The 57,671-nt window shown below is 50.8% G+C and carries 47 protein-coding genes, 11 tRNA genes, 3 rRNA genes, 6 pseudogenes and 1 riboswitch (1 of these 68 running past the window's edge); of the genes and pseudogenes, 60 read left to right on the forward strand and 7 right to left on the reverse strand.

Annotated elements, in window-relative coordinates; translation table 11 throughout:
* Nucleotides 1–151: 151 nt before the first annotated feature.
* The 7 genes and pseudogenes from BJQ97_RS01390 to BJQ97_RS01420 form a co-directional block, all read left to right on the forward strand.
* Entirely contained in the window at nucleotides 152–817 is a 666-nt protein-coding gene (locus tag BJQ97_RS01390) for a response regulator (RefSeq protein ID WP_160155225.1), read from the forward strand.
* A gap of 9 nt (nucleotides 818–826) precedes the next feature.
* Nucleotides 827–1,933, forward strand: coding sequence for a sensor histidine kinase (locus BJQ97_RS01395; protein ID WP_160155226.1), 1,107 nt, complete (start codon nucleotides 827–829; stop codon nucleotides 1,931–1,933).
* A gap of 102 nt (nucleotides 1,934–2,035) precedes the next feature.
* A complete protein-coding gene (locus tag BJQ97_RS01400) occupies nucleotides 2,036–2,971 on the forward strand; it encodes an ABC transporter ATP-binding protein (protein ID WP_160155227.1) in 936 nt (311 codons plus the stop codon).
* A gap of 36 nt (nucleotides 2,972–3,007) precedes the next feature.
* Nucleotides 3,008–4,111, forward strand: a complete 1,104-nt coding sequence (locus BJQ97_RS01405) for an ABC transporter permease (RefSeq protein WP_160155228.1) — start codon at nucleotides 3,008–3,010, stop codon at nucleotides 4,109–4,111.
* Nucleotide 4,112: 1 nt separating this feature from the next.
* Nucleotides 4,113–5,258 (forward strand): ABC transporter permease, encoded by a 1,146-nt coding sequence (locus tag BJQ97_RS01410; RefSeq protein ID WP_160155229.1) that lies wholly within the window; start codon nucleotides 4,113–4,115, stop codon nucleotides 5,256–5,258.
* Nucleotides 5,259–5,466: 208 nt separating this feature from the next.
* Nucleotides 5,467–6,150, forward strand: a complete 684-nt coding sequence (locus BJQ97_RS01415; protein WP_160155230.1) for an N-acetylmuramoyl-L-alanine amidase family protein — start codon at nucleotides 5,467–5,469, stop codon at nucleotides 6,148–6,150.
* Between the two features lie 111 nt (nucleotides 6,151–6,261).
* A pseudogene (locus tag BJQ97_RS01420) lies at nucleotides 6,262–6,468 on the forward strand (S8 family serine peptidase); the annotation flags it as partial.
* Nucleotides 6,469–6,486: 18 nt separating this feature from the next.
* Here the strand turns inward: BJQ97_RS01420 and BJQ97_RS01425 are convergent.
* Together BJQ97_RS01425 and BJQ97_RS18125 are read right to left on the reverse strand one after the other, a co-directional pair.
* Nucleotides 6,487–7,934 (reverse strand): annotated as a pseudogene (locus tag BJQ97_RS01425) (LTA synthase family protein); the annotation flags it as partial.
* A 71-nt stretch (nucleotides 7,935–8,005) separates the two neighbouring features.
* Nucleotides 8,006–8,417: pseudogene (locus BJQ97_RS18125) on the reverse strand (glycerol phosphate lipoteichoic acid synthase); the annotation flags it as partial.
* A gap of 478 nt (nucleotides 8,418–8,895) precedes the next feature.
* Between BJQ97_RS18125 and BJQ97_RS01430 the strand changes: the two are divergent.
* From BJQ97_RS01430 to BJQ97_RS01470, 9 genes are all read left to right on the forward strand, one after another.
* Nucleotides 8,896–10,233 (forward strand): TrkH family potassium uptake protein, encoded by a 1,338-nt coding sequence (locus BJQ97_RS01430; protein WP_160157513.1) that lies wholly within the window; start codon nucleotides 8,896–8,898, stop codon nucleotides 10,231–10,233.
* A gap of 150 nt (nucleotides 10,234–10,383) precedes the next feature.
* Nucleotides 10,384–10,523: riboswitch (cyclic di-AMP (ydaO/yuaA leader) on the forward strand.
* 95 nt (nucleotides 10,524–10,618) lie between these two features.
* Complete coding sequence (locus BJQ97_RS01435) at nucleotides 10,619–12,454, forward strand: APC family permease (protein WP_160155231.1); 1,836 nt, start codon at nucleotides 10,619–10,621, stop codon at nucleotides 12,452–12,454.
* A gap of 105 nt (nucleotides 12,455–12,559) precedes the next feature.
* Nucleotides 12,560–13,192 (forward strand): sporulation membrane protein YtaF, encoded by a 633-nt coding sequence (gene ytaF, locus BJQ97_RS01440; protein ID WP_160155232.1) that lies wholly within the window; start codon nucleotides 12,560–12,562, stop codon nucleotides 13,190–13,192.
* A gap of 65 nt (nucleotides 13,193–13,257) precedes the next feature.
* Nucleotides 13,258–14,241, forward strand: a complete 984-nt coding sequence (locus BJQ97_RS01445; protein WP_160155233.1) for a sporulation protein — start codon at nucleotides 13,258–13,260, stop codon at nucleotides 14,239–14,241.
* A 147-nt stretch (nucleotides 14,242–14,388) separates the two neighbouring features.
* Nucleotides 14,389–14,895 (forward strand): spore coat protein, encoded by a 507-nt coding sequence (locus BJQ97_RS01450; protein ID WP_160155234.1) that lies wholly within the window; start codon nucleotides 14,389–14,391, stop codon nucleotides 14,893–14,895.
* Nucleotides 14,896–15,048: 153 nt separating this feature from the next.
* On the forward strand, nucleotides 15,049–15,972 hold the full coding sequence (locus tag BJQ97_RS01455; protein ID WP_160155235.1) for an ROK family protein: 924 nt from the start codon (nucleotides 15,049–15,051) through the stop codon (nucleotides 15,970–15,972).
* Between the two features lie 311 nt (nucleotides 15,973–16,283).
* Nucleotides 16,284–17,789: an IS21 family transposase gene (gene istA, locus BJQ97_RS01460; protein WP_160155236.1), complete on the forward strand. Its 1,506-nt coding sequence runs from the start codon at nucleotides 16,284–16,286 to the stop codon at nucleotides 17,787–17,789.
* Nucleotides 17,786–18,538 carry an IS21-like element helper ATPase IstB gene (gene istB, locus BJQ97_RS01465; RefSeq protein WP_021322668.1) on the forward strand — a complete coding sequence of 251 codons (753 nt, stop codon included), beginning with the start codon at nucleotides 17,786–17,788 and terminating at the stop codon, nucleotides 18,536–18,538. The genes istA and istB overlap by 4 nt, the downstream gene beginning before the upstream one ends.
* Nucleotides 18,539–18,629: 91 nt before the next feature.
* A complete protein-coding gene (locus BJQ97_RS01470) occupies nucleotides 18,630–19,451 on the forward strand; it encodes an undecaprenyl-diphosphate phosphatase (protein WP_160155237.1) in 822 nt (273 codons plus the stop codon).
* Between the two features lie 308 nt (nucleotides 19,452–19,759).
* Here BJQ97_RS01470 and BJQ97_RS01475 read toward each other — a convergent pair whose 3' ends face one another.
* Entirely contained in the window at nucleotides 19,760–20,359 is a 600-nt protein-coding gene (locus tag BJQ97_RS01475; RefSeq protein ID WP_160155238.1) for a response regulator transcription factor, read from the reverse strand.
* A 316-nt stretch (nucleotides 20,360–20,675) separates the two neighbouring features.
* Between BJQ97_RS01475 and BJQ97_RS01480 the strand changes: the two genes are divergently transcribed.
* The 7 genes from BJQ97_RS01480 (at nucleotide 20,676) to BJQ97_RS17545 (ending at nucleotide 25,998) form a co-directional block, all read left to right on the forward strand.
* A complete protein-coding gene (locus tag BJQ97_RS01480; protein WP_160155239.1) occupies nucleotides 20,676–21,053 on the forward strand; it encodes a hypothetical protein in 378 nt (125 codons plus the stop codon).
* Nucleotides 21,054–21,133: 80 nt separating this feature from the next.
* Nucleotides 21,134–21,913 (forward strand): ABC transporter permease, encoded by a 780-nt coding sequence (locus BJQ97_RS01485; protein WP_160155240.1) that lies wholly within the window; start codon nucleotides 21,134–21,136, stop codon nucleotides 21,911–21,913.
* The gene (locus BJQ97_RS01490) at nucleotides 21,906–23,420 is read left to right on the forward strand and encodes a permease (RefSeq protein WP_201451648.1); all 1,515 of its coding nucleotides are present in this window, start codon (nucleotides 21,906–21,908) and stop codon (nucleotides 23,418–23,420) included. The genes BJQ97_RS01485 and BJQ97_RS01490 overlap by 8 nt, the downstream gene beginning before the upstream one ends.
* A gap of 15 nt (nucleotides 23,421–23,435) precedes the next feature.
* Nucleotides 23,436–24,074, forward strand: a complete 639-nt coding sequence (locus tag BJQ97_RS01495) for an ABC transporter ATP-binding protein (protein WP_160155241.1) — start codon at nucleotides 23,436–23,438, stop codon at nucleotides 24,072–24,074.
* A gap of 116 nt (nucleotides 24,075–24,190) precedes the next feature.
* Nucleotides 24,191–25,177 carry a hypothetical protein gene (locus tag BJQ97_RS17535; protein ID WP_236567078.1) on the forward strand — a complete coding sequence of 329 codons (987 nt, stop codon included), beginning with the start codon at nucleotides 24,191–24,193 and terminating at the stop codon, nucleotides 25,175–25,177.
* 6 nt (nucleotides 25,178–25,183) lie between these two features.
* On the forward strand, nucleotides 25,184–25,522 hold the full coding sequence (locus BJQ97_RS17540; protein WP_236567080.1) for a hypothetical protein: 339 nt from the start codon (nucleotides 25,184–25,186) through the stop codon (nucleotides 25,520–25,522).
* Complete coding sequence (locus tag BJQ97_RS17545) at nucleotides 25,408–25,998, forward strand: hypothetical protein (protein WP_236567082.1); 591 nt, start codon at nucleotides 25,408–25,410, stop codon at nucleotides 25,996–25,998. The genes BJQ97_RS17540 and BJQ97_RS17545 overlap by 115 nt, the downstream gene beginning before the upstream one ends.
* Before the next feature lie 586 nt (nucleotides 25,999–26,584).
* Here the strand turns inward: BJQ97_RS17545 and BJQ97_RS01505 are convergent.
* Complete coding sequence (locus tag BJQ97_RS01505; RefSeq protein WP_160155242.1) at nucleotides 26,585–27,658, reverse strand: undecaprenyldiphospho-muramoylpentapeptide beta-N-acetylglucosaminyltransferase; 1,074 nt, start codon at nucleotides 27,656–27,658, stop codon at nucleotides 26,585–26,587.
* 277 nt (nucleotides 27,659–27,935) lie between these two features.
* On the opposite strand from BJQ97_RS01505, the gene BJQ97_RS01510 reads away from it, so the two are divergent.
* From BJQ97_RS01510 to cshA, 10 genes and pseudogenes are all read left to right on the forward strand, one after another.
* Entirely contained in the window at nucleotides 27,936–28,664 is a 729-nt protein-coding gene (locus BJQ97_RS01510; protein ID WP_160155243.1) for a polysaccharide deacetylase family protein, read from the forward strand.
* 10 nt (nucleotides 28,665–28,674) lie between these two features.
* Nucleotides 28,675–29,271, forward strand: coding sequence for a DedA family protein (locus tag BJQ97_RS01515; RefSeq protein WP_160155244.1), 597 nt, complete (start codon nucleotides 28,675–28,677; stop codon nucleotides 29,269–29,271).
* 12 nt (nucleotides 29,272–29,283) lie between these two features.
* A complete protein-coding gene (locus BJQ97_RS01520) occupies nucleotides 29,284–30,426 on the forward strand; it encodes an MGDG synthase family glycosyltransferase (protein ID WP_160155245.1) in 1,143 nt (380 codons plus the stop codon).
* A gap of 253 nt (nucleotides 30,427–30,679) precedes the next feature.
* Nucleotides 30,680–31,783, forward strand: a complete 1,104-nt coding sequence (locus BJQ97_RS01525) for a D-alanine--D-alanine ligase (protein ID WP_160155246.1) — start codon at nucleotides 30,680–30,682, stop codon at nucleotides 31,781–31,783.
* Between the two features lie 6 nt (nucleotides 31,784–31,789).
* Nucleotides 31,790–33,172, forward strand: a complete 1,383-nt coding sequence (locus BJQ97_RS01530; RefSeq protein WP_160155247.1) for a UDP-N-acetylmuramoyl-tripeptide--D-alanyl-D-alanine ligase — start codon at nucleotides 31,790–31,792, stop codon at nucleotides 33,170–33,172.
* A gap of 65 nt (nucleotides 33,173–33,237) precedes the next feature.
* A pseudogene (locus BJQ97_RS01535) lies at nucleotides 33,238–33,327 on the forward strand (carboxylesterase); the annotation flags it as partial.
* A 102-nt stretch (nucleotides 33,328–33,429) separates the two neighbouring features.
* Nucleotides 33,430–33,632, forward strand: a pseudogene (locus tag BJQ97_RS01540) (DUF4277 domain-containing protein); the annotation flags it as partial.
* Nucleotides 33,633–33,694: 62 nt separating this feature from the next.
* On the forward strand, nucleotides 33,695–34,807 hold the full coding sequence (gene tnpB, locus BJQ97_RS01545; RefSeq protein ID WP_160155248.1) for an IS200/IS605 family element RNA-guided endonuclease TnpB: 1,113 nt from the start codon (nucleotides 33,695–33,697) through the stop codon (nucleotides 34,805–34,807).
* 110 nt (nucleotides 34,808–34,917) lie between these two features.
* Nucleotides 34,918–35,330: pseudogene (locus BJQ97_RS01550) on the forward strand (alpha/beta hydrolase); the annotation flags it as partial.
* Between the two features lie 60 nt (nucleotides 35,331–35,390).
* A complete protein-coding gene (cshA, locus tag BJQ97_RS01555) occupies nucleotides 35,391–36,794 on the forward strand; it encodes a degradosome RNA helicase CshA (protein ID WP_160155249.1) in 1,404 nt (467 codons plus the stop codon).
* Nucleotides 36,795–36,805: 11 nt separating this feature from the next.
* On the opposite strand, the gene BJQ97_RS01560 is transcribed toward cshA, so the two are convergent.
* Nucleotides 36,806–37,423 carry a rhomboid family intramembrane serine protease gene (locus BJQ97_RS01560; RefSeq protein ID WP_160155250.1) on the reverse strand — a complete coding sequence of 206 codons (618 nt, stop codon included), beginning with the start codon at nucleotides 37,421–37,423 and terminating at the stop codon, nucleotides 36,806–36,808.
* 113 nt (nucleotides 37,424–37,536) lie between these two features.
* On the opposite strand from BJQ97_RS01560, the gene acpS reads away from it, so the two are divergent.
* The 6 genes from acpS (at nucleotide 37,537) to BJQ97_RS01590 (ending at nucleotide 43,800) form a co-directional block, all read left to right on the forward strand.
* Nucleotides 37,537–37,926, forward strand: a complete 390-nt coding sequence (gene acpS, locus BJQ97_RS01565; protein ID WP_160155251.1) for a holo-ACP synthase — start codon at nucleotides 37,537–37,539, stop codon at nucleotides 37,924–37,926.
* 79 nt (nucleotides 37,927–38,005) lie between these two features.
* Nucleotides 38,006–39,019 (forward strand): LolA family protein, encoded by a 1,014-nt coding sequence (locus tag BJQ97_RS01570; RefSeq protein ID WP_160155252.1) that lies wholly within the window; start codon nucleotides 38,006–38,008, stop codon nucleotides 39,017–39,019.
* Between the two features lie 248 nt (nucleotides 39,020–39,267).
* Nucleotides 39,268–40,422, forward strand: coding sequence for an alanine racemase (gene alr / locus BJQ97_RS01575; RefSeq protein ID WP_160155253.1), 1,155 nt, complete (start codon nucleotides 39,268–39,270; stop codon nucleotides 40,420–40,422).
* 126 nt (nucleotides 40,423–40,548) lie between these two features.
* On the forward strand, nucleotides 40,549–40,830 hold the full coding sequence (locus BJQ97_RS01580) for a CopG family ribbon-helix-helix protein (protein ID WP_013144044.1): 282 nt from the start codon (nucleotides 40,549–40,551) through the stop codon (nucleotides 40,828–40,830).
* A 4-nt stretch (nucleotides 40,831–40,834) separates the two neighbouring features.
* Nucleotides 40,835–41,185 (forward strand): type II toxin-antitoxin system endoribonuclease NdoA, encoded by a 351-nt coding sequence (ndoA, locus tag BJQ97_RS01585; protein WP_003253417.1) that lies wholly within the window; start codon nucleotides 40,835–40,837, stop codon nucleotides 41,183–41,185.
* Nucleotides 41,186–41,634: 449 nt separating this feature from the next.
* A complete protein-coding gene (locus BJQ97_RS01590; RefSeq protein WP_160155254.1) occupies nucleotides 41,635–43,800 on the forward strand; it encodes a Tex family protein in 2,166 nt (721 codons plus the stop codon).
* Nucleotides 43,801–43,818: 18 nt separating this feature from the next.
* Here the strand turns inward: BJQ97_RS01590 and cmpA are convergent, their stop codons facing one another.
* The gene (gene cmpA, locus BJQ97_RS01595) at nucleotides 43,819–43,932 is read right to left on the reverse strand and encodes a cortex morphogenetic protein CmpA (RefSeq protein ID WP_013144046.1); all 114 of its coding nucleotides are present in this window, start codon (nucleotides 43,930–43,932) and stop codon (nucleotides 43,819–43,821) included.
* An 89-nt stretch (nucleotides 43,933–44,021) separates the two neighbouring features.
* On the opposite strand from cmpA, the gene BJQ97_RS01600 reads away from it, so the two are divergent.
* The 19 genes from BJQ97_RS01600 (at nucleotide 44,022) to tsaD (ending at nucleotide 54,432) form a co-directional block, all read left to right on the forward strand.
* Nucleotides 44,022–44,471: a SprT family protein gene (locus tag BJQ97_RS01600; protein ID WP_160155255.1), complete on the forward strand. Its 450-nt coding sequence runs from the start codon at nucleotides 44,022–44,024 to the stop codon at nucleotides 44,469–44,471.
* A gap of 501 nt (nucleotides 44,472–44,972) precedes the next feature.
* Nucleotides 44,973–45,047, forward strand: a tRNA-Asn gene (locus BJQ97_RS01605).
* Nucleotides 45,048–45,054: 7 nt separating this feature from the next.
* Nucleotides 45,055–45,147: transfer RNA gene (locus BJQ97_RS01610), tRNA-Ser, on the forward strand.
* A gap of 19 nt (nucleotides 45,148–45,166) precedes the next feature.
* Nucleotides 45,167–45,238: transfer RNA gene (locus tag BJQ97_RS01615), tRNA-Glu, on the forward strand.
* A gap of 32 nt (nucleotides 45,239–45,270) precedes the next feature.
* Nucleotides 45,271–45,346: transfer RNA gene (locus tag BJQ97_RS01620), tRNA-Asp, on the forward strand.
* Between the two features lie 14 nt (nucleotides 45,347–45,360).
* Nucleotides 45,361–45,435 (forward strand) — tRNA-Gln (locus tag BJQ97_RS01625).
* A gap of 20 nt (nucleotides 45,436–45,455) precedes the next feature.
* A tRNA-Lys gene (locus tag BJQ97_RS01630) sits at nucleotides 45,456–45,531 on the forward strand.
* Between the two features lie 5 nt (nucleotides 45,532–45,536).
* Nucleotides 45,537–45,618: transfer RNA gene (locus tag BJQ97_RS01635), tRNA-Leu, on the forward strand.
* Between the two features lie 15 nt (nucleotides 45,619–45,633).
* A tRNA-Leu gene (locus BJQ97_RS01640) sits at nucleotides 45,634–45,716 on the forward strand.
* A gap of 76 nt (nucleotides 45,717–45,792) precedes the next feature.
* Nucleotides 45,793–45,869, forward strand: a tRNA-Arg gene (locus tag BJQ97_RS01645).
* Between the two features lie 4 nt (nucleotides 45,870–45,873).
* Nucleotides 45,874–45,947 (forward strand) — tRNA-Pro (locus BJQ97_RS01650).
* 169 nt (nucleotides 45,948–46,116) lie between these two features.
* Nucleotides 46,117–46,190: transfer RNA gene (locus BJQ97_RS01655), tRNA-Gly, on the forward strand.
* A 190-nt stretch (nucleotides 46,191–46,380) separates the two neighbouring features.
* Nucleotides 46,381–47,937: ribosomal RNA gene (locus tag BJQ97_RS01660) — 16S ribosomal RNA — on the forward strand.
* A gap of 326 nt (nucleotides 47,938–48,263) precedes the next feature.
* A 23S ribosomal RNA gene (locus BJQ97_RS01665) occupies nucleotides 48,264–51,192 on the forward strand.
* Between the two features lie 274 nt (nucleotides 51,193–51,466).
* Nucleotides 51,467–51,583 (forward strand): 5S ribosomal RNA (rrf, locus tag BJQ97_RS01670).
* The 16S, 23S and 5S rRNA genes sit together here with 11 tRNA genes alongside, the layout of an rRNA operon.
* Before the next feature lie 231 nt (nucleotides 51,584–51,814).
* On the forward strand, nucleotides 51,815–52,273 hold the full coding sequence (gene tsaE / locus BJQ97_RS01675; RefSeq protein WP_160155256.1) for a tRNA (adenosine(37)-N6)-threonylcarbamoyltransferase complex ATPase subunit type 1 TsaE: 459 nt from the start codon (nucleotides 51,815–51,817) through the stop codon (nucleotides 52,271–52,273).
* Nucleotides 52,270–53,010, forward strand: coding sequence for a tRNA (adenosine(37)-N6)-threonylcarbamoyltransferase complex dimerization subunit type 1 TsaB (gene tsaB, locus BJQ97_RS01680; RefSeq protein WP_160155257.1), 741 nt, complete (start codon nucleotides 52,270–52,272; stop codon nucleotides 53,008–53,010). The genes tsaE and tsaB overlap by 4 nt, the downstream gene beginning before the upstream one ends.
* A complete protein-coding gene (gene rimI / locus BJQ97_RS01685) occupies nucleotides 52,970–53,422 on the forward strand; it encodes a ribosomal protein S18-alanine N-acetyltransferase (RefSeq protein ID WP_160155258.1) in 453 nt (150 codons plus the stop codon). Before tsaB ends, rimI begins: the two co-directional genes overlap by 41 nt.
* Complete coding sequence (gene tsaD / locus BJQ97_RS01690; protein WP_160155259.1) at nucleotides 53,419–54,432, forward strand: tRNA (adenosine(37)-N6)-threonylcarbamoyltransferase complex transferase subunit TsaD; 1,014 nt, start codon at nucleotides 53,419–53,421, stop codon at nucleotides 54,430–54,432. Before rimI ends, tsaD begins: the two co-directional genes overlap by 4 nt.
* A gap of 375 nt (nucleotides 54,433–54,807) precedes the next feature.
* On the opposite strand, the gene BJQ97_RS01695 is transcribed toward tsaD, so the two are convergent.
* Nucleotides 54,808–56,733, reverse strand: a complete 1,926-nt coding sequence (locus BJQ97_RS01695) for an ABC-F family ATP-binding cassette domain-containing protein (RefSeq protein WP_160155260.1) — start codon at nucleotides 56,731–56,733, stop codon at nucleotides 54,808–54,810.
* 97 nt (nucleotides 56,734–56,830) lie between these two features.
* On the opposite strand from BJQ97_RS01695, the gene moaC reads away from it, so the two are divergent.
* Together moaC and BJQ97_RS01705 are read left to right on the forward strand one after the other, a co-directional pair.
* Nucleotides 56,831–57,319: a cyclic pyranopterin monophosphate synthase MoaC gene (gene moaC, locus BJQ97_RS01700; protein ID WP_044732468.1), complete on the forward strand. Its 489-nt coding sequence runs from the start codon at nucleotides 56,831–56,833 to the stop codon at nucleotides 57,317–57,319.
* 15 nt (nucleotides 57,320–57,334) lie between these two features.
* Nucleotides 57,335–57,671: the 5' portion of a redox-sensing transcriptional repressor Rex gene (locus BJQ97_RS01705; RefSeq protein WP_160155261.1), read on the forward strand. 326 nt of this gene lie beyond the right edge of the window; the window shows 337 of its 663 coding nt (coding positions 1–337); its start codon is at nucleotides 57,335–57,337; its stop codon lies beyond the right edge, outside the window.

Below are 57,671 nucleotides of genomic sequence, written 5' to 3' on the forward strand. Positions count from 1 at the left end.
AAAATAAAAAGTAAATCTCCGTTCGTCAAAAGAATTGAAAGGGATTGTTCGGAGAAATCAAAAAGCCGCTTTATCATCCTGAATCAAGAAGCCCCCCACTTCCACGCGTGAGCGTAGGTGGGAAAGTGTTCAAAGAAAGGGGATCAGAAAGATGGAACATAGTTCTTCGTCCCATGTTCCGCGAATGAAAGTGCTGATCGCTGATGACAATCCTTTTGTCCGCGAAGGGCTGCGGATCATCTTAAGCACGTATGACGAGTTTGACGTCGTAGCGACCGTAAGTAATGGGAGAGAGGCAGTGGACTATTGTCGACATCATGAAGTTGATGTCGCGTTATTGGATGTGCGCATGCCGAACATGAATGGAGTGGAAGCGACCAAGCTCCTATGCGAGCAGACGAAGACGAAGCCGCTCATCTTGACGACGTTTGATGATGATGAATACATTCTAGACGCCATTCAATACGGCGCAAAAGGATATTTTTTAAAAAATACGGACCCGGAACGAATCCGCGAAGCGATCAAAGCGGTGTATCACGGCCAAGTGGTAATGCAAGATATCGTGATGGATAAAATTAAGTCCAACCTAAAAGGAGAAACAGAGCCAGCGCTGAAAATCGACAAAAGCTTGTTTACGGAACGAGAGCTGGACATTATGGCCCTCATTGCGAAAGGGCTTTCGAATAAAGAGATTGCCAAACAGCTATTTCTCTCTGAGGGAACGGTGGCCAATTACATCACATCGATTTTGGACAAAACCGGACTGCAGCATCGAACGCAAATTGCCGTTTATTACTTAACAGGAAAAATCGGTTGAGGGAGCGTTATGGAACTTTTGCTTCTGTTTTACAAACTCATTGTATGGGGATATACAGCGTTCGATTATATCTCATCGGAACAGAGGGAAGGATCTTGGTTTGTCCTGTCCTCTCTGATTTATTTTTGTCTCAGTTTGTTTGCTTCTATCGTTCGAAATGTGAGGTGGAAAAAGGGAGCGGCGCTGTGTTCCGTCGTTCTTGTGATTCTGTCGAGCGTCTATGTGGAGCCGTTATTTGTTTTATTGTTGCCTTTCAATGGATATGAGTTGGCTTCGTTCTACATTCCCCGACTATGGGGGATATGGGCGGCGCTGCTTGTTCCGATTGTTTGGCTTGATCCATCGGCGGGGAAATTATACGGCTTTGTGGCATTGTTCAGTTTTGTCAGCGTGACGGCAGTCAAGCGGCACATCGAGCGGATGGAACAACAAGAAGATCGTCTCGATCAGATGCGCCATGATTTGCATCGGCTGACAAGAAGGATCAGCGAATATCATCAATACATCAAGCAGTCGGAATATACGTTGCAGTTGGAAGAACGGAACCGTCTGTCGCAGCGCATCCATGATCAAATCGGCCACTCGCTCGCTGGAGCGCTCATTCAGATGGAGGCGGCCAAACGGTTGATGGATGGGGACCGCGACAAGGCGAAACAATTGTTGGAAAACGCCATCCACATTTCCAAAGAAGGCATGGAACAAATCCGGATGACATTAAAACAGATTAAACCGCCGCTCGAGCAAATCGGACTGAATCGTGTGAAATTATTCATTGAGGAATTTTCCGCTCAACATCATCTCCCGGTTCCGCTCGTATGTAAAGGGGATTTGGATGTCATTACGCCGATCCAATGGAAAGTGATTTATGAGAACATTGCCGAGGCGTTGACGAATGCGGTCAAATACGCCGAGGCCACCGCCATTGCCGTGGAGATTCACGTCTTGAATCGCATCATTAAAGTGGAAGTGAAAGACAATGGCAAAGGTGCGGCCAAGATCAAGAAAGGACTTGGAATCATCGGTATGGAGGAACGGGCGGCCTCTGTCCATGGCACGGTCATTGTCGATGGAACGAACGGTTTTTCTGTCACGACGTTGCTTCCGATTCATGAGTAAATCGTGAACTTTCTCATATCAACGAGATGAATTCCTGCACTAACAGGAGTTCATCTTTTTTTCTATAATGAATGGCACCAAGCATGGAAAGAAGGTGGAACGATGAACATTTTAGAGATCAAACAAGTGACCAAAAAATTTGGTGACTTCATCGCTGTCGATCATATGTCTCTTACGGTTGCGCAAGGGGAAATTTTTGGCTTCCTCGGAGCCAATGGCGCGGGAAAAAGCACCACGATTAATATGATTGCCGGGTTGCTGCGCCCAAACGCAGGTGAAATCAAGATTCTCGGCAAGGACATCGCCAAGCATGGCCAGTTTGCCAAACAACACATCGGCATTGTTCCCCAAGAGATCGCCATCTATGAAAATTTGACGGCGTATGAGAATGTTGAATTTTTTGCCGGGTTGTATGGACTGCGCGGCGCGGAGCTGCGCCAGCGGGTTGAAGAGGCGCTCGAGTTTGTCGGTTTAAGCGATAAGCGCAAAAGTTATCCGAAACATTTCTCAGGAGGGATGAAGCGGAGGCTCAATATCGCCTGTGCTCTTGCCCATCGGCCGAAGCTCATCATTATGGATGAGCCAACTGTCGGCATCGATCCGCAGTCGCGAAATTATATTTTAGCTTCGGTGAAAAAGCTCAATGAGATGGGATGTACGATCATTTATACAAGCCACTATATGGAAGAAGTTGAGGAAATATGCACCCGAATCGCGATTATTGATCATGGGAAAATCATCGCAGAGGGGACAAAAGAACAGCTGGAAGCGATTATCACCGATACAAAAGACATTTGGATTGAAATCAGGGGGATGGATCGGCTCAACAAGCAGCATCTCCAAGATATTCGCGGAGTCAAGGCAGTGCAATGCGAAGAAAATATGATCAAAATCAGTTCGGATATCAGCGTCAATAATTTAAATCAAATCGTGCAATGCCTGATCAATGACGGTGTCGAAATCCGTTCGCTCGAAGACAAATCACCGAACTTGGAAACGGTCTTTCTGACACTGACGGGGAGAAACTTGCGGGATTAGCTGTTTGGCCTGCCACATGTAAAGGAGGTGTTTCGTTTGAATATCTTTCGGATCGCGGTAAAGGAAATCAAAAGCGATTTTCGTGATGTCCGGACGCTGTTTTTTATGCTGCTGTTTCCGATCGTAATGATATTCATCTTAGGAACAGCCCTTTCCAACGCGTTCCACTGGACGATTTCCGTCGGCGATGTCCGCGTCTTGTACAAAGATCAAACAGCGGAGCGGTTGTCGCCGTATATTCACGCCATGGCCCAAGAAGCGAAGAAAGCCCACATCGATTTTCGAAAGGTGCTGGACCACATGGATGGAAAACAGGCGGTGCAGGAAGGAAAAGCGGATGGGTACGTCGAGATTGGACCGCGTGGAGTGGAGTTGTACATCAATGAGCGCAACAAGATCAAAGGAAGCCTTGTTGAGGGGGTGATGGCCGCGTTTGTGGGCCAATACAAACTGGCCATGGCGGTTTCAGAGGTGAAGCCCGGTTCTGTTCAGCCAGATCACAGTCCGCATGAGGAGTATATTCAAGAAAGGTCGCTGTATTCCAAGCGCAACCCTGGGGCGATGGATTATTATGCGGTGGCGATGACGACGATGATCGCTTTGTATAGCGCATTGCCGGGCAGCTCTTTGCTGCGGGGAGAGCGGACGCGGAAGACAGCTGATCGCCTTTTGGCTGCTCCTGTTCGCAAAAGCGAGATCTTTATTGGAAAACTGGCTGGAAGCGTCGCGGCGAATTTTCTTTGTGTTGCCGTCGTCATGTTGTTCAGCCAATGGGTGCTTCATGCTGATTGGGGGCATCACGTAAGCCTCGTATGGTTGCTTATGTTGACTGAGGTGGTCTTAGCCATCAGCTTTGGTCTAGGGATGAGCTATATGGCAAGGACGGAAGGAGCGGCGCGAACGATTGCGATGGTTATCATTCAGCTGTCTTCCTTTTTCGGCGGCGCTTATTTTCCGATCGATGAAACAGCATGGTATGCCCATTTGTCTCCGCTTTCTTGGATGAATGACACGATTTTCAAAATCGTGTATGCGAACGATTTGTCAAGCGTCGTTCCAACTATGCTACTGAATATCGGTATAGCGGCGTTGTTTTTGGTGATCGCTGTCGCATCGATGGCGAGACGGGAGGGATTATAAGGTGAATGACGTCATCTGGTTGATGAAATATACGTTAAAGCGGACGTTCCGTCGGAAAATCAATTTTTTGCTCTATTTCGGCACCCCTTTGGCCGCGATTCTGTTGTCCTTGTTTGCTTACGGAGGCTCCCCGGCCAAGGATGTGCGCATCGGGGTGGTCAATGAGGATCATGGGCGGGTTGCCGATGATGCGATCCGTTTTCTGAAAAATATTGATCATCTATCCGTGAAAAGCGTAAAGTTGTCAGCGGTGGACGACCAAATCACCTCGCAAAAGGTGGATGGCGTGCTGATTTTCCCCCAAGGGTTTTCCGAAAGCGTTCAGCACGGCCGGCCCCGGCCGATCAAACTCGTCTCGCTCAAGGGAGCGGAAATCACGATGTTCATCAAGTTGTACTTGCATGAATACATCGATCATCTGGCCACATTGGGCCGATTGGCCAACGGAAACAATCAAATCTTTTGGCAGATGTATGAGCGGTATCAACAAGCGCCATTCCGCCTGTCCGTTCACTCGTTGTCCGACACAGTCAAACAGAGAGGGGTCACGTATCAAACGATCGGTTATTTGGTCATGATTATGTTGATGTCAGCGGGAAATTTGACTGAGATCATCATCAAAGAAAAAGAAGAGCGCACATATTCTCGTTTATTGACGACGCCGATTCAGGCGAGAACGTATGTGTTATCGAATATCGTGTTGAATTTGTTGATTATGACGGCGCAAATCACCGTGACACTCGTGGCAATGAAGAACATCTTTCATATTCATCCTAATATTCCGATGTGGCAAATGGCCCTGGTGCTCCTGCTTTTCTCTTTATCCGCGATCGGCTTGTCTTTGATTACAGTGATGTTTGCGAACAGCTCCGCTTCCGCGGGAGCGCTGCAGCCATTGATTACGGTGCCGACATGTATGTTGGCCGGCTGTTTTTGGCCCGTCGAGCTGATGCCGGCGTTTTTGCAAAGAGCGGCGTACTTTATGCCGCAGCGGTGGGCGCTTGATTTTTTGGTGAAGCTGCAGGAGGGCCGCTCTTTTGGAAGTTTGTATTTGCATATGTTGATTCTTCTCGCCTTTGCGCTGACCTTTTTCCTTTTGGCTGTTTACAAGTTCAGCCGAAGCCAACAGAGCGGACAGTTTGTATGATGCCCAGCCGTCCATGTTTTCTTGGCTGTGTGGGCGCTTTCATCATATCGAACAAGTCGATCAGCGGAAATGTCAGGCGCAGTCGTTCTCGTTGACTGCGCCTTATTTGTTGGCCCTGGGGAAGTATATATGGCATTTTGGAGATACGATGCTTATGCTAATAGTGCCATATTCCTAAACGATGAGTGATGTGAAAGGAGAAAGAAAGATGGCCAAAATTTTTCTCGATCCAGGGCACGGCGGGAATGACACTGGCGCGGTCGGCAACGGATTGTTGGAAAAAGACATTACGTTGTTTATCGCTTTAGAGATGAGCCGCCTGCTGCAAAACGAGTATGAAGGAGTTTCCGTGCAGTTGAGCCGGACAAACGATGAAACAGTGTCGCTTGATGAGCGGACGGACCGGGCCAACCGCTGGGGGGCGGACTTGTATGTGGCCATTCACGTGAATGCCGGGGGCGGCACCGGATATGAAGATTACATTTATAACCGGCTCGATGATGATTCGCCAACAGCTCGCATTCGCGATGCCATTCATGAAGAAGTCGTCAAAGCTACAGGATTTCGCGATCGCGGGAAAAAGAAAGCGAATTTTCATGTGCTGAGGGAAACGACGATGCCGGCGGTGCTCACGGAGAACGGATTTATTGATCGAGAAGAGGATGTGAGAAAACTGAATGATACCCGTTTTTTGCGCATGGTCGCCCGCGGGCATGTGAATGGGTTGGAGCGGGCGCTTGGGCTGCGGAAAAAACAAAAAACAGCATTGACCCGCGTTATTGTCGATGGGACGCAAGTCGGAGCATTTGCCGAACGGGAAAACGTGCTTCGTCAAGTCGAGCAGCATTTAGGGAGAGCCAGACAGATTATGCTTGAACAGGTGGGAGAATAATAGGAACGCTTGCTTCGTCTCGCCGGAGCAGGCTTTTTTTGTCCGTTTGTCCTACATAGATGCAGCTGCTGGGAACGGACGCATGTCGGACGGGGCTGTATGCCGGACCAGCTATCGATGTCCGGCACATCGATGGCAACGCTGATTTGCGCCGGCATTGTCGCGTTGATGCTTCAGGCGAAACCAAATGCAACGCCGGATGCAATCAAGCAGTCGTTAAAAAGTGGCGCCGATTTGTGGAAAGGGCGCCACCCAAATGTATACAGAGCGGGCTATGTCAATGCGCAGCGGGCCATCGAACGGCTATTGCAGAGTTGAGAAAAAAGAGGGAGGCGATCATTGATCGCTTCCCTCTTCACGGTTATTGTAATCATATTTTGACGGATCGACCGGTTTGAAGCCTTTCGGTGTATAGAATCGGAGCAAATCACCGTAGACGACTTTATCCGATAGATCTAGTTTGGTTCGAACGATTTGTTCAATGCGCTTAATTTCCGGTGTTTCTTCAAGCGGTTCGCCCGTTTTCGTGTCATAGTACTTGCCATTGACAGCCGTTACGTTCGGAGTGACAAAGTCGCCGTTGCGGAACGGAACAATTTCTTGATGTTCCGGCGACAGCAAATCCGTGCCGAATTGGACGAAGTTTTTCGTGTCGATGCCAAGCAAGTGCAGCACCGTCGGCAGCAAATCGATTTGGCCGCCGAACTCATGGATGACGCCGCCTTTTATGCCCGGCACGTGAATGAACAGCGGCACCCGTTGCAATTGCGCATGTTCATATGGCGTAATTTCTTTGCCTAAAATTTGCGCCATCGCTTTGTCATGGTTTTCCGAAATGCCGTAATGGTCGCCGTATAAGATGATGACCGAGCGGTCGTACAGGCCCGATTTTTTCAGATAATCAAAGAACTCTTTCACCGCCTCGTCCAAATAACGGGCCGTTTGGAAATACCGGTCGACTGTTCCGTCCCCGGTCGTCGCAGGCGGGATCGTCGCGTCTTCCTCGCTGATCGGATACGGGAAGTGGTTGGACAGCGTAATAAATTTCACATAGAACGGTTCTTTCAATGTTTCTAACAGCGGGATTGACTCCCGGAAAAATGGTTTGTCTTTCAGTCCGTAATTCAAGACGTCCTCATCGTTCATATCGTAGTAGCTTGCGTCAAAAAAGTGGTCAAAGCCGAACGACTTGTAAATTTCGTCGCGGTTCCAGAACGTTTTGTAGTTGCCGTGGAAAACCGCGCTTGTATACCCGTACTGATGCAAAATGGCCGGAGCCGCATGATACGTGTTTTGCCCTTTTGTTGTGAACACGGCCCTTGCGGCAAGCCAAACAGCGAATTTTCCAGCATGAACTCCGCGTCCGATGTTTTCCCTTGCCCTGTTTGATGGAAGAAGTTGTCGAAATAGAACGTGTTCGGATCGCGGGTGAGTGAGTTTAAGAACGGCGTCACTTCCTCGCCATTCAGTTTGTAGTGAATTAAAAAGTTTTGGAATGATTCTAAGTGAATATAGATGACATTCATGCCTTTGGCCACGCCGAAATATTTCGGATTCGGCTTGGCGTACGTCGCCTGCACATGGTTCAAGACGGTCGTGATGTCGCTTTTGTTGGCGAACGCCCGTTGCGTCGATGATTTCATGCTTTGGATCGAGTCGTAAATTAAATAGTTGTACACGCCTAAATACTTGACGATATAGTTTCGGTCAAACGTTCTTGTCAGCAGTTGCGGGCGGTCGGCCTCAGCGAGCGCCAAGTTGACGCTGAACATTAAAATGGCCGATGCAAAAATCGCGCCTTTTTTGAAACGGCCGGCCCGCACAGGCGGGAGCGGGAACCGTTTTGAGAAGACGATGGTCGATAAAATGATCGTATCCAAGAAATAAAACACGTCATACCATTTGAGCAATTCCCAAATGCTTCCGCCGAGGTCGCCGAAGTTTTTCGTTTGGGTCAACGTCGGCAATGTAATAAAATCGCTGAAAAAGCGATAATAGACGATATTAGCGTATAAGATGAACGATAAAATGAAATTAATAATAATGAGCCATTTGTACACACGCGTTTCCTTGGCTAACAGCGCCAATCCAAGGAAGAATACCGCCGAGCTGACCGGGTTGATGAACAATAAAAACTCCTGCATGGAGTTGCTGATGCCAAGGTTAAATTCTGCTAAATAGGCGGCGTACGTCTTCAACCAAAATAAGAGCACGGCAAAAATAAAAAAGCCGATGTATTGGTTAGGGAGAGAACGACATTTTTTCAACCAGTTTTCCCAAACTGCCTTCACGTCCTCTTCTCCTCCTTTGTCCCGTATTCTTTAACGTTGCTTCTATGTTTATATCAACAGCCGTTGTCCACAGCAACCAATGTTTTATTCTGACATGATTTTACATCGGAACGTCTCCATGTCAAGTAGCATAATACGTCTGTGGCCAAAAGTCAATGGAATGTTTTGAATGGGGCTGGCGCAAAGCCCCTTTCCGCGCCTCGCTGCCTTTGTGATTCACAGCTCGATTACGATTCACCCTTCATATAGACGAACGGAGATGGAAAAGGTTTCACTTCATCCGCATTCTTGAAGCTGGTGGCCATGCCCTTTATCCATTTTATTATGTGGGAAGAATGTTATGATGAAAATTTGTTTAAGGTACCCGAACCAGCTGGTTTTTGGTATATTTTTTCTATGCATCATCCACAACTAAAGGAAGAAATGGATGAAGGGAAAGGGGTAAACCATGCCAATGAATCCAAAAGGCAATTTTTTTGATCCGCCGAAAGTATTAGTGTCGGGCTTTGCCTTGATTATTTTGGTTGGAGCTTTCTTATTGATGCTGCCGACGGCGACCGTTGACGGGAAAGGACTTCCGTTTTTAGACGCCTTGTTTACAGCGACGTCTGCTACGTGCGTGACTGGACTTGTTGTGGTTGATACGGGGACGACGTTCACATTGTTCGGACAGCTGGTCATTTTAGCGCTGATCCAAGTGGGCGGGCTTGGATTTATGACATTTGCTACGTTGTTTGCCTTTTTGCTCGGCAAGCGGATTTCCTTGAAAGAGCGGTTGTTGTTGCAAGAGGCGCTCAATCAGCTGAGCATCGAAGGGATTGTTCGGCTCGTGAAACGCATTCTCGTTTTTACCGTCGTCATTGAGGGCATCGGCGGTTTGCTGTTGGCGATTCGTTTCTCGTTCGATATGCCGTTTTGGAAAGCCGTTTACTTTGGGTTCTTTCATGCGATTTCCAACTTTAACAACGCCGGCTTTGACTTGATGGGCGAGTTTCGTAGTTTGACCGGCTATGTGGAAGATCCGGTCGTGAGCCTTGTCGTGCCGATTTTAATTATACTGGGCGGGATCGGTTTTATTGTCATGAATGAAGTGTATGAGTACCGGCAAACACGGCGGTTGTCTCTTCATACGAAGGTGGTGGTCATCACGACCGCATGGCTGGTGTTTGCCAGCATGGCGCTGATATTGCTGCTGGAGTGGAACAATCCGAAGACGATGGGGCCGCTGTCGCTCTCAGGCAAGTTTTTGTCCGCGTTTTACCAAGCGGTCACCCCGAGAACGGCGGGATCGAATACGCTCAACATTCCGGATTTGACTCAACCGACGCTGTTTTTGATCGTTTTTCTCATGTTTGTCGGCGCTTCTCCGGGTTCGACGGGCGGAGGAATCAAAACGACGACATTTACGACGTTGCTTGGCGCGGTTTGGTCGCAAATCCGCGGGAAGGAAGACGTCATTTTGTTCCGCAAACGAATCGTTTACGATACGGTATACAAGTCGCTGACGGTGACGATGAGCGGATTGTTTGTCGTCATGGTTGTGACGATGGTGTTGACGATTACCGAAAAGGGAAAAGACTTTTTAATGATTTTATTCGAAGCGACATCGGCGTTTGGGACTGTTGGACTATCGATGGGATTAACCCCTGAATTGTCTCCGCTCGGAAAAGCGATCATTATTTTCACGATGTTTGCCGGCCGCGTCGGCCCGTTGACGATCGCCTATGCGGTCACGCTGCACCGTCAGCCCGATCCGTTCCGCTATCCGAAGGGGAAAATGATGATTGGATGAGTGAAACACAGAAAAATGTCGGGAGCGTGAGTGAAGGGGAAATAATAAGGAAAAAATAAGCTCAAAAGCCCAGAAACTCGCTGTTTTCCTCCTTTTTCAAGGTTGGCGAAGAGACAAGCAAAGGGGTAAGATATGGAAGCAAGAACAACTTGATACGATGCGCTGAATCCTGCATGGAGCGGGGGACCCGATTTGGCAGCGTCTGCTGTCTTGGGGTGAATCCGAAAGGAAGGGCATCTCTCCAAGCCCGAACCCGACAGCTAACCTCGCAAGCGCTTTTGGGGAGGGACGAGTATGACCTTAGAACATTTGTAGCCGTTGAGTGAGTCCTCAGCGGTTTTTTCTTTTTGAGTCAACTCTATATGCTTTTGGGAGGAATGGAAGCATGGCTTCGTTAAAACGTTTGTTGATTGGGGAACCGATGGAAACGAAACAGTTGAAACATGAAAAATTGCCCAAGTGGAAGGCATTGGCCGTTTTTTCTTCCGATGCCCTGTCATCGGTGGCTTACGCGACGGAAGAAATTTTGCTTGTGCTTGCTTTATTGGGGACCAGTGTCTTTTTCTACTCGTTGCCGATCGCTGTGGCGATTTTAGTATTGCTCTTGCTAGTGACGTTGTCGTATCGGCAAATTATTTACGCGTTTCCGTCTGGAGGAGGGGCGTATGTTGTCGCCCGAGACCATTTGGGGACGAAAATCAGTTTAGTGGCTGGAGCGGCGCTCATGATCGATTATATCTTGACCGTCGCGGTCAGCATCAGCTCCGGCGTCGCCGCGTTGACATCGGCGTTTCCGGGGTTGTTGCCGTGGAAAGTAGAGCTCGCTGTTGCTCTTGTCTTGCTTTTGATGGTGCTGAATTTGCGCGGCATTACGGAATCAGCGACCGTTTTCGCCTACCCCACGTATGTGTTCATTGGCTTCGTTCTCGTGATGATCGCTGTCGGCGGGTGGCAACTGTGGCATGAAGGATGGCACGGCTTTACGATGCGTGAGCATGCGTCAACCGCTCACATGTTTGCGTCCGGTTACAGCTTGTTTATTTTGTTGCGCGCCTTTTCGTCAGGATGCTCGGCGATGACCGGGGTCGAGGCCATCAGCAACGGCGTGCCAGCGTTCCGGCCGGACAGCTCGAAAAACGCCGCGATTACAATGGTCTGGATGTCCGTGCTGCTTGGCACAATGTTTTTAGGCATCACCGTGTTGGCGGCAGGATTTGGCGTTGCCCCGACTGAGCATCAGACGGTCATTTCGCAAATTGGGCGCCATGTGTTTGGGAATGGTCTTTTGTTTTACCTGTTTCAGCTGACGACGATGCTCATTTTAGTGCTCGCAGCCAATACGAGTTTTGCCGGGTTTCCGCAGCTGACATCGATTATGGCAAAGGACGGTTTTTTGCCGAGAAGCTTGGCGGCCCGAGGTGATCGCCTCGTGTTTTCCAATGGCATCATTTTATTGAGCGTGTTGGCGATCTTGTTGATCATTGTTTTTCATGCGGAGACTCATTCGCTCATCCCGCTTTACGCGGTCGGCGTATTTCTTTCCTTTACCATCGGTCAGAGCGGGTTGATTAAAAAATTATGGAAACAGGAAGAAGGACGGAAGATCGGCGTGCTGCTTACCGTTGGAACGGGAGCGGCTGTCACCGGGATGGTCACGCTCGTCACGATGGTCGCCAAATTTACGCAAGGAGCGTGGATCGTCATCGTGGCGATTCCGCTGTTTGTCTGGATGTTCAGTCGAATTCATGAACATTACAAAAAACTTGGCGAGCAGCTGCGGCTTGACGAACGGGAGTGGCAACAGCGCGAGAAAATGTTGAAACCAAAAGTCATTATTCCCATTTCCGGCGTCAGCAAAGTGGTCGCCCAATCCGTTCAGTACGCCCGCAGCATTTCCGATGATATTACGGCGCTGTCGATTATTTTCGACGAAAAAGACGAACAAAAGCTGCGGCAAAAGTGGGAGAAGTTTTATCCGGACATTCCGTTGAAAGTCATCTATTCACCGTACCGAACTATTTTGTCACCATTGTTAGAATACATCACGAAAGCGGAAAAGGAAGCAGACCGCGCGCCGGTGACGGTGCTCTTGCCTCAATTTATCGTGAAAAGATGGTGGCATACATTTTTGCATAACCAAACCGCTATCATCTTGCGCTTTTTCTTGATCATGAAAAAAGATGTTGTCATTGCCACGTTGCCGTATCATTTGCGGGAATAATGTCGAGAAAAGGGGAAACATTTCCCCGGAAATCGATGCGTGTCGAATGCCAAGAAAGTCCCCTCTCCGTACGGAATTGCATATCGTACGGCAGGGGGGATTCATATGTGGTTATGGGTGTCCATGATTTTGCTCGCTTTCAGTGTGAGCATGGACAGCTTGAGCGTAGGCATTACGTATGGAATGGGTGGTGTCCGTTTTTCCTTCTTTTCGTTGGCGCTTATCGCATCCATGTCCGGGGCGGTGGTGTTTGCATCCATGAACATCGGTCGTCTGTTGGCGCTTGTTTTACCCTTGCATGTCGAGAAGGGGATTGCTTCCTTCATTCTCATAGCGCTCGGCGTTTGGGCAATGTATAACGTCTACAAGCCGAAGCGACAGGAGACTCCTATGGAATTCAATGAAACAGGGGAAACGATCGGATTCAGCGGCGCTGTTCAAGTATTGAAACGCCCTGAACTTGGCGATCTTGATCGTTCAGGCACGATCAGCCAAAAAGAAGCGTTGTTGATCGGGATCGCTCTCTCGATGGATTCATTTGGCGCCGGGATCAGTTCGTCGCTTTTGCATTTTCCTCCGCTTTCGTTTGCCCTGTTGGTTGGCGTGTTTAATCTTGTGTTCATCCGGCTCGGCTTATCGTTTGGGTATATGGTGTCGAAAACGGGAATTATGAAAAAGGCGACCATGCTGCCTGGGATTGTGTTGATCGCCCTAGGGTTGATCAAATTATTTCGATGACACCATTTTGGCGGCTTGTTCGTAATTCAAGTGTGACATTAGGTTGATGAAAGGAGAGAGGTCCAATGTGGAAAAAGTTTTTATCGAAACTCGGCATTGGCGCTGCCAAAGTGGATCTCGTGCTGCATCGCTCTCATGTGCGCCTTGGTGAAACGTTGGAAGGGGAATTTTTGCTGGAAGGCGGTTCGGTTGCCCAACACATTCGGAACTTAGATGTCGTATTGCAATTGGAAGTGCATGCGGAAGGAAAGGCATATCGCCGAACCGCAGCGGTGATCCCGGTCACTTCCTCGTTTACGATTCAGCCCGGTGAGCGGAAAGTGCTCCCGTTTTCGTACACACTGCCGTTCCATTTGCCGATCAGCCGCCCAACGGTCCGTTATACGTTCGTCACCCGGCTCGATATTGCGGATGGGGCGGATGCATATGACCAAGACGCCATTCACATTTTGCCGCCGACGGCCTTGGAGCAAGTGTTTACCGCTTTGGCAGCCTTAGGATTTCGGGAGAAAGCGACATCCGGACGCATTACGCCACATGGACAGGAATTTTCGTTCTTCCCCGCGGGCGAATTCCAAGGGATCGTCCAAGAAGTCAAGTTTTTTGCCCTCGTCGAGGAAGAAGGGGTGCGTTTGTATATGGAAATCGACGTCCGCCACGGCTTTGGCGGGGAGCGCGAAATGAAACGGGAGCTGTTGATCACTCACGAACAGCTTCGCGATTCGGCGGCGGCAGTCCGTCTGCTTCGAGAAGCCATCGAAGAGGCGGTGCAGGCGGCCGGGGCGTTCGGCCAGCTGAGCGGGCATCCGTTGGCAATGCCGCATTCGCCAATCTATAGCCATCCAGTAGGCCATTATCCATCCGCCCATCATTCGCACCATGACGGACATGGGTGGGCCGGCGCCATTGGCGGATTTGCAGCCGGGATGCTGGCAGGAATGGTGGCGGAAGAGCTGCTGGACGATGTGATCGATGATGTCGCTGACGGGTTGGACGTGGATGATTGGTTTGATGGCGGCGATGGATTTGACGGCGGGGATCTGTTGTAACAGTGGATGAGGAAGGCGTTTCGCTTTTCGCGGGACGCCTTTTTTGCTGGTGCAGGAAGCTCGGACAATAGTGACCATTTCCTTTTGGCAGGTATATACGGTAAATGGAAATCAACCAATGAACAACAAGGGGAGAATGTGATCCATATGCATGGACAGATGCACGGCCATCGCCATTTGGCTTGGCATGAAACGTTGGAGTTGCATGAACTGATCGCTTTCCAAGCACACGGGCTCATAAAACTGAAAAAGGCGGTCGGCAAAATCGACTGTCCTGAATTAAAAGGATTGTACTTTGAGACGATTCAAGGGCTCGAAACGAATTTGCGCAAGCTGCTTGCCTTCATTCCGGCGGCACCTATGATGGAAGAAAGCCGCGACCATGATGATGGCGACCGCGCCTTGCACGCTGGCGACTTGCTTGGCTTTTCCAAAACGTCAGTGCGCAATTATGCTGCTGCCATTACCGAGGCGGCGACGCCGGTGCTGCGCAAAACGTTTGTCAAACATCTGCTCAAAGCCATTGACACGCATGAAAAAGCGTTCAACTATATGCATAAACACGGTTACTACTCGGCGTACGATCTCGGTCATCTTCTTCACAATGACGTCCGCAATGCGCAAAAAGCGTTGTCGATGGGATATGAACGATAACAGAAGTGAGCCGCTCCCGCCAAACGGAGCGGCCTCTTTCATCACTGTGGGAAGGAACGGACGGACCGACGGCGAATACATAAAAGCGGAGAAACAGCTAAGCCTAATGGAGCTAGAAGAGAGGAAAGATAAAAAACGAAGGAGGCGTCATCGGTGCGCTACTATATCGTCTTTGATATCGGCGGTACATATGTGAAACACGCCGTCATGAACGAGTGCGGCGATTTTTTGGAAAAAGGGCGTTACCGTTCGGAGCGGCATGACTTTCATCAATTTCGCGATGACTTGCTTAACGTCGTCCGCCAAGCGCAGGCAAACTATGAACTTTCCGGCATCGCGATCAGCTCCGCGGGCAGCGTCGACAGCGACCACGGGGTCATCGGCGGGAGCAGCGCGCTGCCGTGCATTCACGGTCCGAACTTTAAAGAAGTGTTCGGCGGGGCGACGGGCCTGCCGGTGGAACTGGAAAATGACGCGAACTGCGCGGCGCTCGGTGAATTATGGAAAGGAGCGGGGCGGCACTGCCGCGACATCGCCTTTGTCATTGTCGGCACCGGCATTGGCGGGGCGATCGTGAAAGACGGACGCATCCATAAAGGGGCGCATTTGCACGGCGGGGAATTTGGCTATATGTTGATGGACGTCCGCTATGAGAACGGAAGGATCGAATGCAAAACATGGAGCGAACTGGCGGCGACAAGCGCGCTGATCCAGATGGCGGCTGAGGAAAAGGGGATGCCGGAGAGGGAGCTGGACGGAGAAAAAGTATTTGCGTTGGCCGAGAGCGGCGATGAAGCCGCGCAAAAGGCTATTGACCGGTTTTATTTTTCATTGGCCCAAGGGATTTTTAACTTGCAGTACGCATACGACCCGGAAAAAATCATTGTCGGCGGAGGCATTAGCAGCCGCCCCGATTTCGTGGACGAAATCAACAAGCGGCTTTCGGTGTTCTTGTCGCTCGTTCCAATCGCCAAAGTCCAGCCAGTGGTGGAGACGTGCCAATTCAAAAACGATGCGAACTTGCTCGGCGCTTTGTATCATTACCTACAACGACGCAGAGAGCTAGGGGAAAGATAATCCATCTCTGTTCTGCTGAGCGATGGGCGGCGTCCGTTTCAACCATAACGTCACGTCCAAAAGAGTGGGTAGTAGAAACAAATGATTTGTAGTACAATAGAGCAGGCGCGGCCAATGCGAAGTGTTATTCCACCCGCTTGGCCCATATGTATAGAAGGGACGACCCCGCTGTTTAGTGCAAAATAAAAATACAGAGTTCTGCAACGAAACGTGCAGAGCCTAAGGCAAAGAAAAAAGGCTTGCCAGCCCCTAACATTTCCTCTACTGTGGAAGTTGTGAACACATAAACCAAACAGTGGAGGAGCGAAAGGATGCTGGCAATGCCCGAAATTAATCGTATCAGAAAACTGCGTGAAAAGAAAGGGTTATCGATTGCGGAAATTTCCCGCGAAACGGGATATAACTGGAGAACGGTCAAGAAATACGCGGATGGCGGCATTTCTGTCCAACCAACCATCAAACGCAAAAAGGGGATGATGGAGGAAGAAGGATACGGGCAAATCATTGATGACTGGTTGGAGGAGGATGCCAAGCTGCCGAGAAAACAACGGCGAACGAACAAGACGATGTTTGAAGCGCTTTGTCGTGACCATGGATTTCAAGGCTCGTATCGCACCGTTTGCGCGTACGTGCAAAAACGAAGACCGCAGCTCAAACTCGAGAAAGAACAGCGCTATGAACGACTTGAGCACCCGCCAGGCGAGGCGCAGGTGGATTTCGGGAAGATGACGGTGGTGACGAAGGAGGGGAAGGAAGAAGAACGATCGGTTTTGATCGTAAGCTTCCCGTATAGCAACGCTGCGTTTGCTTATCCGCTGCCGGCGGAAAACAGTGAATGCTTCCTCCATGGGTTGACGCAGCTGTTTCGTCAGGCTGGGGGAGTGCCAAAGGCATTGCGCATTGACAATTTGTCCGCGGCCATCGTGTCGATTCGAAAAGGGGGAGAACGCCAATTCACCGAGGCTTTTGAGAAATTTCAACTCTACTATCGGTTTGATGTACAAGTGTGCAATCCATACAGCGGACATGAGAAAGGAAATGCGGAGCGAAAAGTCTATTACACTCGCAACCTTTGTTTCGTCCCGGCTCCGTTGATCGAGTCGGATCCGGAGCTGGTGGAGTGGCTGCATCGCAAGATGGTCGAGGACCGAAACCGCCCTCATTATGAAAAGGGGCGGTTGATAGAGGAGCTATGGCAGGAAGAGCGGCCGGAGCTGTTGGCGTTGCCGGAACAAGATCTTCGGATCTTCTCCCTCGATCACGCTTACGTGAATAAGTACGGAGAAGTGATGGTGGATGGGAAGGCGTTCGTCGTCCATGGCCTGTCCGTCCCCAACCGGGTATTGGTGAAAAAAGAGTGGGATCGTTTCTTTGTGCTCTCTCCTGACGGAGGCATACATCTTGAGATGCCAAGGCCGTATACGAACGTGAAACGCGAGATCCCTTGGAAAGAGATTTTCGCTGAGTGGGAGACCAAACCCCGGGTTGTCGGGCATTCCCGATACCGGGCGTACTTGCCGGAAGCGATCCGAACGTATCTGGCTGGCACCCCGCCCCAGGTGGCGGCCCGTTTGAAAGGGCTGCGAGCGCTGTTGGATCGTTGCACGCTTTATGAAATCGCCCAGTGGCTCGAGGAGAGTCAGCGATGGGACTTGGCTCCTCATGAAATCGGGGTGTTGATGGAAGCCGAGCAATCCCATTACCCGGCCAAGTGGGAAGAATCGTACACCCCTTCCGTCCTGATCGACTATGAAACGGATTTAACGGTGTATGATCAACGTCTTCACCCCGTTCGGGAAGGGGGTGTCCAGGGATGAGAGCAGAGGTGAAAGAGATTTGTAAAGCGCTGCATTTGGCCTATATCGCGGATCGATTCGAGGAGGTGATGTTCGAAACGAAAGAGCAGTTTTTGCGGGATGTATTGGCGCTGGAGCTGTCGTGCCGCCAGCAGGCGAAACAGGCCCGGCTGATCAAGAAAGCCAAGTTTCGGGAGTTGAAATGGCTGAAGGATTACGAATGGTCGGATCACATCCACTGGCCGACCACGACATCGAAGAAGGAATTGTGTGACCTTCGCTTTTTGGAGCGAAAGCAAAACGTTCTGCTTTTAGGCTCGCCCGGGACAGGAAAAACCCATCTCGCCACAGCGCTCGGCATCCAGGCGTGCCAACAAGGCCATGAGGTTCGGTTTTTCCGCGTCGCGGATCTCGTCGCCCAGCTGGAAGAGGCATTGAAAAATGGCACGCTCGGGCGGCTGAAACGAAGCATCGATGCGTGCGAACTGTTGATATTGGATGAACTCGGCTATGTGCCGTTTCAAAAGCAAGGATCGGAGCTGTTGTTTCATATTATCGCCGACTGTTATGAGCGAAAAAGCGTCATCGTGACGTCGAATCTGGAATTTGGACAGTGGAATCGGGTGTTTGGGGACAACCGCTTGACAGCTGCGCTGGTGGATCGCTTGGTTCACCATGCCCACATCCTGGCCTTTACGGGAGAGAGCTATCGACTGCGGAACGCTCTCTCCGCGATCCAGCCGTCCTCTTCCCCCGGTCTGGAACCTTAAGTCTTGAGCTGGCAAGCCTATGTATTTTTTCTTGCACTTCTCTGCATTTTTTGCTTGCAAAAAACACCCCGCGCAGAAAGGATGGAAGGACATGCACTGGATGGAATTATGGAAGGCGATCATTTTAGGGATGGTCGAAGGGCTGACCGAGTTCGCCCCTGTTTCCTCGACCGGCCATATGATTATTGTCGACGATCTTTGGTTGAAGTCCACGGAGTTTTTAGGCAAGTACGCGGCGAATACATTTAAAGTCGTCATTCAGCTCGGCTCGATTTTAGCCGCTGTGGTCGTGTTTAAAGACCGATTTCTCGACTTGCTTGGCGTTCGCGGCCGCCATCCGGGCGGACATCCGCGGCTGACGCTCATTCACGTCATCATTGGCCTGCTGCCGGCTGGGGTGCTCGGCGTCTTGTTTGAAGATTACATCGATGAACATTTGTTTTCGACAAAAACGGTGCTGATCGGCCTTGTGCTCGGCGCGTTGTTGATGATCGCCGCTGACCAATTCGCCAAAAAAGCAGCGCGGGCGCAGACGGTCGACGAAATTACGTACAAGCAGGCGTTTCTTGTTGGTTTGATGCAATGTTTATCGCTATGGCCCGGTTTTTCCCGCTCCGGCTCGACGATTTCAGGTGGGGTGCTTGTCGGCATGAGCCATCGCGCCGCCGCCGATTTCACGTTCATTATGGCCGTTCCGATCATGGCGGGGGCGAGCGGGCTGTCGCTGTTGAAAAACTGGCAATACGTCACCGCCGCCGATATTCCGTTTTTCATCGCCGGCTTCTTGAGCGCCTTTGTCTTCGCCTTGCTCGCGATCCGCTTTTTCCTTGAGCTCATCAACCGCATCCGCCTCGTGCCGTTTGCGGTGTATCGGATCGTGCTGGCCGTTGTCATTTATTTCTTATACTTCTAGTCGTGCCGCCTGGCGGGGTTGTTCCGCCGGGCGTTTTTCATTTGACGGGAAGTGAACACGGGAGGAAGGCAGCAGCAAACAAACATGAGCGCATGTCACACTTCAGCCATGAAAATGACTGCCTGTATATACATCCATATTTATAAGGGGGGTGATTTAACTGAAAAATCCTGTTCTCCAGCAGTGTTTTTTAAATTGAAAAACCTTGTAAATCCGGTGTTCCGTTTTCGTAGAGAACCATCGATGGAAAAGGACAGGGTTTTTTAACCACCCTTTTAGAAGAAAAATTAGTGTTTTCCACAATTCAATCATCCAAACAATCCGAGTTCGATGGCTTTTCCCACCGCTCCCGCCCGCGACTTTACATCAAGTTTTCGCAAAATGGAAGACACGTGGTGCTCCACGGTTCGTTTGCTGATGTTTAATTGTTCGCTAATTTCGATATTCGTTTTGTCTTTGGCAATTAGCTCGAGAATAGCCAACTCCATTTCGGTCAGGGACGAACGATCATGGAAAACGAGATGGGTCGGGAATGATTTCACCCCTCGATGGCTTTCCCGAATGGCGTGAATAAGTGCTTCGACAGAGTCTTGTTTGGATACAAAGGCATAGGCGCCTGCCTCATAGGCGGCGTTCATGTACTCCAGACAATGAGATCGAGACAAAATCACGACTTTGCATGCAGGAAATAATGATGAGATTTTCCCTGCCCAAAGGAGGCCGTTTTTCCCTTTGAAGCGAATGTCCATGACAATAATGTCAGGCTGATGTTGAGCGATTTTCTGCTCCAAGTCGGTCGGAGAGGAAACGGCGCCCACCACTTCCAAGTCTGGCTCACGTTCCAGCAACTGTCGGATGCCATCCGTGACAAGACAATGATCATCCACTAGCAAGACTTTGATCTTCACAAATTCTTCCCTCCCCCCCCGTAAAACATTGTGAGTGGCTGTTTATTTGGTTGAAACACGAGTTGCTGTGGAAAACGATGGAGTTTTACAGGGGGATGAACGATGTGCCGTTTTGTCCAATGAGGCCGTCTCTTTCAGCCTAATCCATTAAAATTTTACAATATATATCAATCTCTGTAAACTAAATTTCAAAAAATAGGTATTTTCCGCAATGAAATTTGCGGAAAATACGGATGTTTTTCGGATTTATTTTTGATACAGTAAGGGTGAAGCCGGCCGGTTATCATCAAAATTATGAGGAGGACTGTGTTAAAAAATGAAAAAGAAATTTGCAGTACTTACTTTAGCAGCAGGACTTCTCGCCGCAGGAGGTTTGGCTCAGGCTGGAACAACGTATGACGATTATGACGTAATTGTCCCAAAGTTAAACGATAATGCGTTTACTCCTCAACAAACCAAATCTACTACCGGCGCATCAGCTGATTTGAAAGTATCTATACTTGGAAAAGCATTGGATGCAAGAGTGCATTCTTATAGCGGGGGAACTGGACCTTGGGTTCGTATCGCAACGGTTGGGGGGCCATTCAAATTGCCTAATTCGATCAAATCAGGCAAGGATGCGAGAGTTGAGTTTAGTTCGGATATTACTCAATTGGTAGACGTAAGGGTAAAAGGGGAGTGGAGAAGCAATTGATTCATAATGAGAATGGACCAAACCATTTGGATGGTCCATTCTCTTCAAAATCAAAACGAACTCAGGAAAGGATGTAAAAAATGTTAGGTCATCAAGTGAAAGTCGAATTGATGAGAGCCGTCACTTGGCGTCAATGTGTGATTTGGGCGGCATTGGTATTGGTCCTACCTGTAATCCAATTTGTGTTGATAAAGGATAATTACGTTTACTATAGACAATTAGATCTTTTTCTGCGTTTAAATTCTAATTTTGTTCCGCTGCTTTTTCCTATCATAATGGTTCTTGTGTATGCGATTTACTTTCCAAGCGAACAGAAAAACTATTTTATTCCATATGTACGTATCCGCATCCCTTTGACGACTTACTTATTTAGCAAATTAATAGTCAATGCGATTCTATCCTTTTTGATAGCCTTTTTGATCGTATTCGTCCCTTTTATATTTTCTATGTATATTGAACCTCATTTGGGAATCGTTCGTTTGTATCCAACAGACGGAAACCCTATCCCTTATACAACGTTTGAGCAACTGCTTGTTCTTGGAACGTTGCCATATGGAATTATTTACTCGCTATGGGTAGGACTGAATGGAATGATGTATGCGACAATGGGATTATTGCTCGTAATGATTTTAGAGAAACCTTTTGTAGCGCTTTCCATTCCATTTGTATATTACTTGTTGGGGAATTTTATTACGCAAATTCTTGGATATGACCAATTTTCTCCTACTTATACGATTTTTCCTTTTAGCATATCACAGCAACCTTTGTGGACGGTATTCGTTCCATTTGCAATATTATGTATCATCATTATGATGTTAGGATTTTATTTAAAGGAAAGGCTGTATAAACATTATGACTAGGATATTGGGAAGTAAATGGAAAGACTTCGGAGATGAACTATTTACATTTAAATGGGTTATCTTTGGTGTGATTATTTACATATATGGATTAAGAGGTAAAGAACAATTATATTATTTTTCGGTTCATACAGAATTATCATTGAATAAATGGGACTTGCTGCATCACTTTTTCAGTGATGTGTATCTGATTTTATATTTCATTTTGCCTGTTTTGCTATACCGTTCTATTTCGATTATTATATCTGATTTTGATTACACGGTTTTGATACGATTAGGTTCTTATCGAAGTTGGGTGTATGAGACATTAAATAAATTTGTTCAAAGTCTCAGTATAGCCACGATGGTTTGGGGAGCAGTGAGCGGAGTTTTATTAATCGGCGCCCCTTCTTTTGCCGGTTGGAGTCCGTTTAGTAAGTTGGATGCTTCTCTAAGTGAAACACAAATATTGCAAAAATTTATAGATACACCCTTTCTAGCATTGTTGTTACATTTTTCGTTGCTTATTCTAAGTTTAATTTGTATCCACCTTATTTTGGCCATCATTTATGTAAAATTACAAAAAAAAGGTATTGTTGTATTTACCGCGGTTTTTATATGGGTATATAGTGGAGTGTCATTTAAACTTCTTCCTAGTCATGCTTCCTTATTCAATTTGTGCAATTACCTCATTTTACATTCGGGGGTTGCACAGTTCGGTAATATATGGGGACCGTTTGCAATTGTAATAGGATTGGCGACGTTGGTTGTATGGAGTGTAAATCGAATAGATTTAAATACGAAAATATTTAGTAAATTGCGATATAACGGGGGCTATATCATTTTTTTTGCACTGATTGTCATAGCATTATGGTCCGGTATGCGAGAAAAGTTAGGAAAAACCATTTGGGATCAATTTATTTTCATGTTTATAGGCGTTTCAAACCAAACATTTAGTTTAAAGTCATTTTTGTGTTATTGGGTTATATATTTTGGTTTTATCTATTTAATACAATTGTATTTACAAAGGGAATTGTCGGAAATTGGTTATTATAAGCTTTTGCGTTATCAGTCTATCAGTAGGTGGTTTTGGGGATGGTATCATAAAATAATGCTATATATTGGATTTTATTTATTAATATTAGCATTATTCGCTCTATTCATCTCTTCTCTGAAGCGTTTCTCTTTTGATTTCTACATTTCTATTGATAGCTCGGTCGCGCTATTTGAAGTGTTTTATCATTTTTTTGTCAATGGTTATCTTCAAGTTTCCTTTTATGTATTATTTGTGTTTATTATTTCTTGGCTGAGCAAAGAAACTTTTTATAGTCTATTGGTTATTTGCATACTTTCGATCTTTATGTTTCCGGGTCTTAATAATTGGTTAATAGTCCCATCTGGGTTGAATAGTATGGCTTATATATTAACAGATTACTCTATTTATCGCATAAGCATGGTTCTATCTTTATGGGATGTTTTAGGGATTGTTTTCTTATTGTATATATTTCATAAACAAGATATTGATTTCTAAAAAGGAGTGAGGAAGTTGCCGCATATACAACTGAATCAAGTCAGTAAATCTTTTAAAGGAATAACGGTTTTTGAAAATATGAATTTTACAGTGGAGAAAGGAAAAATTTATGGGATTACTGGTCCTAACGGTTCTGGCAAATCAGTATTATTCAAACTAATATGCGGATTTATATTTCCTGATCACGGCAGTGTGATAGTGGATGGGGAAGAGTTGGGTACCAATAAACGATTTCCGAATAATTTTGGAATTATCATTGATCGGCCTGGATATATAGCGGGAAAGACAGGGTTTGATAATTTAAAAGCATTAGCTCTAATTAGAAACAAAATTAATGATGACAAAATAAAGAAAACGATGAAGATGGTTGGATTAAATCCAGAATCGACACAAAAGGTAAAACATTACTCACTTGGAATGAAACAAAAGCTTGCTCTTGCCCAAGCTATTATGGAAGATCAACAAACACTTATTTTAGATGAACCATTTAATGCTTTAGATGATGAAAGCGTTGAAAATATCCGCAATTTGCTTCGGAAATTCAAGCAAGAAGGGAGAACGATTTTGCTTACCAGCCATAATCAAGAGGACATTGATGTTCTTTGTGATGAAGTATACAGAATCAACCATTTTAAACTTGAAAAAGTGAAGTAATTTCTTCCGTAGAGAAAAGTGAATCTGTAGATAGAAGCTGTTCGTTCACCCCTTCCCGAGCGGGATGGGGTCTTTCTCTTCCGGACGGATGATGGATTAGGGAAGGAATGAGGCTCATGCATAAAAAAATCGTGATCGCTGTTTCCGCTGTGCAGTTTCTTCTCTTAGCTTTAGTAGCGGTCGTTGTTTCGGATATCCATGACCGATTTTTTCCTGAGCAGCTGGGTGTGAAAGCGAAAGTGACATTGGATTTTAGCCAGTCTGATTTGCGTCAGGAAGATGTGTTTCGACAGTTGGGTGCGATGAGCGATCAATGGGAATTGGGATTGATGAAAGTCGCGCCAGATTTACGGGGGGATCAGTCAGGGCAGATCTTCGTTCAAGTGGGACAGAAAGGGGCATTTCCGAAGCGAATCGAGCGTTTTGGTCATGAGCCGGATGCGGAGATCCGCGATCGTCGCGCGTTGGCCCATTCGTTTGCCAATGGCGATTATTTGGTGACAGGGAAAACCGATCATATAGACGAGTTGAAACATTGGCTGACGTCACATCGAGTCGATCAGAAATGGAGCGAAGAAACACTGTTGACCATTCTCCAATTTTTGATCATGCAAAGCGATTTCGGTGTAGCGCTATTGGCCGTTTCGATGTTGATGGTGTCGTTAGCCTTGTATTGGCTGGCGGTCAGGGCGAAAGGGCGTGCGTTGCGTGTGTTGGCGGGAGTTCCGACGTGGCGCATCCAATGTGAGGATTTCAGCCACTTTTTACTGGCTATGGTTCTCGCCGCCGCCATATTGGACGTCTTGGCAGCTCTTTATGTCGGTTTTGTCTATGGATGGGGATTCGTGCCTTACTATAGTAAAGTATTGCTTTTGGCTGAGGCGATGGTGATCTTCTCGACACTGGTTTGCGCGTTGATATTTTCTGTTGTCTCATGGCCGAATCCAGAGATGTTAGCGATGCGCGAGCCCGCTGTCAAGCGTTTGGCCAAAAGTTCGGCCGCGTTGAAACTAGCTGTATTTGCTTTCGTCCTTTCCACTGTCTCACCGGCGGTTTCAGCTTATACAAATGCAAGAAAAACGGCACAGGAACAAGTCATGTGAAAGTCGTTGGCTGATCAAGTGGTGTTGGTGTTCCCGTCCCGTCCGGGGAGCGTCGGGGGAGCGGAAATCGAGCAGTTATTTCAGACGTTGCAACCATCGGTCGGGGACATGGTTCGACAAGCGGAGACCGCCAATCGCGTGGTGTTATCGAAAGCGTGGACGGAAGACGATTTCGCCATCGATGGTATGACCATTGCGCCGTACCGTTACGTTATTATGGTGAATGAGCGATGGCTGGATATCGTTCGCAAGAAGAACAAAGGACTGTCTTTGGTTCCTCTTGCGCTGGAGCAGATTCCAAAGGATGCGAAAAAATTTCTGGAATCCTCAATCCATTATATGTAAGAAAACAGCAGCAGGCAAGAAACATATGGCATGAGGTCAAGATGTATCGTTTGACCGGATCGTCCCCTTTTCCATTTGTCCGCTTTGGCGGGCAACTTGAGTTTGCCCAGCCGAAGAACGTGTTATTGTTGTTTGCACCTCATGTCCATGCATTATTCAACGACAATTTTTTGATCTCTGTTGCTTCCTCGTCGGAGTTGAGTTTTGTCGGATTAGAGGAAACACAGAAACTCGTATCTGAACGCGGCCTTCAGAACCGGATCCGCGTCAACTATATGGCGGAAGAAGGAATTTTGCGCGCGCAACTTTATGCCTATTTTGTGTGGCTTAGAGCTGGATCGATCGTTGCTCTTTTGGCAGCCTTGGCCATTGCCGCGACCATTAGCGCGTTTATTATGGCCGTGTTAAAAGCAAAGCGCGATTTCCCGCTTCGTCTTGCTGGGGCATCTTGGTGGGCGGTGTCGCGCCGTTTTTGAGCTGCTTTTGCTTTTTCATTCAAATCACCGTCCTTCTAGAAGACCAGTGAAAAAACGGCTGTCGCATGCAGATCAGCGGCATTTTATCAGAAAAGAAAGCCGGTTCCGCAAGGTTTCTCTAATTGAAAAAATAGCGGAGATCAGCAGTCTTTCGCACTAAATCACCAGCCCTCTAGGCACCCGACGATTCGGAGTTCTTTCGCTCCTTGGATCTTTTACGCGTGGGGGCTTTGCTTCGTTTTCGCATTTGATTTCCTCCATGCAGCTCCGTATATCCAGTTCATGAAGAGCCGTTACAAAGGCTCGGCATCGATGTTGAGTCGAGAGAGATGCGGAGGTGAAAGCGCTGCTTTGTCAGCAAAGAAAAAAGATTCTTGCTCTTATTCTGTACTATAAGTTATAATACAGTCAAATCACTTTAGGTGTAGCCCTATCGCATAGACAAGTTATCGAGAAGACATCGTTATTTCTGTGCGGCCTTATTATTTATTCCAAATGAATTGTGATCGGCTTGAGCCGGTGTGAGGAAAAAACGAGGCGATGCCGAAAAACGGCCGTGGTTGGCCGCATCGGGCATCGCCTGTTTTTACCGGCGGGCGGTGTCTTGAATGATCGCAAGCAGCGTTTGCAGCGGGTCGCTCGCGCCGGCTTTCTCCATGTTTTTTTGGTAGCGGTCTTTGTTTTCATATAGGCGGCGAATGGCAGCTTGCAGCGATTCGTTCGTTAAATCCTCTTCCATCAGCACTTCCGCATAGCCTGCTTTTTCAAACGAGCGGGCGTTTAGGATTTGGTCGCCGCGGCTCGCCGCTTTCGAGAGCGGGATGAGCAGCATCGGCTTGCGCAAGGCGAGCAGTTCGAAAATGGCGTTCGCCCCGGCGCGGGAGACGACGATGTCGGCCAAGGCGAGTAAGTGGGGCAGCTCTTCGTTGACGTATTCGAACTGTTTGTATCCTTTTTGGCCTGCGAGGCTTGGGTCGATGTTCCCTTTGCCGCAAATGTGGATGATGTCAAATTCGGCCAAAAGCGTCGAGAGGTTGGCGCGCAAGGCGTCGTTGATTTTTTTCGAGCCTAAGCTGCCGCCCATCGCCAGCAAGACCGGTTTTTTTCCGTCGAACTGGCACATCTTCCTCCCTTGTTCGGCGTTGCCATCCTTCAACTCTTCGCGGACGACGGCGCCGACATAGACGGCTTTATCGGCATTGACGTATTGCCTCGTTTCCGGGAAGGTGAGGCAGATTTTTGTTGCAAACGGCATGGCGATTTTGTTCGCAAGCCCCGGGGTTAAGTCAGATTCATGGATCACCGACGGCACGCCGCTCAGCCAAGCGCCGAGAATGACGGGAACGGAGACGAATCCGCCTTTTGAGAAGACGACGTCCGGTTTTTCTTTTTGGATCAGGCGGTGCGCCTGCCAAACGCCTTTTAACACGTGAAACGGATCTTTAAAGTTTTTCCAGTCAAAATAGCGACGCAGTTTTCCGGTCGAAACCGAATAGTACGGGACGCCGTCGATGCGGCCGATAATCTCCCGTTCAATCCCTTGATGGGATCCGATGTATACGATATCCCACCCAAGCTCTTTCAATTTTGGAATCAGGGCGACGTTGACCATGACATGGCCGGCCGTGCCTCCGCCGGTTAAGATGATTTTTTTTCGCAATGCGGATCACCTGTCTTTTTTTAATCGCTCGTGTATCGTTATGTATTATAGCAGATTCCACCTAGCTTCGGGAGGAAACCAAGCGGTGGCGCTTTTCGTATAAGAAATAAGAAGACTGGACGGTCTGCATGAAATTTTCATGATTTTCTTTTCGATTTCTCATTTGTTTGTTATATGATAAAACATCTACATCGTGATGATCTCGAATATAGAAAGTTCATTTTTCTATTTTCAGAGAGAAGAAATATTGGTAAAGTACAATCAAGAGGTGAATGCCATGTGGGTTTGGCTGTTCGTTTGTTTCATTGTGGGAATTGTCATTTATGGGATTGTACCGACGATCATCATTCGCAAAAAGCGGGTGCGTTTGTTTCGGGAGGGAACGGCGTCCGATTGTCTGGCGCTGACGTTTGATGACGGCCCCGACCCGTATTATACGCCAAAGTTGCTTGATTTATTAAAGAAATATGGCGTGAAGGCGACGTTTTTCGTTGTCGGGCGCAAAGTCGAGCGCTATCCGGATATTGTGCGGCGGATGGCGGAAGAAGGCCATGAAATCGGGATTCATAATTACCGCCACATCAGCAATTGGCTGTTGCCGCCGCTTTGGTTGGATTGGGAGGTGCGCCGCACCGCCGCGGCGATTGAGCGGGCGACAGGCCAACGCCCGGTGTATTACCGCCCGCCGTGGGGGCATTTTAACGCTTGGACGCCGATCGTGCAAAAGCGGTATACGACGGTGTTATGGTCGCATATTCTTGGCGATTGGAACGAAAAAATTGGTACAATGGAATTGTTCCGCCGCTTGCGTTCGTCCATACGCGGCGGGGCGGTGATTGTGCTTCACGACAATGGGGATGCGTTAGGTGCTGACAAACGCGCGCCAGAGCAAATGTTGTCAGCGCTCGAGCTGCTGTTTAAGGATGAAACAGCGAAAAAGATGCGTTGGGTGACGATTACGGAACTGAGAAATGTGCAAACTAATACACAAGTCTCGGCGATGTAGTGGGGGAGCTATGGATACAAGCGTATGGCTGCCGTATGTTCAATCATATGGCTATGTAATGCTGTTTTTGTTTTTATTTTGCGGCATTGTCGGCATTCCGGCGCCGGAGGAAAGCTTGCTCTTTTTGGTCGGTGTGATGGTTGCCAAGGAGCAGCTGTTGCTTGGACCGTCGCTCGCTTCATGCTGGGGCGGGGCGATGGTCGGTATGGTGACGGCATACGGCGCCGGTCGGTGGTGGGGAGCGCCGTTTGTGCAAAAGTACGGCAAGTGCGTCGGAATTACAGCTGAACGTTGGGAGCGGGCTCGCCGCTGGTTTGGCCGCTATGGGAAATGGGGCATTTTGTTCGGCTGCTATGCTCCCGGGGTGCGGCAAATTTGCCCGTATATGGCGGGAGTGAGCCGGTTTCCGTTCGGGCCGTTTTTGTTGCTTTCGGCGCTTGGAACGGCAGGTTGGGCGGTTCCGTTGACCGCGGCGGGGCTTTGGCTCGGCCAGCGCATCCATATCCCCTTGATTTCTTTTCCGCTTGCCGGTTTGGCGTTGTTTTTGCTTTTTTTGCTTGCGGCATGGGTTGGGCAGCGGAGGCGCAAAAAATCTTTCGAAAGCTAAAGGGTGCGATCGATGATGAAAGTATTGTTTTTGCCGCTGTTTCAAATGAATACGGGACACCATAAAGTAGCCGATACGTTGATGGATTTTTTGCGCCGCCAGTTTCCGGCGGTCGAAAGCAAAAAGATCGATTTTTTGAGCTATTGCAATGAACTGATGGAAAAAATGGTGTCAGAGGCCTACTTGCGCTGGATTCGCTCGCATCCTGCTTCGTACCACCGTGTGTACAAAACGCTGATGTACCAAGAGCCGCCCCGGTTTGAGTTCATTTCGTTTGAGCCATGGCTACCTTATTTTGAAAGCAAAATGAAAAAGATGGTGGAAGAAGAACAGCCGGATTTAATCGTCTGCACCCATTCGTTTCCGTCGCGCATTTTGCAGCGGCTGAAGCAAAAACGGGTGCTGACGGTTCCAGTTGTCAATGTCTACACCGACTTTTTTATGAACAACATCTGGGGGAAACGGTTTATTGACTATCATTTTGTTCCCCATCAAGAGGCGAAATGGGAGCTGATCACGAAGTACGGGGTTGACAAAGGACGCATCATCGTCACTGGCATCCCAGTGCACGATGTGTTTATGAATCGGTCGGAAGCGAGACGCAAGCGGCAGCCTGCTCATGTGCTTGTCGCCGGTGGAAACCAAGGGCTTGGCAATATGCTGGCGTTTTTGCGGGCGGCCCGCACGTCAACGTTGTTCCGTTATTCGGTGCTGTGCGGCGCCAATCGCCAGCTGTACGAGGAAATCGCCAGCTGGCAGCTGTCTCATATCCGGCCGCTTCCATACATCGCTGACCCGGAAGAGATGAATCGGCTGTATGAAGAGGCGGATGCCGTCATTACGAAACCAGGCGGGGTGACGGTCAGCGAGTTGCTTCATAAGCGCATTCCGATTTTTACGATCGATTGCTTGCCTGGGCAGGAGCGCATCAATTTGCAATATTTACAGCAAAATGGTCTCATTTATCATTTGGTCGGGCCAGAAAGCGGCGAGCAGCACATGTTTCGCTTGTTGATGGATGACGTGGAGAAAAACCGGTTTTTCCGCCGTGTGTCTGATTATTTTGCCGACGTGGAAAAAACGGGGCAAGAAGCGCTCGCCGAAGTGGTAGCGGCTATGCCGCAGCGCATGGCTTGGCGCGTGTTGCATCCGTAGCGACAGAAGGTGTCCCCAAACGGTCGGGACACCTTTTCTTATTCCTGTATATACGTGTAAAACAAATGCTGGAAAACGATTAGGTTGTGCTTTGTTGAAAGAAGAACCGCCTTTGGAGACGCCCTCGCTTTTTGTTCCTTATCGCTTATGGGAGGTGGCGAAACAACCTGCATCGTACATATAAAATATCAGACCGTTGGGTGCGAAACGTGTTACAATAGGAACGATGGCCAAGGAAAGAGGAGGAACGATGATGAAAACGAGAGTTGGCGTGTTATACGGCGGCAAATCACCGGAGCACCAAGTATCGTTGTCGACGGCGATGGCGGTGATGAACGCCATTGATCCTCATAAATTTGATGTCATTCCGATTTATATTACACCGGAAGGTCAGTGGATCAAGGGCGAACAGCTGACCGGACCGATCGAGGAAATCAAGCAGCTGCAATTCACTTCGGCGGCGACCGCCTTGATTCCGGTTTCCTTGAACCAAGTTCCGGCTGTCGATTCGGCTGCGGAAGGAAATGAGGAAACGATCGATGTCATTTTCCCGCTTTTGCATGGGCCGAACGGTGAAGACGGAACGGTGCAAGGGTTGCTTGAGATATTGAACATTCCGTATGTCGGCAATGGGGTGCTTGCTTCCGCGGTCGGCATGGATAAGGTGATGATGAAAAACTTGTTTGCGCAGGCCGGGTTGCGCCAAGCAAAATATATTGCCGTGACGAAGTACGATTGGCAAAAAAGCGGTGAGACGGTGTATGACCGGATCGAACGAGAGCTTGGCTACCCGTGCTTTGTCAAGCCAGCCAACGCCGGTTCGAGCGTCGGCATTTCCAAATGCAAGCAGCGCGGCGATTTAAAAGCCGCATTTATCGAGGCATTTCAGTATGACCGAAAAATTATTATTGAAGAGGCGATTGTCGGCCGCGAAATTGAAATCGGCGTGATCGGAAATGATGAGCCGATTTGTTCGGTCGTTGGCGAAATTGTTCCCAAAAAGGAATTTTACGACTATGAAGCGAAATACGAAGACGGGCAAACCGAATTGATCATCCCAGCGGACGTAACGAAAGAACAGTATGAGACGATCAAACAAATGGCCATTGCGGCGTTTCAGGCGCTGGATTTGTCTGGACTTGCGCGCGTCGATTTTTTCCTCGCCGAAGATGGCGCCGTTTATATCAACGAAGTGAACACGATGCCAGGCTTTACACCATACAGCATGTTCCCGCTTCTTTGGCAGCACAGCGGTGTGCCGTACCCGGAGCTGATTGAACGGCTTATCGCGCTCGCATTGGAACGACATCAAGAAAAGCAGACGATCACGTACACGTTCAAAAAAGAAAAGAGGTGAGAGCCGATGATTAAACGGACAGTGCAGCAAATCGCCGAAATGGCTGACGGACAGTGTTTCAAGCCGGAATGGGACAATATGGTCGTAAGCGGTGTGTCAACCGACACAAGGACGATCCAAGCCGGCAACTTGTACGTTCCGTTGCGCGGTGCAACCTTTAACGGCCACGATTTCGTGCAAGAAGCGGCGCAAAAAGGAGCCGCCGCCGTACTCTGGGCGGAAAGGGAAGGAACGCCGCCGGAAGGTGTGCCGGTGGTCGTTGTGGATGATACGCTTTTGGCATTGCAACGGCTCGCCGCCCGCTACCGCGAGCAGCTTGGACTGAAGGTGGTCGGCGTCACTGGCAGCAACGGCAAAACGACGACGAAAGATATGATTGCCGCGTTGCTGGCGACCAACTACCGCGTGCAAAAAACGGAAGGGAACTTCAACAACCATATCGGTGTGCCGTTGACGCTTCTTTCGCTTGACGAAGGGACGGAGATGGCCGTTGTCGAAATGGGGATGAGCGGGTTTGGCGAAATCGAGCGGCTGACGATGATCGCCCGTCCGGACGCAGCGGTCATCACGAATATCGGAGAAGCACACTTGCAGGAGCTCGGGTCGCGGGAAGGCATCGCCAAGGCGAAGCTTGAAATTTTAGCCGGTTTGCACCGCGATGGTTTATTCGTCTACCATGGCGATGAGCCGCTCTTGACAGAGCGCGTGCCGAAGCTGCCGCTTCCCCGCCATGTCGTGACGTTCGGGGCGGGTGAACAGAACGATTACTATCCGACCGATGTGCGCATTGAAGCGAGAGGAACATCGTTTGTCATCAATGCGCTCCCCGGACGGTCGCTGTTTATGCCGGTGTTGGGGAAACACCATGTGTACAACGCGCTTGCCGCCATCGCGGTAGCGCGCTTTTTCGGCATCGGTTGGGAAGACATCGACGCGGCTCTCTCCCGTCTGCAAGTGACGCGCATGCGCACGGAAGTCGTCAAGACGAAATATGGCTTTACCGTCATTAATGACGCCTACAATGCCAGTCCGACATCGATGCGCGCCGCTTTGACGCTGCTCGGGGAATTGAATGGCTACCGGCAAAAAATCGCCGTATTGGGTGATATGCTTGAACTTGGTGACGAGGAAGCGGCGTTTCATCGCGAGATCGGGGAGATGCTGCGGCCGGGAATGGCGGACTACGTGTTCACTTACGGGCCGCTGGCGCACCATATCGCTGCGGCGGCTGCCCCATTTTTTGATGATGGGCGGGTGAGGGAGTTCGACGATAAAGCAGCGTTGGCCGAGGCCGTGCGTTCCGTCGCGTCACCGGATGATATCGTGTTATTGAAAGCATCGCGCGGCATGAAGCTCGAAGAATTGCTCTGGTATTGGGGAGAAAATTAAGCGAACGGCAAAAACGAAAAGCGGCGTCATGGGCGCCGCTTTTCATTCGGGCGGGGGTGGAAATGATGATCGGCTGTTTATGTATTCACGGGTTTACGGGAAGTCCAGAAGAAGTGGCGCCGCCGGCCGATTATTTGCGGGAGCGGACCGATTGGGTCTCACATTTCGCATCCTCTCAACGAAAATCGGGAGGATTTTTTGCGCCCATCGTCGAGTGAATCCTTGACACACAAGGAAAGGGAAAGAGTTTTTCTCTCATGGATGTGCAAATCAAAGAGGTCTATCGCAATTCTTATTTGAATATCATAAGTGCTCTAGTCAAGGAACTGGGCCTTCCCCCCCATTGATTGACCATCTCGTTCCCGCCCACCCGCAGTGCCAGACTCGAGCCAGCGATGCCGTTCAGGCCACCCTCTACAATATGTTTGACGGCCGGCAAGCGCTCGTTCATCTGGAGCGATAGGCTCAGAAGATCGATCTGGAAAAACTCATCCGTTCCAGGCTTAGGAGGGAAGGAAGGTCATGCACAAAGCCTACCGCTTTCGGTTGCATCCCACCCGAACACAAGCGGAGCTCATCCGCCAAACGATCGGGTGCTGCCGGTTTGTGTACAATCACTTTTTGTCCGGATGGAATCAGGCGTATGAAACAACAGGGGTGGGGCTTAGCGATAACGAGTGCTCCAAGCGGTTGACTGCGTTGAAGCAAACGCTCCCGTGGCTGAAAGCGCCCGATTCGACCGCCTTGCAAAATGCATGGCAGCAGTTGGCCGAGGCGTTTGACCGATTCTTCCATGGAACGGCGAACGCCCCCCGCTTCAAAAGCAAAAAACACCCGAACCAGTCGTACACCGTCCAGTGCAACTACCCAAGGAAAGGGCGCCCATCGATCGAAGTGGACGGCCATCGGTTGAAACTCCCGAAGCTCGGATGGGTGGCGTTTTTCAAAAGCCGTGAGGTGGAAGGCCGCATTCTCTCCGCCGCCATTCGCCGAAACCGAACAGGGAAGGATTTTGTCTCCATTCTCGTGGAAACGGAGATCCCTCCCTTGCCTCCAACGGACAAGCAAGTGGGCGTCGATTTGGGGTTGAAACATATGGTGGTGCTTTCCACTGGCGAGAAGGTCGAACACCCTCAGTATTGGCGCCGATACGAAGAAAAGCTGGCGTACTGGCAGCGGGGGATGGCTCGCCGGAAGCCGGGCGGTTCGAACTGGCGCAAAGCCCGGTTGAAAGTCGCCAAGCTTCATGAGAAAATCGCCAACTGCCGGAACGATTTCCTGCACAAACTGTCCACCCGCCTCATCCGCGAAAACCAAGTGGTGTGCGTGGAGGACTTGCGTGTGCAGAACATGCAGAAGAATCGCAAGTTGGCCAAACGCCTTTCGGATTCCGCGTGGGGGCGCTTGCTTCGGATGCTCGAGTATAAAGCGAAATGGTACGGGCGGACGTTGGTTCGTGTCGGCCGCACGTTTCCATCGAGCCCATGGTGCTCGTGCTGCGGGCGCCGGCATGTTGAGGTGAAATCGCTCGGCATCCGCGAGTGGGTGTGCCCGAACTGCGGAGCCGAACATGATCGGGACGAGAACGCCGCCCGAAATATTTTGCAGGAAGGGCTTCGTTTGCTGTCTTTGTAAGGCAGCCCAACCGTGGGACGCACGGGGATGGCTTGGTGAACAGCCTGCCGTAGGGCGAGGGTTCCCAAGAATCTCCCACCTCGAAGCGCAAGCGTAGGTGGGAGAGCGTTCAATATGTGAACCCAAGGCAATTATGGCGCGACATCTGCGAGATGTTTGCCAATGGATGGAAAGGAACGCGGGAGCACCCGCTGTTTCTCCGCTATCGAAACAAAATGATGGCGACCCCGTTTTCAGCTGTCAGGGAGTTTCGCAAACTCGTTCGCGATGTGCGTCCCCGACTTCCGCGCGTCGCGGCGCCTGCGCTCATTGTGCAAGGAGAAAAAGATGGGATCGTGCCGCTAAAAAGCGCCTATTATTTGTATGAGCAGATTGGATCGGCGGAAAAAAGCTGTTGCTTTTGCCCAATTCGTTCCATCATGTTTGTCATAGCATCGATCGACACGTTCTGTTTGCTGAGGTGGAAACATTTTTGCGCGTTGCCCATGCCCATCATTGCAAATTGCCGCATAACATGGTATGATAACTGTCAAACCTTTCTCTCGGATAAAGGGACGATTTTTTATAAGGAGTTTGAATAACATTGACGACATTTCAAGAATTAGGATTAAGCCAAGAAGTGATGAAAGCGATCGAGCGGATGGGGTTTGAAGAGACGACTCCGATTCAAGCGAAGACGATTCCGCTCAGCCTGCAAAATAAAGACGTGATCGGCCAAGCACAAACCGGAACGGGGAAAACGGCGGCGTTCGGCATTCCGATCGTAGAAAAAGTGGATGTGAAAAACAGCGCCGTTCAGGCGCTTGTTGTGGCACCGACGCGTGAGCTCGCCATTCAAGTATCAGAGGAGCTGTATAAAATTGGCGCCGTCAAGCGGGTGCGCGTCTTGCCGATTTACGGCGGTCAAGATATCGAGCGGCAAATCCGTGCTTTGAAAAAGCATCCTCATGTGGTCGTCGGCACGCCGGGGCGCATTATCGACCATATCAACCGCGGGACGCTTCGCCTTGACCGTGTGCATACGGTCGTTCTCGATGAGGCGGATGAAATGCTCAATATGGGCTTTATCGAAGATATTGAGGCGATTTTAAGCCATGTGCCGGCCGAGCGGCAGACGTTGCTGTTCTCGGCGACGATGCCGGATCCGATTCGCCGCATTGCCGAGCGCTTCATGAATGAGCCGGAGCTTGTCAAAGTGAAGGCGAAGGAAATGACCGTGCCGAACATTCAACAGTACTACTTAGAAGTGCACGAGAAAAAGAAATTCGACATTTTGACCCGGCTTCTTGATATTCAGGCTCCGGAGCTCGCGATCGTGTTCGGCCGCACGAAGCGGCGCGTCGATGAGCTGGCGGAGGCGCTCAACTTGCGCGGCTATGCAGCGGAAGGCATTCACGGCGATTTAAGCCAAGCGAAACGGCTGTCGGTGCTGCGCAAATTTAAGGAAGGTGCCATTGAAATTTTAGTAGCGACGGATGTTGCGGCGCGCGGCTTGGATATTTCCGGCGTAACGCACGTGTACAACTTTGACATCCCGCAAGACCCGGAAAGCTATGTCCACCGGATTGGGCGCACCGGGCGCGCCGGCAAGACCGGGGTGGCGATGACGTTTGTCACTCCAAGGGAGATCGGCCAACTTCACCATATTGAGCGGACGACGAAGCGGAAAATGGAGCGGATGAAGCCGCCGACACTTGATGAGGCGCTCGAAGGCCAGCAGCGCATCGCGGTCGAAAAGCTTCTCAACGTCGTGGAGACCGAAAACCTGTCATTTTACAAACGGGCGGCGGAAGAATTGCTTGAAGAGCACGATTCGGTAACGATTGTCGCTGCCTGCTTGAAAATGTTGACGCGCGAGCCGGATACGACGCCGGTGCAGTTGACGGAAGAGCCGCCTTTAGCGGTCAAGCGGGAGAAAAAACGGGGCGGACGCCCGGACGGCTCAGCCCGCAGCCGGACGAAAAAAAGGCGGATTACGGCGCATTAAGCGCCGTTTTTTCATAGCTGAGGCATGTAAAACGACGGCCGCTCGGGGTGGATGGACAAAAAAGGGGCAAGCAGGCCGCCGACGGCGAAGCCAAATAGATGGGCCAATCCATTCCCATCTGGTGTCATGATGCCAAGCAGCAAATGAACCGCCATGACCGAAAGCAGCAGCTGGGCGTGGCGGGAGGTGACTAAGTCTCGGCGGAATAGGGCGAGATAGCTGTACATGCCAAACAAGGCGAAAATGGCGCCCGACGCCCCGACATGGGTGTACAGCGGCGGCAGAAGGAATAAAGTGGCGACATTGGCGCCGATACCGCCTCCGATATACAGAAACAAAAACTTTCTTTTCCCAAGTGCGCGCTCTAACCAGGGGCCAAACAGCCATAAGGACAAACTGTTGGCGGCCATATGGTGGAAATCGCGATGCAGCACGATTGGGCTGACAAGCCGCCAGTACTCCCCATGGCGGATAGCGCCGTTCGTCCCGACGGTGTATTGCCAAATGGGTTCAAGCGCTGTCAAGGGAAGAGAAAACAACAGCCATGCGGCGATATGGACCAATAATAAGCCAGCAACGACGGGATAAAGGCGGACGAATGAGCGGACATCGCTTGCATGTTGAAACACGGGTCGGTCTCCCTTCTTCGCGGAAATGGGGCGTTTTTTATAAGCTATCTTATGCGGGTCTCTCATAAAAAATTTGTCCGACTATCAGGGCGGATAGGATAGGTGAGGACGCAGTGATCGTCGGCATTGGCATTGACATTGTAGAGTTGGAACGGATCCGCTCCCTTCTTGAGCGGAGCCGCAAATTTCCAGAGCGCATTTTGACGCCGCGTGAAAAAGCGCAGTTTAGCGAGTTGCCGCCTGCAAGACAGGCAGAGTTTCTCGCCGGGCGATTTGCGGCGAAAGAAGCGTACGCCAAAGCGCTCGGAACGGGGATCGGGCGGCATCTATCGTTTCAAGACATCGAGATCGTTTCCGATGAGCACGGAAAGCCGAGCATTGCTGCCCGCCGCGATGGCGAGACGGTTCATCTGTCCATTTCCCATAGCCGCGATTACGCCGTCGCCCAAGTCGTCATTGAGCGTCTTGGACTGATCACGCCGGCTGATGCTTGCCATGGCTAGTCTGCATATTCCCGAAAGTTGTCTCATATATTGTAGTGCATGGGCAGAAACCGATATATGAGGCAAAGGGGTTGAAGCGATGGGCAGAAACGTGCTGAAGGCGTTGGTCGGCATCATTTTTCTGTTTGCTTTGGCTGGCTGCGGGTCGAAATCGCAGGAAGAGGTGCTGAAGGCGCTTGATGAAAAGATCGATGAGATGACGGGCTATCAGGCTGAGGCGAAAATGACGTTCCGCACCGGTGAGAAGCCGCAAGTGTATCATGTCGAAGTGTGGCACAAGCAGCCGTCTTACTACCGCGTCAGCTTGAAAAATGCCGACAAAAGGCAAAGCCAAATGATTTTGCGCAATGACGAAGGGGTGTTCGTCTTCACGCCGGCGCTCAACAAAACCTTCAAGTTTGTGAGCGATTGGCCGAAAAACAGCAGCCAAGCGTATTTGTACGAATCGCTCGTCAAAGACATTTTGATCGATTCCAAGGCCAAGTTTAAAGCGACGAAAGACTACTATGTGTTCGAGACAAAAACGAACTACCCGAACAGCGAAGTCGTTCCTACCCAAGAGATTACGTTGCGCAAAAAAGATTTGGCGCCCGTCTCGGTCAAAGTGATGGATACGGACCGGAAAGCGCTGTTGACGGTCGAGTTTTCCAACGTCGAGTTTAACAAAAAGTTTGATGATGATGCGTTTGATACAAAGAAGAACATGACTGGAGCGCGCCTTGAGGTGCCGACGATGGCGGAAGGAAAAGAGCAAGTGATGGCCGTTATGTACCCGAGCCAGCTTCCGAAAGGGGTTCAAGCGCTTGAGGAAAAAGAAGTGAAAGGTGAAAACGGCACGCGCGTCATTATGACCTTTGGCGGCAAAAAATCGTTTACGCTCGTGCAAGAAAAAGCGGATGTGCTTCCGGCGACAAGCATGCCAGTGCTTGTCAACGGCGACCCAGTTGATTTAGGATTCACCATTGGCGCCCTCACCGACCGAACGTTGACATGGTGGTACAATGGAGCGGAGTTTACGCTCGCCTCGGACGATTTGACGCCGGAAGAAATGGTGATGGTCGCCGGCTCAGTGCAAGAAAGAGCAGCAAAATGACAGTGCGGTTTTGCGAACAGGCGGCTCTCCGCATTGAAGCGGAGAAGCTGCTTTTTGTTTTTGTGCAGAAGCTGGGAAGGCAGGCCAGTGGACGAATCGTTGCGATCTCCAATGTTTCCCGCCGTTTTTCTCACTTTTCCGCTGCTTATCCTATTCCTTCTTCCCCGGGAACATGGTAAACTAAAAAAGGAATCCAATCGATTCAAACGCTTTCAAATTGGCTATGACTAGAAAGGCAGCGAGAGAGGATGGACGAGTTTCACCGCGATACGTGGGTGGAAATTGATTTGGACGCCATTTACGACAACGTCGCGAATTTGCGTTGCTTTTTGCCGGAGGGTACGCAAATTATGGCCGTTGTCAAAGCGAACGCCTACGGGCACGGCGATGTCCAAGTGGCGGCAACGGCGCTCGAAGCGGGCGCTTCCCGCTTGGCCGTCGCCTTTTTGGACGAGGCGCTTGCCTTACGGAAGAAAGGCATCGATGCCCCGATTTTAGTGCTTGGGGCGTCTCGTCCCGAGGATGTGGCGTTGGCCGCCGAACACCGCATCGCCTTAACTGTGTTTCGCTCTGATTGGCTCGAGAAGGCGTCATCGCTGTATAACGGTCCGACCCCGATTCATTTCCATTTAAAGATGGACACGGGGATGGGGCGGCTTGGGGTGAAAGACGAAGAGGAGACAAAGCGAATAGCAGCCTTGATCGATCGCCATCCGCCCTTTGTGCTTGAAGGGGTGTATACTCATTTTGCGACCGCTGATGACGTGAATACGGAGTACTTTTCGTATCAATACGCCCGCTTTTTGCATATGCTTGACTGGCTGCCGTCGCGGCCGCCGCTTGTTCATTGCGCCAACAGCGCGGCGGCCCTTCGTTTTTCCGATCGAGCGTTCAACATGGTTCGCTTTGGCATTTCAATGTACGGGCTCGCCCCATCGCCGGACATCAAGCCGTTCCTTCCATACGAATTGAAAGAGGCGTTTTCGCTCCATAGCCGCCTTGTACACGTCAAAAAACTGCGACCAGGCGAAAAGGTGAGCTACGGTGCGACGTACACTGCGCAGACGGAAGAGTGGATCGGCACGATTCCCATCGGTTATGCGGACGGCTGGCTGCGAAGGCTGCAACACTTTCATGTGCTTGTTAGCGGGCAGCGGGCGCCGATTGTCGGCCGCATCTGCATGGATCAATGCATGATCCGCCTGCCGGAGCCGTTGCCTGTCGGAACGAAGGTGACATTAATCGGTCGCCAAGGGGACAAAGTCATTTCCATCGATGATGTCGCCCGCCATTTGGATACGATCAATTATGAAGTGCCGTGCACGATCAGCTACCGGGTGCCCCGTATTTTTTTCCGAAATAAGCGTATAATGGAAGTGAGAAACGCCGTTGGCCGCGGATGAAGCGATGCATAATCTGCTTCGGAAGACAAAGGATAGAAAATGGAGAAATGACTTTGCAGCGCCGTTGTTTAATGGTATCATGAAGTGGAAGCAATCAATGGCTGCAGTTCGTGGAGGTGTATATTTGTGTCGGAATCTGGCGCAACAACGGAAATCGTCGTTCGTTTGCCGCAGTCGCTGCTGACAGAACTGGACGTGCTCGTAAAGCAGGAAAACGGCAACCGCAATGAACTCATTTATCAAGCGACGAAAATGTACATTCGCGAGCGGAAGAAACGGCAAATTCGCGAGGCGATGAGACGAGGCTACATGGAAATGGCGAAAATCAATTTATCTATCGCTTCTGAAGCGTTTCATGCTGAATACGAGGCCGACCACACCGTTGAACGCTTAGTTAGCGGGGGGTAATGCTTTGATTGTCAAACGTGGCGACGTGTATTTTGCGGACCTTTCCCCGGTTGTTGGCTCGGAGCAGGGCGGCGTGCGCCCCGTGTTGGTGATCCAAAACGATATCGGCAATCGTTTTAGCCCGACGGTGATTGTCGCGGCGATTACGGCGCAAATCCAAAAAGCGAAGCTGCCGACGCATGTCGAGATTGACGCGAAACGCTATGGGTTTGAACGCGATTCGGTCATTTTGCTTGAGCAAATTCGCACGATCGACAAGCAACGGCTGACCGATAAAATCACTCATTTGGACGATGAAATGATGGATAAAGTCGATGAGGCGCTGCAAATTAGCTTAGGACTGATCGACTTTTGATGGAGCGAAAAACCTTTGTTTCGGCATAACAGCGAACAGGAGAAGAGAAACGGCGTTTTCGGTTGCCAACGGGCGGCCGAGCGGATGGGGAAAGCGGCGTTGACGTGCGGCATCGGTCTAGGTTATGTTCACGCTAATGGCGTGAGATGGGCAGATCGGCCTCACGAAACGGTCTGTCCCTCCATTTTCATCTATGTATACTGTTTCACAAAGCAGCTGCGTACAGGCAGCGCTTTTTTTATCATCCTAAACCGAAAAGATCCCCACTTCCACGCGTGAGCGTCAGTGGGGGATGGAATCGGTATCTTTCGTCGCTGAACCGTGGGACGTACGGAGATGGCTTAGTTAACAGCCCGCCGTGAGGAGGGTGTTCCCAAGAACCTTCCGCATCGAAACGCAAATGTAGGCGGGAGAGGGTTCAAGTCCAATATCATTAAGGAGGGAATCGTTTGGCTAACGAACAGCGGCTCATTGAAGTAATTGCCGCCGAGCAGCAGCTGGCAACGAAGCAAGTCGAAAACGTCATCGCACTCCATCAAGAAGGAAACACGATCCCGTTTATTGCCCGCTATCGGAAAGAAATGACCGGGGCGCTCGACGAAGTGCAAATTCGCGAAGTGCTTGAGAGATGGGAGTATTTGCAACATTTAGAACAACGGAAAGAAGAAGTGCTCCGCCTCATTGATGAGCAAGGGAAGTTGACGGAAGAGTTAAAACACGAAATTATGGCGGCCACGAAGCTGCAGCAAGTGGAAGATTTATACCGCCCATACCGGCAAAAACGACGCACGAAAGCAGCGATCGCGAAAGAGAAAGGGCTTGAGCCGCTTGCGGACTGGCTCCTTTCATGTCCGTCAGCCCCGAATCCCGAAGAGCAGGCCAAGAGGTTCATCAACGAAGAAAAAGGAGTCGCAACCGTTGAAGAGGCGCTGCAAGGGGCGAAAGATATCATCGCCGAAAAAGTGGCAGATGACGCTGCTCTTCGTCAATGGGTGCGCGACGAGACGCGGCGGAAAGGAACGATTGCTTCGGTTGCCAAAGCGCCGGAAAAGGACGAAAAGAATGTGTACGAAATGTACTACGACTACGAGGAACCCCTCTCTAAAATCGTTCCGCACCGCGTGTTGGCGTTAAACCGCGGCGAAAAGGAAGAGGTGCTGCGCGTCTCGATCAAGGCGCCTGTTGAGGACATCATTCGCTATTTGCGGCGAAAAACAGTCGCTGATGAATCGTCCCCGGCCGCTCCCATCGTGGCAGAAGCGATCGAGGACGGATACAAGCGGCTGATGGAGCCTGCCATTGAACGGGACATCCGCAACGAGTTGACGGAAAAAGCGGAGGAGCGGGCTATTCATATTTTCGCTGAAAACTTGCGCAAACTGCTTCTCCAGCCGCCGCTCAAAGGAAAAACGGTGCTCGGCATCGATCCAGCCTATCGGACTGGGTGCAAGCTCGCCGTTGTCGACGAAACGGGGAAACTGCTTCGCATTGATGTGATCTATCCGCATCCGCCGCAAGAGCGAAAAGAAGAGGCGCGCGCGAAACTTCTTTGCCTGCTTGACGACTATCACGTTGATATGATCGCTATTGGCAACGGAACAGCATCTCGGGAAACCGAACAGTTTGTCGCCGACACGCTCAAGCATGTGCAGCGCGACATCTTTTACTTAATCGTCAACGAGGCCGGAGCGAGCGTCTATTCGGCGTCCGACCTTGCACGCGCTGAGTTTCCCGACCTGCAAGTCGAAGAGCGGAGCGCCGTCTCGATCGCACGCCGCGTCCAAGACCCGCTCGCCGAGCTTGTCAAAATCGATCCAAAATCGGTCGGCGTCGGCCAATACCAGCACGATGTGTCGCCAAAAAAGCTTGCCGAGTCGCTTCGCTTCGTCGTCGAGACGGTCGTCAACCAAGTCGGCGTCAACGTCAACACCGCCTCCGTCTCTCTGCTTCAGTACGTGTCCGGGCTCACGAAAACCGTTGCAGAAAACATCGTCAAGCGCCGCGAAGAGCAAGGGAAATTCCGCAACCGCGAAGAGCTGAAAACAATTCCTCGGCTCGGAGCGAAAACGTACGAGCAGTGCATCGGCTTTTTGCGCATCGTTGATGGCGACGAACCGCTCGACCGCACGCCAATTCACCCCGAGCGGTACGCGGAAGTGAAGCAACTGTTGCGTAAGTTAGGATTTACGACCGCCGCCATTGGCAGCGACGAACTTCGCCAAGCGCTACAAGCCATCGAGACCGAAATGGTGGCTGCCGAGCTCGGCATCGGAGAACTGACGTTGCGCGACATCATTGACGCGTTGTGCCGCCCAGAGCGCGACCCGCGCGACGAGCTACCCAAGCCGCTATTACGCAAAGATGTGTTGAAGATGGAAGATTTGAAGCCAGGCATGGAGCTGGAAGGAACTGTGCGCAACGTCGTTGACTTCGGCGCCTTTGTCGACATTGGGGTTAAACAGGATGGGCTCGTGCACATTTCGAAGCTAAGCAAACAATACGTGCGCCATCCGCTCGATGTCGTCTCGGTGGGCGACGTCGTCAAAGTATGGGTCGAACATGTCGATGTGGCGAAGGGAAGAATATCGCTGTCGATGGTGCCGCCGAAAGAGTGAAATGGAGAAAGCACTGCCTTAGGAGCAGTGTTTTCTCCGATAAAAAAACCAGCATTGGTTCAACAGTTTAATTTGCTCACGGTTTTTCTCGTAGTAGGCTCGTCTCATCTGATTTTTCAGCCATGTAGGCAAAATCAGTCACCTCCCTGACAGTGGAAAGGTAATATATATGTATGTGGTGGTGAATTGTCCTGTGCCAAAAGATGAAGGAGAGACCCACCATGGACCAAAAGCAGCTGCAAGCCCTTGTCGAACAAATTTCCATTCGCGTGTTCGGCAAGCCGTTCCGCCATACCGCTTTCTTCAACCCGCGTTTGCGCACCACCGGCGGGCGCTACATGCTGCAAACGCACAACATTGAGCTCAATAAAAAACATTACGAGCAGTTCGGCGAGGAAGAATTGATCGCCATCATCAAACACGAGCTTTGCCATTACCACTTGCACCTTGAGGGAAAAGGCTACCGCCACCGCGACCGCGACTTCCGCGAACTGCTGCAAAAAGTGGGGGCGCCTCGCTATTGTCGCCCGCTTGCTGGAAATACAAAAGCGTCGAAAACGATCTACACATACATTTGTACGTCCTGCGGCCTCACCTACCGCCGCAAAAGACGGATCAACATAGACCGTTATGTTTGCGGGCGCTGCCGAAGCAAGCTCAAACTATCCTAGACTCCCATGACAGAAAAATTTGGTTGCCATCGGAAGGATGAAAATATCTCTATGTCGAATATTGCGATTTTACACATTTTGCAGTTTAGGTATTTTCAGAGTAGATGCAATTTGAAGCGTTAACATTTGCAGCTTTTACATAGTGTCAAATAGCCCCGGCATTTGATCGACTGTCGGGCGATTGAACAACGCCGCTTTCAGACCCGTGCATAGGTCTGAAAGCGGGGGTTTTTCGGTCTTTCGTCAAGACTTGGTGTTCGTCAGTCGAGAAAAGAGACAAGCTGTCTTTTCGTCAAGAATATGTTAAACTATAATGTCCAGTCAACGCCAATAATCAAACAAAACATTTTGCGGAAAAAGGTTGACAATCAAGATGATCATGTGCTAAATTATAAAAGCCGTCGCTAAACGGCGGAAAACAGTAGAGCAAGTTGCGGGAAAACGTATTGACAAACGACAAGTTGCTCAATATAATAAACAATGTCGATTGTCAAACATCATTCCGCAATAGCTCAGCGGTAGAGCAACCGGCTGTTAACCGGTAGGTCGTAGGTTCGAATCCTACTTGCGGAGCCATTTCTTTGGAGAAGTACCCAAGTGGCTGAAGGGGACGGTTTGCTAAACCGTTAGGTCGTGGCTTTACGGCGCGCGGGTTCAAATCCCGCCTTCTCCGCCACTCCGATGCGTATATGCGTGGCCCGTTGGTCAAGTGGTTAAGACACCGCCCTTTCACGGCGGTAACACGGGTTCGAATCCCGTACGGGTCACTGAATAGCGCGGGGTGATCCCCGCGATTTGTGGTCCCGTAGTGTAGTGGTTAACATGCCTGCCTGTCACGCAGGAGATCGCGGGTTCGAGTCCCGTCGGGACCGCCATTGCACTAAATCGCTGGGCCATAGCCAAGCGGTAAGGCAACGGACTTTGACTCCGTGATGCGCTGGTTCGAATCCAGCTGGCCCAGCCATTTTTATGTGTTACATATATGAGCCATTAGCTCAGCAGGTAGAGCATCTGACTTTTAATCAGAGGGTCGGAGGTTCGAGTCCTCCATGGCTCACCATATTAGCGGGTGTGGCGGAATTGGCAGACGCACCAGACTTAGGATCTGGCGCCTCACGGCGTGGGGGTTCAAGTCCCTCCACCCGCACTGATTAGTCAATATGCGGTCGTGGCGGAATGGCAGACGCGCTAGGTTGAGGGCCTAGTGGGGGCGACCCCGTGGAGGTTCAAGTCCTCTCGACCGCATTTTTTAGATAAACTATTGACAGCAACACAGTGAGTTGCTAAAATGAAATCCGTCTCTTTGGTGCAATAATCTATTGCGCTCGTAGCTCAATTGGATAGAGCATCTGACTACGGATCAGAAGGTTAGGGGTTCGAATCCTCTCGAGCGCGCCATCATCGGGAAGTAGCTCAGCTTGGTAGAGCACATGGTTTGGGACCATGGGGTCGCAGGTTCAAATCCTGTCTTCCCGATTTTGTTAAGCTAAATATTATGCGGATGTAGTTTAGTGGTAAAACCTCAGCCACGAGCCTTCACTTCTCCGAATACGCTTCGAGTTGCCCCGACGCATCTAGCTTCTTTGAATCGACTGGAAGAGGAAGGGGCATGAAAGAGTGTGGTGGATGTTTAGTCAAAAAATATGCGGGTGTAGTTTAGTGGTAAAACCTCAGCCTTCCAAGCTGATGTCGTGGGTTCGATTCCCATCACCCGCTCCAAGAGCCCATAGAGTTACTTCGTTCCTTGAAAACTGAACGAAACGAAGCGCAATAGAAAAGCGGAGGCGAGCGTTTCGCCGCGACGGGCAAATGTTCTTCGCCTGCAGGGATTTCTAATCCCGAAGGCGAAGGTTATTTGACCCCGAGCGGCGGCGAGCCGAAGCTGGATCATGCAGGAAGTAATCCACTTTCTTTGGAGAGTTTGATCCTGGCTCAGGACGAACGCTGGCGGCGTGCCTAATACATGCAAGTCGAGCGGACCGGACTGGAGCTTGCTCTAGTTTGGTCAGCGGCGGACGGGTGAGTAACACGTGGGCAACCTGCCCGCAAGACCGGGATAACTTCGGGAAACCGGAGCTAATACCGGATAACACCGAAGACCGCATGGTCTTCGGTTGAAAGGCGGCGAAAGCTGTCACTTGCGGATGGGCCCGCGGCGCATTAGCTAGTTGGTGAGGTAACGGCTCACCAAGGCGACGATGCGTAGCCGGCCTGAGAGGGTGACCGGCCACACTGGGACTGAGACACGGCCCAGACTCCTACGGGAGGCAGCAGTAGGGAATCTTCCGCAATGGGCGAAAGCCTGACGGAGCGACGCCGCGTGAGCGAAGAAGGCCTTCGGGTCGTAAAGCTCTGTTGTGAGGGACGAAGGAGCGCCGTTCGAAGAGGGCGGCGCGGTGACGGTACCTCACGAGGAAGCCCCGGCTAACTACGTGCCAGCAGCCGCGGTAATACGTAGGGGGCGAGCGTTGTCCGGAATTATTGGGCGTAAAGCGCGCGCAGGCGGTCCCTTAAGTCTGATGTGAAAGCCCACGGCTCAACCGTGGAGGGTCATTGGAAACTGGGGGACTTGAGTGCAGGAGAGGGGAGCGGAATTCCACGTGTAGCGGTGAAATGCGTAGAGATGTGGAGGAACACCAGTGGCGAAGGCGGCTCTCTGGCCTGCAACTGACGCTGAGGCGCGAAAGCGTGGGGAGCAAACAGGATTAGATACCCTGGTAGTCCACGCCGTAAACGATGAGTGCTAAGTGTTAGAGGGGTCACACCCTTTAGTGCTGCAGCTAACGCGATAAGCACTCCGCCTGGGGAGTACGGCCGCAAGGCTGAAACTCAAAGGAATTGACGGGGGCCCGCACAAGCGGTGGAGCATGTGGTTTAATTCGAAGCAACGCGAAGAACCTTACCAGGTCTTGACATCCCCTGACAACCCAAGAGATTGGGCGTTCCCCCTTCGGGGGACAGGGTGACAGGTGGTGCATGGTTGTCGTCAGCTCGTGTCGTGAGATGTTGGGTTAAGTCCCGCAACGAGCGCAACCCTCGCCTCTAGTTGCCAGCATTCGGTTGGGCACTCTAGAGGGACTGCCGGCGACAAGTCGGAGGAAGGTGGGGATGACGTCAAATCATCATGCCCCTTATGACCTGGGCTACACACGTGCTACAATGGGCGGTACAAAGGGCTGCGAACCCGCGAGGGGGAGCGAATCCCAAAAAGCCGCTCTCAGTTCGGATTGCAGGCTGCAACTCGCCTGCATGAAGCCGGAATCGCTAGTAATCGCGGATCAGCATGCCGCGGTGAATACGTTCCCGGGCCTTGTACACACCGCCCGTCACACCACGAGAGCTTGCAACACCCGAAGTCGGTGAGGTAACCCGTTTCGGGAGCCAGCCGCCGAAGGTGGGGCAAGTGATTGGGGTGAAGTCGTAACAAGGTAGCCGTACCGGAAGGTGCGGCTGGATCACCTCCTTTCTAAGGAGAAAAGCGGAGGCTGTTAATAGCCGACTTTACCAATTCATTGCGCTTTCGTTTCGTTCAGTTTTGAGGGAACGAGTCATGTTCTCTCAAATGTTTTGCGTCTGCGTCTACAAGCGGATTCAGAGAAGCCGAATTCCTCGACGCAAGACTGCAGAGAAGCAAATTCAAGCAACAGCTTCGTTTGCGTCTGCGTCTACCAGCCGGTTCAGAGAAGCTGGATTCCTCGACGCAAACCAGCGAAGAAGTGAATTCAAAGAAGCTACTTCGTTCCTTGAAAACTAGATAACCGATTGACACAAGGAAGAAGCCGAGACGCTTTAGGTTAAGCTAGAAAGGGCGCACGGTGGATGCCTTGGCACTAGGAGCCGATGAAGGACGGGGCAAACGCCGAAACGCTCCGGGGAGCTGTAAGCAAGCGTAGATCCGGAGATGTCCGAATGGGGGAACCCACTGTCCGTAATGGGGCAGTATCCATGCCTGAATCCATAGGGTATGGAGGGCACACCCGGGGAACTGAAACATCTTAGTACCCGGAGGAGAAGAAAGCAAACGCGATTCCCTGAGTAGCGGCGAGCGAAACGGGAACAGCCCAAACCAAGAGGCTTGTCCTCTTGGGGTTGTAGGACCGCTCACGACGGGAGTGAGAAAGGAACGGGGTAGACGAACCGGTCTGGAACGGCCGGCCGGAGAAGGTGAGAGCCCTGTAGTCGAAACTTCGTTCCCTCCCGAGCGGATCCTGAGTACGGCGGGACACGAGGAATCCCGTCGGAAGCAGGGAGGACCATCTCCCAAGGCTAAATACTCCCTAGTGACCGATAGTGCACCAGTACCGTGAGGGAAAGGTGAAAAGCACCCCGGGAGGGGAGTGAAAGAGAACCTGAAACCGTGTGCCTACAAGTAGTCAGAGCCCGTTGATGGGTGATGGCGTGCCTTTTGTAGAATGAACCGGCGAGTGACGATGGCGTGCGAGGTTAAGCCGAAGAGGCGGAGCCGCAGCGAAAGCGAGTCTGAAGAGGGCGTTTAGTACGTCGTCGTCGACCCGAAACCAGGTGATCTACCCATGTCCAGGGTGAAGGCCGGGTAACACCGGCTGGAGGCCCGAACCCACGCACGTTGAAAAGTGCGGGGATGAGGTGTGGGTAGGGGTGAAATGCCAATCGAACTTGGAGATAGCTGGTTCTCCCCGAAATAGCTTTAGGGCTAGCCTCGGGTTTAAGAGTGTTGGAGGTAGAGCACTGATTGGGCTAGGGGCCCAAACCGGGTTACCGAACCCAGTCAAACTCCGAATGCCAACGACTTATGCCCGGGAGTCAGACTACGAGTGATAAGATCCGTGGTCGAGAGGGGAACAGCCCAGACCGCCAGCTAAGGCCCCGAAGTGCACGTTCAGTGGAAAAGGATGTGGAGTTGCAAAGACAACCAGGATGTTGGCTTAGAAGCAGCCACCATTTAAAGAGTGCGTAATAGCTCACTGGTCGAGTGGCTCTGCGCCGAAAATGTACCGGGGCTAAACGTGCCGCCGAAGCTGCGGGATGACCGTTGGTCATCGGTAGGGGAGCGTTCTAAGGGCAGAGAAGCCAGACCGGAAGGACTGGTGGAGCGCTTAGAAGTGAGAATGCCGGTATGAGTAGCGAAAACAGAGGTGAGAATCCTCTGCGCCGAAAGCCTAAGGGTTCCTGAGGAAGGTTCGTCCGCTCAGGGTTAGTCGGGACCTAAGCCGAGGCCGAAAGGCGTAGGTGATGGACAACAGGTGGAGATTCCTGTACCACCTTCTTCCCGTTTGAGCGATGGGGGGACGCAGGAGGATAGGGCGAGCAGGCGGCTGGAAGAGCCTGTCCAAGCCGTGAGGCTGATCCGCAGGCAAATCCGCGGGTCGCTAAGGCCAAGCGGTGACGGCGACGGAGCATTCCGGAAGTCCCTGATTCCACACTGCCAAGAAAAGCCTCTAGCGAGGGAAGAGGTGCCCGTACCGCAAACCGACACAGGTAGGCGAGGAGAGAATCCTAAGGCGCGCGGGAGAACTCTCGTTAAGGAACTCGGCAAAATGACCCCGTAACTTCGGGAGAAGGGGTGCTCTTTCGGGTGAAGAGCCTGGAAGAGCCGCAGTGAAAAGGCCCAAGCGACTGTTTATCAAAAACACAGGTCTCTGCGAAGCCGAAAGGCGACGTATAGGGGCTGACACCTGCCCGGTGCTGGAAGGTTAAGGGGAGCGCTTAGCGGAAGCGAAGGTGCGAACCGAAGCCCCAGTAAACGGCGGCCGTAACTATAACGGTCCTAAGGTAGCGAAATTCCTTGTCGGGTAAGTTCCGACCCGCACGAAAGGTGTAACGACTTGGGCGCTGTCTCAACGAGAGACCCGGTGAAATTATACTACCTGTGAAGATGCAGGTTACCCGCGACAGGACGGAAAGACCCCGTGGAGCTTTACTGCAGCCTGATATGGAATTTTGGTATCGCTTGTACAGGATAGGTGGGAGCCTGGGAAGCCGGAGCGCCAGTTTCGGTGGAGGCGGCGGTGGGATACCACCCTGGCGGTATTGAAATTCTAACCCGCACCCCTTAGCGGGGTGGGAGACAGTGTCAGGCGGGCAGTTTGACTGGGGCGGTCGCCTCCCAAAAGGTAACGGAGGCGCCCAAAGGTTCCCTCAGAATGGTTGGAAATCATTCGGAGAGTGCAAAGGCACAAGGGAGCTTGACTGCGAGACGGACAGGTCGAGCAGGGACGAAAGTCGGGCTTAGTGATCCGGTGGTTCCGCATGGAAGGGCCATCGCTCAACGGATAAAAGCTACCCCGGGGATAACAGGCTGATCTCCCCCAAGAGTCCACATCGACGGGGAGGTTTGGCACCTCGATGTCGGCTCATCGCATCCTGGGGCTGTAGTCGGTCCCAAGGGTTGGGCTGTTCGCCCATTAAAGCGGTACGCGAGCTGGGTTCAGAACGTCGTGAGACAGTTCGGTCCCTATCCGTCGCGGGCGGAGGAAATTTGAGAGGAGCTGTCCTTAGTACGAGAGGACCGGGATGGACGCACCGCTGGTGTACCAGTTGTCCCGCCAGGGGCACCGCTGGGTAGCTATGTGCGGACGGGATAAGCGCTGAAAGCATCTAAGCGTGAAGCCCCCTCAAGATGAGATTTCCCACCGCGTGAAGCGGGTAAGATCCCTCGAAGATGACGAGGTCGATAGGTCCGAGGTGGAAGCGTGGCGACACGTGGAGCTGACGGATACTAATCGATCGAGGGCTTGACCTAACGAGAAAAGTGGAAGCGCCGCGGTCAGCTCTCGATGCCAAATGTTCTTCACCCGCAGGGGTGCTTGCACCCCGAGGGGGAAGGTTATTTGGCAGAAGAGAGCTAGGCGCTGGAACTGGACAACAAGAAAAGCGGCGGCGAGCCGGAGCTGGACAACGAAAAGCGCAGGCTTGCGGCTTCTTCCGACGGTTATCTAGTTTTGAAGGAATGAATTTCCTTCTTGACATTGTTTATTTTTCAAGTATAATAAATGATGTCAAAATCAAAATGCTTGCCTAGTGGCTATGGCGGAGGGGAAACACCCGTTCCCATCCCGAACACGGAAGTTAAGCCCTCCAGCGCCGATGGTAGTTGGGGCCAGCGCCCCTGCAAGAGTAGGTCGCTGCTAGGCTATTCATTTACCAGGGAGTCACACACGCCTCATTCCCTTTTTCTTTTTTAGGGGTGATTGCGCAACAGGGCGATCTGCCAGCGAGCCAAAGGGCTGCGCGGGGTCGTCCTTTTTGTTTTTCCTTTTTCCTTATGTCTATTTTTGGTTTTGAAAGTGGCGGCAAGATGTTCGGATATGATACAATTTCAAAAGCAAGAGCGAAGATGATAAAGTGGGATAAGGTGGAATAAAATGGGGAAAGTTGAACTTTTGGTGCATTCTCCAGAAGAAACGAAGTCGGTGGCCCGTCGGTTGGGTGAACATCTTGAGCCAGGAATGGTCATCGCGTTAGAAGGCGATCTCGGAGCGGGAAAGACGACGTTTACGAAAGGTCTTGCCGAAGGATTGAACATTACGCAAACGGTCAATAGCCCAACGTTTACGATTATTAAGCAATATGATGGACGGCTTCCGCTTTATCATATGGACGTATATCGACTTGAAGATGAATGGGAGGATCTTGGATTTGACGAATATTTTTCCGGCGATGGCGTCACGGTTGTCGAATGGGCGCATTTGATCGCCGGCCAGCTGCCTGAGGAACGGCTGACCGTTTCCTTGTTTCATCGAGGCGGCGATGAGCGGTTGCTTTGCTTTGTGCCGTCGGGTGAGCGTTATGAACAGTTGTGCAAGGAGATTTTTGCGTCATGAAAGTATTAGGAATTGATACATCGAATATGCCGCTTGGCATTGCTTTGGTGGATGGAGATGTCGTGAAAGGGGAATTTATCACCAATGTTAAAAAAGATCATTCGTCTCGGGCGATGCCAGCTATTGAGTTGTTGCTTCAACGATGTGACGTTGCTCCAAAAGATCTCGATTTAATCGTTGTAGCCAAAGGGCCGGGGTCGTATACCGGGGTGCGGATCGGCGTGACGATTGCGAAAACGCTTGCTTGGTCGCTCGGTATTCCGATCGCCGGGGTGTCGAGCCTTGAGGTGCTCGCCGCCAATGGCCGTTATTTTCCTGGGGTGATCGTTCCGCTGTTTGACGCACGGCGCGGACAAATTTACACCGGGCTTTATCGCTACGAAGGCGGTGCCCTCCGTTGCCTTGAGGAGGACCGGATTGTGGCGGCGGATGAGTGGGCGCGTCGGTTGAGCAAGCGGGAAGAGGATGTATTGTTCATTGGTGCGGATGCACCGCTATATCGTGATTTGTTTCGAAGTCATTTAGGCGAGCGGGTTCACGTGGCCCCGCCGTCTTTGGCGTTGCCGCGTCCGAGCGAGTTGGTGATGCTAGGCAAACAAAAAGAGCGTGAGAACGCCCATGTGTTTGTGCCGAACTATCTCCGCCTTGCCGAGGCGGAGGCGAAATGGCTTGCCAAACAAAAAGGGGAACAGAACGATGGGGATCCATGTTCAATTTCGGCCAATGACCATTCATGACATTGATGAAGTCGTGCAAGTCGAGCGGGCATCGTTTACTTCGCCTTGGAGCCGTGAATCGTTTTACAACGAGCTTATGTACAACCGCTATGCCAAATATATCGTCATGATGTACAACGGGCGGATCATCGGGTATGGTGGGATGTGGCTTGTCATCGATGAGGCGCATGTGACGAATGTAGCTGTGTTGCCGCAGTTTCGTGGGCAAAAGCTTGGTGAAGCGCTCATGCGACGCTTGATGGACATGGCCAGGCAGCACGGGGCGGCGACGATGACGCTTGAGGTGCGTGTGTCCAATCATGTTGCCCAGTCGCTGTACCGAAAGCTTGGATTTCGCAATGGAGGCATTCGCAAACGGTATTATCCGGATAACTTTGAAGACGCGTTAGTCATGTGGGTGAAGCTGAGATGAATGAAGACGTATATGTATTAGGCATTGAAACGAGCTGTGATGAAACGGCGGCGGCAGTCGTGAAAAACGGAAGAGAGATTTTATCGAATGTAGTGGCGTCACAAATGGAAAGCCATCGGCGATTTGGCGGCGTCGTGCCGGAAATTGCTTCTCGCCATCATGTGGAGCAAATTACGCTCGTGATTGAGGAAGCGATGCAGCAGGCCGGCGTATCGTTTGCGGGCCTTGATGCAGTGGCGGTGACGGCCGGGCCGGGGCTTGTTGGGGCGCTTCTTGTAGGGGTGAATGCGGCGAAAGCGTTGGCGTTTGCCTATGGACTGCCGCTTATTGGGGTGCATCATATCGCCGGTCATATTTACGCCAATCAATTAGTGGCTGAAATGAAGTTTCCACTGTTGGCGCTCGTCGTTTCGGGCGGTCATACGGAACTAGTGTACATGAAGGAGCATGGGAATTTTGCGGTGATCGGCGAAACGCGCGATGACGCTGCCGGTGAAGCGTATGACAAGGTGGCTCGGGCTTTAGGCCTTCCATACCCAGGAGGCCCGCACATCGATCGGCTGGCCCATGAGGGTGAGCCAGTGATTGATTTGCCGCGAGCATGGCTTGAGGAAGGTTCGTATGATTTCAGCTTCAGCGGCTTGAAGTCAGCTGTACTCAATGCGCTCCACAACGCGAAGCAGCGCGGCGAGGAGATCGATCCGAGGCTGATGGCTGCGAGCTTTCAGGCCAGCGTCGTCGATGTGTTAGTGACGAAAACCGTGCAGGCGGCAAAGGAATACCGCGTGCGGCAAGTGTTGCTCGCCGGCGGGGTGGCGGCCAACCGTGGGTTACGGGACGCACTGCAGAATAAAATGAAAGAGCTCCCCAATGTAGAGCTTGTCATCCCGCCATTGTCGCTGTGCACCGACAATGCGGCGATGATTGCGGCGGCGGGAACGGTGTTGTACCAACAAGGAAAGCGGGCGGACTTGGCACTCAATGCCAATCCAAGCTTGCCGCTTGTCTAGGAAGAACTGGTTTTGCGCTGTTCTTTCATTAAATCACCAGCCTTCCAGGCAGTTGGGGTTGGGCTGAAACGAGAGAGACACCGAAGGGCGATCCGTTTGCGGCAGACAAACGGTCCGTCCTTTTTGTTTTAGTGTGAAAAAGTTTGTGTATATTTTTATCCACAAATCTGTGGGCAATGTGGAAAAAGCGGTAAAACACTATCAACATAAGAAAAGCAATACACATCGATTTTTGTGCAAAAGGAAAATGTTTTTTGTGGATAATGTGGGAAAGTTGGTGAATAACTTATATTCCAAGGTAGAAATTGTGGATTGTTTTGTGGATAATGTGACTAAGTAAAGAACAACCCGCCTCTAGTTTCGGCGGGTTGTCGGTTATAGTGAAGTATAAAGCTGTTCCCATTCGGCCAATAACGTTTCGACTCGCTGCTTCCGCTTTTCGTTTTCTTGCGTCAATCGTTGCATCGCTTCATAGTCGCCGTAAACCGATGGATTGCAAAGTTGCTGCTCGATCTCAGCGATTTGTGCTTCAAGCGCTGCAATCTCGGCTTCGATTTCATCCAAGCGGCGTTGGCGTTGGCGCCGCCGTTTTTTTTCCTCTTTTTCTTGCTCGTACGCCGTTTTGGCCGAATCACTGGCCGTTTCTGTCGGGCGGGCGTTCAGGAGAGCCAGTTCGCGCATTTCTTCTTTTTTGGTGATGTAGTAATCATAGTCGCCTAAGTATTCGGTTAGGCCGTCGCTGGAAAGCTCAAACACCTTCGTTGCGATTCGGTTGATGAAATAGCGGTCGTGGGAAACGAACAAAATCGTTCCCGGGTAGTCGATGAGCGCTTGCTCGAGCACTTCTTTGCTGTCGAGGTCTAGATGGTTTGTCGGTTCGTCCAACAGAAGGACATTTGCTTTTTGCAGCATCAGCTTGGCGAGCGCCAGGCGTGCTTTCTCCCCGCCGCTTAAAGCGGAGACCGGTTTTAAAGCGTCATCGCCGGAAAAGAGGAAATTGCCGAGCACAGTGCGAATTTCTTTTTCTGTCTTTTCGGGGTAGGCGTCCCACAGCTCGTCAAGCACCCGTTTGTTCGATGACAAATCAGCTTGATCTTGATCGTAATAGCCGATTTGGACGTTTGCGCCGTAGCGGAGCTCTCCCGCTTGGATCGGGAGCTTTTGGGCGATCGCCTTCAGCAATGTCGACTTGCCGATGCCGTTCGGTCCGACTAGGGCGACACTTTCGCCGCGCGTGATGCGGAAGCTCACTTGGCGGATGATGGGTGCACCGTCGCCATAGCCAACAGCTATGTCTTCAGCCGTGAGCACTTCATAGCCGCTCGGCCGAGCGATCGAGAACGAAAAGGAGGCTGATTTTTCATCGCCGACAGGCCGCTCGAGACGTTCTATTTTTTCCAGTTGCTTTCGCCGACTTTGCGCCCGTTTGGCCGTCGAGGAACGAGCGATGTTGCGCTGGATGAAGTCTTGAAGTCGGGCGATTTCTTCCTGCTGTTTCTCGTACCGTCTTAACTCTTGTTCGTATTGCTCGGCCCGCAACTCCAAATAGCGGCTGTAGTTGCCAGCATAGTGTTTAAGCGTGGCATTCGACAGTTCGTATACGTCGGTGACGATTTTGTCTAAAAAGTAGCGGTCATGGGAAACAACCAGGACGGCACCGGGATAGGCTTGCAAGTACTGCTCTAGCCAGGCGAGCGTCTCAAGATCCAAATGGTTCGTCGGCTCGTCCAAAATCAATAAATCCGGCTTGGACAACAGCAATTTCCCAAGGGCGAGACGCGTCCGCTGTCCGCCGCTTAACGACGAGACGGGCGTTGTTTTATAATCATATGAGGAAAACTGTAGCCCGTGCAAAACGGATCGGATGTCGGCTTCGTATTGGTAGCCGCCTTGGTCTTTATATTGTTCTTGCAGTTCGTCATACGTTTTGAGTGTTTTTTTATAGCGGGCTGGATCGGCGAGCACATTCGGGGCGCCGAGTTGCATGCTGAGTTCGGCGAGCTGTTTTTCGAGTCCTAGAAGCGGGGTGAATACCTCAAGCATTTCGTCCCAAATGGAACTCGGAGAGTCGAGCCCGCTGTTTTGCGCCAAATAGCCGATTTTGATATGGTTTGGTTTGATGATTTTGCCGCTGTCGAAAGAGAGTTCACCGGCGATGATTTTCAACAATGTCGACTTTCCCGCTCCGTTGCGGCCGACAAGGGCAATTCGGTCGCGGGACTGTATTTCTAGTTTTATATTCGATAAAATAAGGTCAGCGCCGAAATATTTCGTGAGCCCGTGCACTTGCAAAATGATCATGTCATTTCACCTCGCGAATAGTTTAACGTAAGTCGCGGAAACGGTCAAAGACGAATGATGAAAAATCGTGTATAGTGTATAAATGGAGGAGATTGTATTGTCATCGTTCACTCATTTCAATGAACAAGGGCGGGCGAAAATGGTTGATATTACGCACAAAGAAGATACCGTGCGAGTGGCTGTGGCGCAAACGAGCGTGACTGTCAGCCGGGAAATTTACGAAAAAATGACGAACAATGCGATCGAGAAAGGGGATGTGCTCGCCGTCGCTCAAGTAGCGGGGGTGATGGCGGCGAAGAAGACAGCTGACCTTATTCCAATGTGTCACCCGCTTATGTTAAAGGGTGTGGACATTGCTTTTGCATGGGAAAACGATGGTGAAGCGCATAAGCTCGTCATCACTGCAACGGTGAAAACAAAAGGGAGCACAGGAGTGGAAATGGAAGCGCTGACGGCCGCCTCGGTCTGTGCGTTGACGGTGTATGATATGTGCAAGGCGCTGGATAAAGGAATGGTCATCGGTCCGACGTATTTGGTCGAAAAAACGGGCGGGAAGTCTGGCCATTACCGACGGAAAACCGATTAGCTAGGGGATGAGATCATGAACAACGAACAACCGAAAATTCCGCAGGCAACCGCCAAACGGCTGCCGCTTTACTATCGGTTTTTGAAAAACTTGTACGCTTCCGGCAAGCAACGCGTGTCCTCTGCCGAGTTGAGCGAGGCAGTGAAAGTTGATCCAGCGACGATCCGCCGTGATTTTTCCTATTTTGGCGCGCTTGGTAAAAAGGGATACGGGTATAATGTCAATTATTTGTTGTCGTTTTTCCGCCGGACGCTTGAAGAGGATGAGGTGACCGAAGTCGCCTTGTTTGGCGTCGGCAATTTAGGCACTGCCTTTTTAAATTATAATTTTTCAAAAAACAACAATACGAAAA

This window comes from Geobacillus sp. TFV-3 (assembly GCF_009901865.1).
GTDB classification, from domain to species: domain Bacteria; phylum Bacillota; class Bacilli; order Bacillales; family Anoxybacillaceae; genus Geobacillus; species Geobacillus thermoleovorans_A.

What these genes read in the sequence shown, in the direction of transcription:
- ytaF (WP_160155232.1), top strand. Translation starts at nt 12,560, where the DNA reads ATGTGGTTATGGGTGTCCATGATTTTGCTCGCTTTCAGTGTGAGCATG.
- BJQ97_RS01485 (WP_160155240.1), top strand. Translation starts at nt 21,134, where the DNA reads ATGTTAGGTCATCAAGTGAAAGTCGAATTGATGAGAGCCGTCACTTGG.
- tsaE (WP_160155256.1), top strand. Translation starts at nt 51,815, where the DNA reads ATGGGGAAAGTTGAACTTTTGGTGCATTCTCCAGAAGAAACGAAGTCG.
- tnpB (WP_160155248.1), top strand. Translation starts at nt 33,695, where the DNA reads ATGCACAAAGCCTACCGCTTTCGGTTGCATCCCACCCGAACACAAGCG.
- BJQ97_RS01395 (WP_160155226.1), top strand. Translation starts at nt 827, where the DNA reads ATGGAACTTTTGCTTCTGTTTTACAAACTCATTGTATGGGGATATACA.
- BJQ97_RS01490 (WP_201451648.1), top strand. Translation starts at nt 21,906, where the DNA reads ATGACTAGGATATTGGGAAGTAAATGGAAAGACTTCGGAGATGAACTA.
- tsaB (WP_160155257.1), top strand. Translation starts at nt 52,270, where the DNA reads ATGAAAGTATTAGGAATTGATACATCGAATATGCCGCTTGGCATTGCT.
- BJQ97_RS01600 (WP_160155255.1), top strand. Translation starts at nt 44,022, where the DNA reads ATGGACCAAAAGCAGCTGCAAGCCCTTGTCGAACAAATTTCCATTCGC.
- BJQ97_RS01430 (WP_160157513.1), top strand. Translation starts at nt 8,896, where the DNA reads ATGAATCCAAAAGGCAATTTTTTTGATCCGCCGAAAGTATTAGTGTCG.
- tsaD (WP_160155259.1), top strand. Translation starts at nt 53,419, where the DNA reads ATGAATGAAGACGTATATGTATTAGGCATTGAAACGAGCTGTGATGAA.
- BJQ97_RS01570 (WP_160155252.1), top strand. Translation starts at nt 38,006, where the DNA reads ATGGGCAGAAACGTGCTGAAGGCGTTGGTCGGCATCATTTTTCTGTTT.
- BJQ97_RS01470 (WP_160155237.1), top strand. Translation starts at nt 18,630, where the DNA reads ATGCACTGGATGGAATTATGGAAGGCGATCATTTTAGGGATGGTCGAA.
- BJQ97_RS01695 (WP_160155260.1), bottom strand. Translation starts at nt 56,733, where the DNA reads ATGATCATTTTGCAAGTGCACGGGCTCACGAAATATTTCGGCGCTGAC.
- BJQ97_RS01520 (WP_160155245.1), top strand. Translation starts at nt 29,284, where the DNA reads ATGATGAAAGTATTGTTTTTGCCGCTGTTTCAAATGAATACGGGACAC.
- BJQ97_RS01390 (WP_160155225.1), top strand. Translation starts at nt 152, where the DNA reads ATGGAACATAGTTCTTCGTCCCATGTTCCGCGAATGAAAGTGCTGATC.
- BJQ97_RS17535 (WP_236567078.1), top strand. Translation starts at nt 24,191, where the DNA reads ATGCATAAAAAAATCGTGATCGCTGTTTCCGCTGTGCAGTTTCTTCTC.
- BJQ97_RS17545 (WP_236567082.1), top strand. Translation starts at nt 25,408, where the DNA reads ATGGCTGGATATCGTTCGCAAGAAGAACAAAGGACTGTCTTTGGTTCC.
- BJQ97_RS01445 (WP_160155233.1), top strand. Translation starts at nt 13,258, where the DNA reads ATGTGGAAAAAGTTTTTATCGAAACTCGGCATTGGCGCTGCCAAAGTG.
- BJQ97_RS01510 (WP_160155243.1), top strand. Translation starts at nt 27,936, where the DNA reads ATGTGGGTTTGGCTGTTCGTTTGTTTCATTGTGGGAATTGTCATTTAT.
- istA (WP_160155236.1), top strand. Translation starts at nt 16,284, where the DNA reads ATGCTGGCAATGCCCGAAATTAATCGTATCAGAAAACTGCGTGAAAAG.
- alr (WP_160155253.1), top strand. Translation starts at nt 39,268, where the DNA reads ATGGACGAGTTTCACCGCGATACGTGGGTGGAAATTGATTTGGACGCC.
- rimI (WP_160155258.1), top strand. Translation starts at nt 52,970, where the DNA reads ATGGGGATCCATGTTCAATTTCGGCCAATGACCATTCATGACATTGAT.
- BJQ97_RS01515 (WP_160155244.1), top strand. Translation starts at nt 28,675, where the DNA reads ATGGATACAAGCGTATGGCTGCCGTATGTTCAATCATATGGCTATGTA.
- BJQ97_RS01480 (WP_160155239.1), top strand. Translation starts at nt 20,676, where the DNA reads ATGAAAAAGAAATTTGCAGTACTTACTTTAGCAGCAGGACTTCTCGCC.
- BJQ97_RS01415 (WP_160155230.1), top strand. Translation starts at nt 5,467, where the DNA reads ATGGCCAAAATTTTTCTCGATCCAGGGCACGGCGGGAATGACACTGGC.
- BJQ97_RS01450 (WP_160155234.1), top strand. Translation starts at nt 14,389, where the DNA reads ATGCATGGACAGATGCACGGCCATCGCCATTTGGCTTGGCATGAAACG.
- BJQ97_RS01525 (WP_160155246.1), top strand. Translation starts at nt 30,680, where the DNA reads ATGAAAACGAGAGTTGGCGTGTTATACGGCGGCAAATCACCGGAGCAC.
- BJQ97_RS01435 (WP_160155231.1), top strand. Translation starts at nt 10,619, where the DNA reads ATGGCTTCGTTAAAACGTTTGTTGATTGGGGAACCGATGGAAACGAAA.
- BJQ97_RS01530 (WP_160155247.1), top strand. Translation starts at nt 31,790, where the DNA reads ATGATTAAACGGACAGTGCAGCAAATCGCCGAAATGGCTGACGGACAG.
- BJQ97_RS01400 (WP_160155227.1), top strand. Translation starts at nt 2,036, where the DNA reads ATGAACATTTTAGAGATCAAACAAGTGACCAAAAAATTTGGTGACTTC.
- istB (WP_021322668.1), top strand. Translation starts at nt 17,786, where the DNA reads ATGAGAGCAGAGGTGAAAGAGATTTGTAAAGCGCTGCATTTGGCCTAT.